This is a genomic window from Kitasatospora sp. NPDC056184 (assembly GCF_042268405.1).
Classification (GTDB): domain Bacteria; phylum Actinomycetota; class Actinomycetes; order Streptomycetales; family Streptomycetaceae; genus Kitasatospora.
This window is the reverse complement of record NZ_JBHJUI010000011.1, coordinates 146131-202145: the sequence shown is the minus strand read 5'-3', so window position 1 is coordinate 202145 and position 56015 is coordinate 146131. Positions and strand designations below refer to the sequence as shown.

The 56015-nt window shown below is 75.0% G+C and carries 53 protein-coding genes (2 of these 53 only partly in view); 25 read left to right on the top strand and 28 right to left on the bottom strand.

Translation table 11 applies throughout. From position 1 onward, the window contains the following. Positions 1-442 carry the final stretch of a protein kinase family protein gene (locus ACFC0B_RS22905; protein WP_376088644.1) on the top strand. The gene continues 647 nt to the left of window position 1, outside the view, so 442 of the gene's 1089 nt are visible here — the last part of the coding sequence; its start codon lies beyond the left edge, outside the window; its stop codon occupies positions 440-442. A gap of 37 nt (positions 443-479) precedes the next feature. On the opposite strand, the gene ACFC0B_RS22900 is transcribed toward ACFC0B_RS22905, so the two are convergent. Then, positions 480-1661: a serine hydrolase domain-containing protein gene (locus ACFC0B_RS22900; protein ID WP_376088641.1), complete on the bottom strand. Its 1182-nt coding sequence runs from the start codon at positions 1659-1661 to the stop codon at positions 480-482. Between the two features lie 113 nt (positions 1662-1774). On the opposite strand from ACFC0B_RS22900, the gene ACFC0B_RS22895 reads away from it, so the two are divergent. The 3 genes from ACFC0B_RS22895 to ACFC0B_RS22885 all read left to right on the top strand — a co-directional run bounded on the left by ACFC0B_RS22895 (position 1775) and on the right by ACFC0B_RS22885 (position 4337). Then, complete coding sequence (locus tag ACFC0B_RS22895) at positions 1775-2974, top strand: histidine kinase (protein WP_376088638.1); 1200 nt, start codon at positions 1775-1777, stop codon at positions 2972-2974. Further along, on the top strand, positions 2962-3606 hold the full coding sequence (locus ACFC0B_RS22890; RefSeq protein ID WP_376088636.1) for a LuxR C-terminal-related transcriptional regulator: 645 nt from the start codon (positions 2962-2964) through the stop codon (positions 3604-3606). Before ACFC0B_RS22895 ends, ACFC0B_RS22890 begins: the two co-directional genes overlap by 13 nt. Positions 3607-3719: 113 nt before the next feature. Next, positions 3720-4337 (top strand): TOPRIM nucleotidyl transferase/hydrolase domain-containing protein, encoded by a 618-nt coding sequence (locus ACFC0B_RS22885; RefSeq protein ID WP_376088634.1) that lies wholly within the window; start codon positions 3720-3722, stop codon positions 4335-4337. Positions 4338-4396: 59 nt separating this feature from the next. On the opposite strand, the gene ACFC0B_RS22880 is transcribed toward ACFC0B_RS22885, so the two are convergent. From ACFC0B_RS22880 to ACFC0B_RS22850, 7 genes are all read right to left on the bottom strand, one after another. Then, complete coding sequence (locus ACFC0B_RS22880) at positions 4397-4915, bottom strand: hypothetical protein (protein ID WP_376088632.1); 519 nt, start codon at positions 4913-4915, stop codon at positions 4397-4399. Positions 4916-5020: 105 nt separating this feature from the next. After that, on the bottom strand, positions 5021-5863 hold the full coding sequence (locus tag ACFC0B_RS22875) for a hypothetical protein (protein ID WP_376088629.1): 843 nt from the start codon (positions 5861-5863) through the stop codon (positions 5021-5023). A 48-nt stretch (positions 5864-5911) separates the two neighbouring features. Then, the gene (locus ACFC0B_RS22870) at positions 5912-6484 is read right to left on the bottom strand and encodes a Uma2 family endonuclease (RefSeq protein WP_376088626.1); all 573 of its coding nucleotides are present in this window, start codon (positions 6482-6484) and stop codon (positions 5912-5914) included. Positions 6485-6544: 60 nt separating this feature from the next. Further along, the gene (locus ACFC0B_RS22865) at positions 6545-7360 is read right to left on the bottom strand and encodes a hypothetical protein (RefSeq protein ID WP_376088623.1); all 816 of its coding nucleotides are present in this window, start codon (positions 7358-7360) and stop codon (positions 6545-6547) included. 165 nt (positions 7361-7525) lie between these two features. Then, the gene (locus tag ACFC0B_RS22860) at positions 7526-8563 is read right to left on the bottom strand and encodes a TolB family protein (RefSeq protein ID WP_376088621.1); all 1038 of its coding nucleotides are present in this window, start codon (positions 8561-8563) and stop codon (positions 7526-7528) included. Next, a complete protein-coding gene (locus ACFC0B_RS22855; protein WP_376088618.1) occupies positions 8560-9948 on the bottom strand; it encodes an MFS transporter in 1389 nt (462 codons plus the stop codon). Before ACFC0B_RS22855 ends, ACFC0B_RS22860 begins: the two co-directional genes overlap by 4 nt. 5 nt (positions 9949-9953) lie before the next feature. Beyond that, positions 9954-10865: an alkaline phosphatase family protein gene (locus ACFC0B_RS22850; protein ID WP_376088615.1), complete on the bottom strand. Its 912-nt coding sequence runs from the start codon at positions 10863-10865 to the stop codon at positions 9954-9956. Positions 10866-11317: 452 nt separating this feature from the next. Between ACFC0B_RS22850 and ACFC0B_RS22845 the strand changes: the two genes are divergently transcribed. Both ACFC0B_RS22845 and cobC read left to right on the top strand, forming a co-directional pair. Further along, a complete protein-coding gene (locus ACFC0B_RS22845) occupies positions 11318-11830 on the top strand; it encodes a cobalamin biosynthesis protein (protein WP_376088612.1) in 513 nt (170 codons plus the stop codon). Beyond that, positions 11827-12930, top strand: coding sequence for an Rv2231c family pyridoxal phosphate-dependent protein CobC (cobC, locus tag ACFC0B_RS22840; protein ID WP_376088609.1), 1104 nt, complete (start codon positions 11827-11829; stop codon positions 12928-12930). Before ACFC0B_RS22845 ends, cobC begins: the two co-directional genes overlap by 4 nt. 72 nt (positions 12931-13002) lie before the next feature. Here cobC and ACFC0B_RS22835 read toward each other — a convergent pair whose 3' ends face one another. The 3 genes from ACFC0B_RS22835 to ACFC0B_RS22825 form a co-directional block, all read right to left on the bottom strand. Further along, positions 13003-13560: a hypothetical protein gene (locus ACFC0B_RS22835; protein WP_376088606.1), complete on the bottom strand. Its 558-nt coding sequence runs from the start codon at positions 13558-13560 to the stop codon at positions 13003-13005. Between the two features lie 72 nt (positions 13561-13632). Further along, on the bottom strand, positions 13633-14442 hold the full coding sequence (locus ACFC0B_RS22830) for an MOSC domain-containing protein (RefSeq protein WP_376088603.1): 810 nt from the start codon (positions 14440-14442) through the stop codon (positions 13633-13635). After that, on the bottom strand, positions 14439-14987 hold the full coding sequence (locus ACFC0B_RS22825; protein ID WP_376088600.1) for a hypothetical protein: 549 nt from the start codon (positions 14985-14987) through the stop codon (positions 14439-14441). Before ACFC0B_RS22825 ends, ACFC0B_RS22830 begins: the two co-directional genes overlap by 4 nt. Before the next feature lie 164 nt (positions 14988-15151). Here ACFC0B_RS22825 and ACFC0B_RS22820 point away from each other — a divergent pair, with 164 nt between their 5' ends. Both ACFC0B_RS22820 and ACFC0B_RS22815 read left to right on the top strand, forming a co-directional pair. Beyond that, positions 15152-15817: a hypothetical protein gene (locus ACFC0B_RS22820; RefSeq protein ID WP_376088597.1), complete on the top strand. Its 666-nt coding sequence runs from the start codon at positions 15152-15154 to the stop codon at positions 15815-15817. Positions 15818-15863: 46 nt separating this feature from the next. Continuing rightward, positions 15864-16301, top strand: coding sequence for a GNAT family N-acetyltransferase (locus ACFC0B_RS22815; RefSeq protein ID WP_376088594.1), 438 nt, complete (start codon positions 15864-15866; stop codon positions 16299-16301). 7 nt (positions 16302-16308) lie between these two features. On the opposite strand, the gene ACFC0B_RS22810 is transcribed toward ACFC0B_RS22815, so the two are convergent. Next, complete coding sequence (locus ACFC0B_RS22810; RefSeq protein WP_376088591.1) at positions 16309-17409, bottom strand: LLM class flavin-dependent oxidoreductase; 1101 nt, start codon at positions 17407-17409, stop codon at positions 16309-16311. 330 nt (positions 17410-17739) lie between these two features. Here ACFC0B_RS22810 and ACFC0B_RS22805 point away from each other — a divergent pair, with 330 nt between their 5' ends. Then, a complete protein-coding gene (locus ACFC0B_RS22805) occupies positions 17740-19164 on the top strand; it encodes an esterase/lipase family protein (RefSeq protein WP_376088588.1) in 1425 nt (474 codons plus the stop codon). After that, positions 19161-24509: a hypothetical protein gene (locus ACFC0B_RS22800; protein WP_376088585.1), complete on the top strand. Its 5349-nt coding sequence runs from the start codon at positions 19161-19163 to the stop codon at positions 24507-24509. The genes ACFC0B_RS22805 and ACFC0B_RS22800 overlap by 4 nt, the downstream gene beginning before the upstream one ends. Positions 24510-24599: 90 nt before the next feature. On the opposite strand, the gene glnII is transcribed toward ACFC0B_RS22800, so the two are convergent. The 4 genes from glnII to ACFC0B_RS22780 all read right to left on the bottom strand — a co-directional run bounded on the left by glnII (position 24600) and on the right by ACFC0B_RS22780 (position 28818). Then, on the bottom strand, positions 24600-25622 hold the full coding sequence (glnII, locus tag ACFC0B_RS22795) for a glutamine synthetase (RefSeq protein ID WP_376088582.1): 1023 nt from the start codon (positions 25620-25622) through the stop codon (positions 24600-24602). A gap of 193 nt (positions 25623-25815) precedes the next feature. Then, entirely contained in the window at positions 25816-26838 is a 1023-nt protein-coding gene (locus ACFC0B_RS22790) for an SCO1860 family LAETG-anchored protein (RefSeq protein WP_376088579.1), read from the bottom strand. A 124-nt stretch (positions 26839-26962) separates the two neighbouring features. Next, the gene (locus tag ACFC0B_RS22785; protein ID WP_376088576.1) at positions 26963-27640 is read right to left on the bottom strand and encodes a uracil-DNA glycosylase; all 678 of its coding nucleotides are present in this window, start codon (positions 27638-27640) and stop codon (positions 26963-26965) included. A gap of 74 nt (positions 27641-27714) precedes the next feature. Continuing rightward, positions 27715-28818, bottom strand: a complete 1104-nt coding sequence (locus ACFC0B_RS22780) for an amidohydrolase family protein (RefSeq protein WP_376088573.1) — start codon at positions 28816-28818, stop codon at positions 27715-27717. A 102-nt stretch (positions 28819-28920) separates the two neighbouring features. Here ACFC0B_RS22780 and ACFC0B_RS22775 point away from each other — a divergent pair, with 102 nt between their 5' ends. Beyond that, complete coding sequence (locus tag ACFC0B_RS22775) at positions 28921-30009, top strand: pyridoxal-phosphate-dependent aminotransferase family protein (protein ID WP_376088570.1); 1089 nt, start codon at positions 28921-28923, stop codon at positions 30007-30009. 275 nt (positions 30010-30284) lie between these two features. Further along, entirely contained in the window at positions 30285-31868 is a 1584-nt protein-coding gene (locus ACFC0B_RS22770; protein WP_376088567.1) for a phosphonate degradation HD-domain oxygenase, read from the top strand. A gap of 55 nt (positions 31869-31923) precedes the next feature. Here the strand turns inward: ACFC0B_RS22770 and ACFC0B_RS22765 are convergent, their stop codons facing one another. Continuing rightward, entirely contained in the window at positions 31924-32742 is an 819-nt protein-coding gene (locus ACFC0B_RS22765; RefSeq protein ID WP_376088985.1) for a GntR family transcriptional regulator, read from the bottom strand. Between the two features lie 342 nt (positions 32743-33084). On the opposite strand from ACFC0B_RS22765, the gene ACFC0B_RS22760 reads away from it, so the two are divergent. Genes ACFC0B_RS22760 through ACFC0B_RS22735 form a run of 6 tightly spaced genes read left to right on the top strand, consistent with a single transcriptional unit; the run spans position 33085 to position 38258 of the window. Next, entirely contained in the window at positions 33085-34254 is a 1170-nt protein-coding gene (locus ACFC0B_RS22760; RefSeq protein ID WP_376088564.1) for an ABC transporter substrate-binding protein, read from the top strand. Between the two features lie 40 nt (positions 34255-34294). Beyond that, positions 34295-35284 carry an ABC transporter permease gene (locus tag ACFC0B_RS22755; RefSeq protein ID WP_376088561.1) on the top strand — a complete coding sequence of 330 codons (990 nt, stop codon included), beginning with the start codon at positions 34295-34297 and terminating at the stop codon, positions 35282-35284. After that, positions 35272-36117 (top strand): ABC transporter permease, encoded by an 846-nt coding sequence (locus ACFC0B_RS22750; RefSeq protein ID WP_376088558.1) that lies wholly within the window; start codon positions 35272-35274, stop codon positions 36115-36117. Before ACFC0B_RS22755 ends, ACFC0B_RS22750 begins: the two co-directional genes overlap by 13 nt. A 20-nt stretch (positions 36118-36137) precedes the next feature. Further along, the gene (locus ACFC0B_RS22745) at positions 36138-37223 is read left to right on the top strand and encodes an ABC transporter ATP-binding protein (RefSeq protein WP_376088555.1); all 1086 of its coding nucleotides are present in this window, start codon (positions 36138-36140) and stop codon (positions 37221-37223) included. 33 nt (positions 37224-37256) lie between these two features. After that, positions 37257-37931 carry an HAD family hydrolase gene (locus ACFC0B_RS22740; RefSeq protein ID WP_376088552.1) on the top strand — a complete coding sequence of 225 codons (675 nt, stop codon included), beginning with the start codon at positions 37257-37259 and terminating at the stop codon, positions 37929-37931. 6 nt (positions 37932-37937) lie between these two features. Further along, complete coding sequence (locus ACFC0B_RS22735) at positions 37938-38258, top strand: DMT family transporter (RefSeq protein ID WP_376088549.1); 321 nt, start codon at positions 37938-37940, stop codon at positions 38256-38258. 247 nt (positions 38259-38505) lie between these two features. On the opposite strand, the gene ACFC0B_RS22730 is transcribed toward ACFC0B_RS22735, so the two are convergent. The 4 genes from ACFC0B_RS22730 to ACFC0B_RS22715 form a co-directional block, all read right to left on the bottom strand. Further along, positions 38506-39504, bottom strand: coding sequence for a HEAT repeat domain-containing protein (locus ACFC0B_RS22730; protein WP_376088546.1), 999 nt, complete (start codon positions 39502-39504; stop codon positions 38506-38508). A gap of 3 nt (positions 39505-39507) precedes the next feature. Further along, a complete protein-coding gene (locus tag ACFC0B_RS22725) occupies positions 39508-40179 on the bottom strand; it encodes a HEAT repeat domain-containing protein (protein WP_376088543.1) in 672 nt (223 codons plus the stop codon). A gap of 48 nt (positions 40180-40227) precedes the next feature. After that, positions 40228-41211, bottom strand: coding sequence for a formylglycine-generating enzyme family protein (locus ACFC0B_RS22720; protein WP_376088540.1), 984 nt, complete (start codon positions 41209-41211; stop codon positions 40228-40230). A 69-nt stretch (positions 41212-41280) separates the two neighbouring features. Further along, complete coding sequence (locus ACFC0B_RS22715; protein WP_376088537.1) at positions 41281-42708, bottom strand: sulfatase; 1428 nt, start codon at positions 42706-42708, stop codon at positions 41281-41283. A 497-nt stretch (positions 42709-43205) separates the two neighbouring features. Here ACFC0B_RS22715 and ACFC0B_RS22710 point away from each other — a divergent pair, with 497 nt between their 5' ends. Continuing rightward, positions 43206-43865, top strand: coding sequence for an HAD family hydrolase (locus ACFC0B_RS22710; RefSeq protein WP_376088534.1), 660 nt, complete (start codon positions 43206-43208; stop codon positions 43863-43865). A gap of 223 nt (positions 43866-44088) precedes the next feature. Here the strand turns inward: ACFC0B_RS22710 and ACFC0B_RS22705 are convergent, their stop codons facing one another. The 5 genes from ACFC0B_RS22705 to ACFC0B_RS22685 all read right to left on the bottom strand — a co-directional run bounded on the left by ACFC0B_RS22705 (position 44089) and on the right by ACFC0B_RS22685 (position 47592). Beyond that, positions 44089-44766, bottom strand: coding sequence for a phosphonatase-like hydrolase (locus tag ACFC0B_RS22705; RefSeq protein ID WP_376088531.1), 678 nt, complete (start codon positions 44764-44766; stop codon positions 44089-44091). 23 nt (positions 44767-44789) lie between these two features. After that, a complete protein-coding gene (locus tag ACFC0B_RS22700; protein ID WP_376088528.1) occupies positions 44790-45911 on the bottom strand; it encodes a TIGR03364 family FAD-dependent oxidoreductase in 1122 nt (373 codons plus the stop codon). A 116-nt stretch (positions 45912-46027) separates the two neighbouring features. Then, positions 46028-46540, bottom strand: coding sequence for a pyridoxamine 5'-phosphate oxidase family protein (locus ACFC0B_RS22695; protein ID WP_376088525.1), 513 nt, complete (start codon positions 46538-46540; stop codon positions 46028-46030). 168 nt (positions 46541-46708) lie between these two features. Then, positions 46709-47380, bottom strand: coding sequence for a phosphatase PAP2 family protein (locus ACFC0B_RS22690; protein WP_376088522.1), 672 nt, complete (start codon positions 47378-47380; stop codon positions 46709-46711). After that, positions 47377-47592 (bottom strand): hypothetical protein, encoded by a 216-nt coding sequence (locus tag ACFC0B_RS22685; RefSeq protein ID WP_376088519.1) that lies wholly within the window; start codon positions 47590-47592, stop codon positions 47377-47379. The genes ACFC0B_RS22690 and ACFC0B_RS22685 overlap by 4 nt, the downstream gene beginning before the upstream one ends. Before the next feature lie 112 nt (positions 47593-47704). Here ACFC0B_RS22685 and ACFC0B_RS22680 point away from each other — a divergent pair, with 112 nt between their 5' ends. The 3 genes from ACFC0B_RS22680 (at position 47705) to ACFC0B_RS22670 (ending at position 50894) form a co-directional block, all read left to right on the top strand. Further along, positions 47705-48085, top strand: coding sequence for a BlaI/MecI/CopY family transcriptional regulator (locus tag ACFC0B_RS22680; protein ID WP_376088516.1), 381 nt, complete (start codon positions 47705-47707; stop codon positions 48083-48085). Beyond that, complete coding sequence (locus ACFC0B_RS22675) at positions 48082-49221, top strand: M48 family metalloprotease (protein WP_376088513.1); 1140 nt, start codon at positions 48082-48084, stop codon at positions 49219-49221. Before ACFC0B_RS22680 ends, ACFC0B_RS22675 begins: the two co-directional genes overlap by 4 nt. A gap of 155 nt (positions 49222-49376) precedes the next feature. Further along, a complete protein-coding gene (locus ACFC0B_RS22670; protein ID WP_376088510.1) occupies positions 49377-50894 on the top strand; it encodes a GAF domain-containing protein in 1518 nt (505 codons plus the stop codon). Between the two features lie 37 nt (positions 50895-50931). Here the strand turns inward: ACFC0B_RS22670 and ACFC0B_RS22665 are convergent, their stop codons facing one another. Beyond that, a complete protein-coding gene (locus tag ACFC0B_RS22665; RefSeq protein WP_376088507.1) occupies positions 50932-51435 on the bottom strand; it encodes an SsgA family sporulation/cell division regulator in 504 nt (167 codons plus the stop codon). A gap of 516 nt (positions 51436-51951) precedes the next feature. Here ACFC0B_RS22665 and ACFC0B_RS22660 point away from each other — a divergent pair. Both ACFC0B_RS22660 and ACFC0B_RS22655 read left to right on the top strand, forming a co-directional pair. After that, on the top strand, positions 51952-53283 hold the full coding sequence (locus ACFC0B_RS22660; protein WP_376088504.1) for a hypothetical protein: 1332 nt from the start codon (positions 51952-51954) through the stop codon (positions 53281-53283). Between the two features lie 152 nt (positions 53284-53435). After that, positions 53436-54686, top strand: a complete 1251-nt coding sequence (locus tag ACFC0B_RS22655; RefSeq protein ID WP_376088982.1) for a TerD family protein — start codon at positions 53436-53438, stop codon at positions 54684-54686. A 55-nt stretch (positions 54687-54741) separates the two neighbouring features. On the opposite strand, the gene ACFC0B_RS22650 is transcribed toward ACFC0B_RS22655, so the two are convergent. Next, a complete protein-coding gene (locus ACFC0B_RS22650) occupies positions 54742-55437 on the bottom strand; it encodes an RraA family protein (protein WP_376088501.1) in 696 nt (231 codons plus the stop codon). A gap of 147 nt (positions 55438-55584) precedes the next feature. Here ACFC0B_RS22650 and ACFC0B_RS22645 point away from each other — a divergent pair, with 147 nt between their 5' ends. Continuing rightward, positions 55585-56015, top strand: partial view of a Uma2 family endonuclease gene (locus ACFC0B_RS22645; RefSeq protein WP_376088498.1) — the 5' portion only. 163 nt of this gene lie beyond the right edge of the window; 431 of the gene's 594 nt are visible here — the first part of the coding sequence; it begins with the start codon at positions 55585-55587; its stop codon lies beyond the right edge, outside the window.

The window sequence follows — 56015 nt, the reverse complement described above, 5'->3', positions numbered from 1 at the left end:
CTTCGACGCCCACTTCCACAACCTCCTCACGGACGGCTCGCGGATCTACTTCGCGGACTTCGGGCTCGCCCTGAGCGAGGACTTCGAACTCTCGGCGGAGGAACGGCGCTTCCTCGCCCACCACCGCGCCTACGACCGCGACTACGCCGCCGCCCACCTGCTCCGGCACCACCTCCTCACCCGCTACCGGGGCGACACGGAGGCGGCCGCCTTCCTGGAGCAGTGGCTCGCGGGCCGGCGGCCCGACGGCGTCCCGCCGGAGGTCGCGGCGATCGTCGACCGGCACGCCCGGACCGCCGTCGTCCTGGACGGCTTCCAGCGCCGGCTCCTCACCGAGAGCAAGCGGACGCCGTACCCGGCCGCCGAACTCGACCGCGTCGCGGCGGAAGCGGCGAGCGCGGCGGGAACGGCCGGAACGGCGGGAACGGCGAGCGCGGAGTAGGAAGTCGGACCCACCGACTTCCCACTCCACCGCCCGGCTACGAGCGCGCGGCCGGACGCCCGCACAGGGCGTCGTCGACGAGCTTGCTCATGGCCTGCTCCACGTGCAGGACGTCGTCCTCCGAGGCGGCGAGGACGCCCGACAGGGAGACCGTGACGCTGCGCCGGCCGTCGGCGGTGGCGCCGGAGGCGGTGATCCAGCCGGCGTCGCCGCCCTCGTGGCCCCAGTACCGCCCGCCGCAGGAGAGCGGGCGGGAGAAGAGGCCCAAGCCGTCCCGGGCACCCGGCATGAGCTTCCGGAACTCCTTGCCGACCCGGACGGTCCGCTTCATCTGCGCCAGCTGCGCCGGCGGCAGCAGCCGGCCGCCGAGCAGGGCGCCGAAGAACCGGTCGAGGTCGGCGGTGGTGGAGACCAGCCCGGCCTCCCCGTTGGTGCCCGGGCCGACCTGCTCGGTGACGTCCACCAGCGGCTCGTCCGGTCCGAACCGCTGGTAGGTCCGGGCGTGCGGCCGGGGCAGCTCGGGGGACGTCCCCGGCCGGAAGGTGTGGACGAGGCCGAGCGGCCGGACGATCCGCTCGCCGACCTCCGTGTGCCAGGGCTGCCCGGTGGCCCGCTCGATGATCATGCCGAGCAGGACGTAGCCGGTGTTGCCGTAGCTCCAGCGCTCACCCGGCTCGAAGTCCGGGCGGTGGGCCATCGCGCGGGCGACGGTCTGCTCGGGTGTGTAGCTGTCGTACCGGTACTTCTGGAAGTCCTCCGCCGAGGTGTGGTCCGGGTAGTCGTCGTGGAGGCCGCCGGTGTGCTGGAGCAGCTGCCGGACGGTGATCGCGCCGCCGTCGTTGCCGTTCCCGGACACCACGCCGGGCAGCCACCGCTCGACGGAGTCGTCCAGCGAGAGCCGGCCCTCGCCGACGAGCTGCAGGACCACGGTGGCCACGAAGGTCTTGGTGACGCTGGCGATCCGGAAGTGGCCGTCCGGGGAGACCGGCTGTCGGTCAGCCAGGTCCGCGACGCCGCTGGTGGCGGTCACGTTCCCGCCGTCGGAAGTGGTCAGGCGGGCCTGCACGCCCGTCACGCCGAGCGCGGTGATCGCGTCGGCGTCGCGCCGGAGGCGGAGGTCCGGCCGCTCGGCGGCCGTCGCGCCGGGCACGGTGGTGGAGAGGGTCGCGGTCACGAGGGCGGCCAGCGCCAGGCTCCGCGTGAGGGATCGGATCGTCATGGGCGTTGACGGTAGGTCCGGCCGAGGTGCCCGGGCGCTACCGCCGGCGGGTGGGAAAAGAGGGTGGCGGGCTGTAGTGCCGGGCCCGTTCGCCATGGCCCAGACTTGCCCGGATGAACCGTCATGAAGCCGGGCCGCCGGCGGGAGTGCGGCGCGCGCTGGGCTATCTCCTGGCAAGCCTGGCGACCGGCGCCGCCACCCTGGTCGCGCTGCCCGTCCTCGCCGTCGCGCCGAGGACGGCGCGCGCCTGGGCGTCCCGGCACCGCCGCCGCGCCGAGCGGCTGCTGCGGGTGCCGGACTCCGGTGCCGTCCGGGTCGGAGCGTGGCGGGTGCTCGGCTGGCTCTGCGCCTCCGCGGTGAGCGGCCCGGTGTTCGGGCTGGTCGCGGTGGTGTGCGCGGGCAACGCGGTGACCACGGCCGTCACGGTGCCCCTGTGGTGGGCGCTGCCCGCCGGCACCCGCGCGGGCGGCTTCGCCGCCGGGGTCCCGCTGACCGGGTGGGGCACGGCGCTGGCCCTGGGGACCGCGCAGTTCGTCGTCCTCGCGGCCCTCACCGCCCGGCTGGTCCCGCTGCTGGCGCGCCTGCACGCCCGGACCTGTGTGGCGTTGCTGTCCCCCTCGGCCGCCGAGCGACTGGCGCGGCGCGTGGAGACGCTGACCGAGACCCGGGCCGGAGCCGTGAACGCCCACGGCCTGGAGCTCCGCCGGATCGAACGCGACCTGCACGACGGCACCCAGGCCCGGCTGGTCGCCATCGCGATGCGGATCGGTCTGGCCCGCGAGGTGCAGGACACGGACCCGGTGCTGCTGACCAGGCTCCTGGCGGAGGCGCACGAGGGCACCGAGGAGGCCATGACGGAGCTGCGCGCGGTGATCCGGACGATCTACCCGCCGATCCTCGCCGACCGCGGCCTCGCCGGGGCGCTGACCGCGCTGGGCGCCCGAGCGGCGATCGCCACCACGCTCGACATTGAGGGCATCGGGGGCATCGACGGCATCGACGGCCTCGGCACCGGCGGGCCCGCCGCGATCCCCGCCGCCGTCGAGACGGTGGCGTACTTCACCGTCGCCGAGGCGCTCACCAACGCCGCCAAGCACAGCCGGGCCACCCGGACCACCGTCCGCGTGGCCCGCGACGGCGACCGGCTGTCGATCGGCGTCACCGACGACGGGGTCGGCGGCGCCGACGAGACGCGGGGCACCGGGCTCGCCGGAATCCGCCACCGCGTCCTGGCGCTCGACGGCACCGTCCACCTCCACAGCCCCGGCGGCGGCCCCACCACGCTCACCGTGAGCCTGCCGTGCGGGTCGTGATCGCCGAGGACAACGTCCTGCTGGCCGGCGGGCTGAAACTCCTGCTCACCGCCGCCGGCTTCCACGTCGCCGCCGTCACCGAGGACGCCCCCGGCTTCGCCGCCGCCGTGGCCGAACACCGCCCGGACGTCACCATCGTGGACGTCCGGCTGCCGCCGACCTTCCGCGACGAGGGCATCCACGCCGCCATCCACGCCCGCCGCCGGCACCCCGGCCTGCCCGTGCTCGTCCTCTCCCAGTACGTCGAGCAGCAGTACGCCGGCGAGCTGGTCTCCGACGGCCGCGGCGGCGTCGGCTACCTGCTCAAGGACCGGGTGGGCCGGGTGAGCGAGTTCATCGACGCGCTGCGGCGGGTCGCCGCCGGCGGCACCGTCATGGACCCCGAGGTGATCGGCCAGCTCCTCACCCGCCCCGCCCACGACCCGATCGCCGCCCTCACCCCGCGCGAACGCGAGGTCCTGGCCCTGATGGCGGAGGGCCAGGACAACGCGACGCTCGCGGCCCGGCTCGTCATCACCGAGAACGCCGTCCACAAGCACATCGGCAACATCTTCGCCAAGCTCGGCCTCTCCCCCGCCGACAGCGGCCACCGCCGCGTCCTCGCCGTGCTCACCTACCTCAGCCGCCGCTGACCGGGCCGCGGTCCCGGCCAGGACGAGGACCACGCCCCCGCGCCCGGTCGAGGCGGAGCGCGCCCGGGGAAAATGGCGGGCCCGGCGGGGCGAGCGGGGGCAGAATCGGGCCCATGGCGGACATGGAAGCGTTCCGGGACGCGGTCACCGGCTGGGCGGCGGGCGGCCCCGGCGGGCCGGCGGGTGAGGCGGCCGGGCGGCTGGGTGTGCGGACGGCGGTGCTGGTGGAGGGGCCGAGCGACCTCGCGGCCGTCGAGACGCTGGCCGCGCGCGAGGGGCGGGACCTGGCCGCCGAGGGGGTGTGCGTCGTCTCGATGGGCGGGGCGATGAACGTCGCCCGCTACGCGGGCCTGCTCGGGCCTCCGGGGCTCGGGCTGCGGCTGACCGGGCTCTGCGACGAGAACGAACAGGGCTTCTACGAGCGCGGGTTGGAGCGGGCGGGCGCGCCGGGTGAGGGCTTCTTCGTGTGCGTGTCGGACCTGGAGGAGGAGCTGATCCGCGCGCTGGGCGTGGCGAGGGTGGAGGAGATCGTCGAGGCCGAGGGCGACCTGCCCGCCTGGCAGATCTTCGTCCGCCAGCCCGCGCACCAGGGCGGGGTGCCGGAGCGGCAGCTGCGACGGTTCCTGGGGACGAAGAAGGGGCGGAAGATCCGCTACGGGCACCTGCTGGTGGGGGCGTTGGAGGCCGGGAGGGAACCGGCGCCGCTGCGCGAGCTGCTCGCGGCGCTGTGAGCGGCCGCGGTGAGCACGGCGGCGAGCGTCCGACGACGCGGGCCCCACGACCGCGCGGGTCAGAACTCGACGGCGTCCAGGTGGTAGGTGGTGTCGACGACGAAGCCGCCGGCGTCGGCCTTGATGGAGAGCACGTACTGGCCGGGGGCGAGCGGGTCGAGGGCGCACCACAGGCCCCAGGCGACGCGCGGGATGCCGGTGGCCAGGAAGCGCTTGGAGGCGAACTCGTGCACCTTCAGCGGGACGCCGTTGAGGGTCGCCCCGGCGGCGGAGGCCTCGACGCGCCACGGCGCGGAGGAGAGGCCGAGGGCGATCCGCTGGGTGTTGAAGACCGGGAAGAAGACCGGCTTCCCGGCGGCGATCGGGCAGCGGCGCACGACCCGGCCGCCATAGGTGCCGGCGAGGAACCAGACGTCGGAGGGCTGCCGCCAGCCGGCGAACTCACCGGTGGTGTCGGCGACCGGGCTGCGCTCCATCGGGGCGGACAGCGCCCACTTCCACCAGCGTGCCGCGAGCGCCGCGCCCCGGCGGGGGTCCACGGTGTCGGCACCGGTCTCGGGGGAGACGGCCTCGCCCACGTCAGCTCCTTCGGGTCCACGCGCGCACCGCACATCGGCCCGCGCAGCGACCCTATCCGGTGACGGCCGGGCCCTCCCGCGCGGGAGGGCCCGGGGTCCGGGGCCTCAGCCCTCCAGTCGGCGGACGACGATCTCGTACTGGTCGACCGCGCCGTCCCAGCGGACGACCACGGTGCCGCCCTCCGACACGTCGTACGCGTCCTCGTCCTCGTCCTCGCCGCCCTCTTCGTCGGCCGGGTCGATCGGGACGAAGGCGAGGTCGTGCGAGTCCTGGTCGCAGAAGGCCACCAGGACGTCCCGCAGCGCCGGGTCGGCCACGCCGGCGACCCGGTCGTGCGCCTCGCCGTCCAGCTCGTCCCCGGCGCCGCCGACACCGGGCGGCATCGAGGCGGACGCGGTGACGCCGGTCAGACCGGTCGCGGCGAGCAGGGCGTCGAGCAGGGTCTCGCCCCCGGCGGCCACCCGGGCCTGCCAGAGCGTCCACAGGTCTCCGGGCAGTTCGGGCGACGCGAGGTCGACGCCGTGCCGCTCGGCGGCCCGGCCGAGGTCCGCCCCCGGCAGGACCCCGCTCCACTCGGACTCCTCCAGGGCCGCGGCGAGATCGGCGGCGAAGGGGGCCAATTCCCCGGACAGCCCGCGCGGTTCGACGTGGAACAGCGACCGGCTCGCGTCGAAGACCAGTTCCGTCTCACCGAGGTCGCCGGGCGGGGTGAGCAGCAGCTGCGCGGTGGTCACCGACTCCTCCCCCGCGAGCACGGCCCGGCCGACCCACACCGGGTCCCGATCCGACTCGCTCTCGGCGAGGAAGTTGCCGCTGTAGAAGGTGCCGTAGCGCGCCTTCCCGTCGTACTCGGCGAGCGGCCGGCCGAGCACCTCCCCGAAGGCCTGCCGAAGAGCGGCGTCCCACTCCTCGGATCGCACGGCCGGGGCATCGTGATGAAGCGTCATGCCGGGAGTACAGCACGCCCAACCGACAACCCCCGCCCCCGGGTTGGCTCAGCGGCTGTAGTTCTTGAGGACCTCGGTGTCCAGGACGACATCCAGGCCGGGCAGTTCCGCCCGTTCCCCGTAGTCGTAGCTCCGGATCTCGCGGTAGCGGCCCTTGACCGGTTCGCTGTGGACGGTCACGGTGTCGCTGTCCCGGTCGATCAGCAGGTAGACGGGGATGCCGCTCTCCGCGTACGCCCGGGGCTTCTTGACGCGGTCGCGCTCGTCGGCCCGCCGGTCGAACGATGTGACCTCGGCGACCAGCAGGACGCCACCGGCGTCGGCCCACTCGCCCTGGCCCGCGAAGTACTCGGCCGGCGCGAGGGTGCCGTCCGGGCGCGCGTCACCGTTCTCGTACGACGGGATGCGCAGTCCCTGTTCGCCGAAGAGCCAGAGGTCGGGGCGGTGCTGCAGGCAGATCCGCTGAAGCCAGGCGATGATCTGACCGTGGTCGCCGTCGGGCGCGGGCTTGACTCCGATTTCACCGTCGATGAACTCGAGCGCGATGTCCTGGAGCGCTGCGGCCTCGGCGATGGACTCGAACGCCTCAAGGCTCATTTGCGGCCGGTCATGGGTGATCACGGCCTCTCCCTCTCTGCAGGCTCCTTCGAGGTACAGCAGTCACCGTACGCCAGTGGGCCGTCAGCCGGTGGCGCGGACGTAGATGTCGGCGGCGCCGGGGAGGCCGACGGGGTCGGGGGCGACGTAGATGCGGCGGGCGGAGGTGGCGGGGACGGTGGGGGTCGGGGCCGGGTCGGCGGTGGGGGTCGGGGTGGGTGAGGGGGTGTCCTCGGGGGCGGAGGTGGCGTCGGAGGCCGGGGCGAGGTGCTCGGCGGGTTCCGAGGCGGTCGGCTCGGGCTCCGCCGCGGGGGCGTCGTCGTCCGGGAGGGCGGAGGGGGCTGCGTCGGGGGTCGCCGAGGGCGACTCGACGGCGGGCTCGGTGGAGGGCGCGGTCGACGGCGCGGCGGAGGTCGCGGCGGAGGTCGCGGCGACGGACGGGCTGGGCGACGGAGCCGCGAACGGGTCGGGTGCGCCGACCTCGTGCGCCTGGGCCGGCTCGTCGCCGCCGAGGGCCTCGGCGAGGTCGGAGGGCAGCGGGGCGAGGCCGCCGGGGGCGGCCAGGTCGTAGGTGCGCAGGAAGTCGCCGACGCCGACCTCGCGCCCGCCGGCCAGCCGGTAGTGCAGGTAGGCGACGGGCCGGCCGTCCGGGGTGCGCGTGTAGACGGCGCCGACCGGGACGTAGTAGCGGCCCGCGCCCGGGTGCTGGGAGGGGTGGAGGCCGGCCAGCAGTTCGGCGCGGTCGCGGTCGGTCTCGATCGCGCCGCGGCCGACGGTGAGGGCGTTGACGCCCCGGACGGCCAGGGCGGCCAGCACCGACACGAAGACCACCAGCCCGATCGCGACGGTGCGGCGCAGCACGGGTCTGCCGTGCAGCGCCGGCCACGAGTCGCTGGGCACGCGTTCCGGCGACAGCCCGCGATCGGGCCCTCGTTGCCTCACTGTTCCTGCTCCCCCGGTCGGTCGTCCTGTGGCGGCCCGGCGCGGCGCGACCACTCTTAGTGCTCGACGTGGACCCTACGCTTGGAGTTCCGCGTGGAACCACCCGGCCCGGGACGGTTCGCGTCAGCCCAGGTACGCCGGGGCGACCGCCGCTTCGAGCAGCCGCCGGGAGGAGCCGGTGCCGTCGGCGGGGACGGTCCACAGGTCGGCGCCGAAGTCGCCGGGCATGGCGTACAGCAGGGTGTGGTCGTCGGACCAGACGGCCTGGTCGTCGATGCTGCGCTGTTCGGCGGTGGCGGTCTCGGTCATGGTGGCGAGGTCCAGGACGTACAGGCGCCAGGGGGCGTCCTCGGAGGCGCCGGGCATCCGCTTCTTGTAGGCGACCCGGGTGCCGTCCGGGGAGAGCGAGGGGCACTCGACGTTCTGGTGGAGGGTGGTGAGGGTGCGGGCGCCGAGGTCGCCGCGGACCAGGTAGGTCTGCCCGCCGGTGGCGGCGGTGGCGTAGAAGGCGTTGTCGTCGACGAAGGTCACGCCCCAGATGTTGACGTCGGGCGAGCGGTACGGCTTGCCGTCCTTGACCACGGTGAACTCCTCCAGGTTCTCCCGGAGGTTCCAGTCCCGGACGTCGACGATCGAGGTGCGGGTGGAGAAGTCGGTGCCCGCGTAGGAGTCGCCGCTGACGAAGACGGTCCAGGCGGCGAGGTGGCCGGAGGGCGAGACCCGGGAGCGGGTGGGGATGCCGGCGGCCGGGAAGGAGCGCAGTTCGCGCAGGCGGTCGTCGAGGACGACGGCCCGGTAGGTGTCCTGGAGGGCGCCGCGGTCGGCCCGGAGGCAGATGCCGGTGCCGGCGGCGGCGTAGAAGCGCAGGCACTGGACGCCGGAGGAGGTGCGCGGGCCGTCGGGGCGGTCGGCGGGGACGGTGGCGATCTCGTCGCGGTGCGGGCCCCAGGCCATGTTGCGGAAGAGCAGCTGCCGGGCGGCGGGCGCCTTGAGGGCGACCTCGCCGGGGGTGACGACGGGGCCGCCGGCCTGGACGCGGTCGCGGTCGGCGGAGCGGTCGGCGGCCCACAGGACGGCGCCGGTGCCGACCCCGCCGAGCAGGAGGACGGCGACCAGCAGGATCAGCACCCGGGTGCGGTTGCGGAGGGGGGCGGTGGTCACTGGGGCACCTCGGGGTCGGAGGGGGTGGCGGCGGACTCGGCGGCGGACTCGGCGACGGGCTCGACGGCGGGCTCGCGCAGCACGAACGCCGCCCCGGTGACGCAGCCGGCCAGCGCCAGCGCCGACCAGGTCAGCGCGGCGGTGCCGCCGACGGCGCTCCACAGCGCGCCGAACGCCAGCGAGCAGGCGAACCGGGCGAGCGCCTGTCCGGTGCCGACCAGGGCGAGCCCGGCGCCGCGCTGTCCGGCGGGGACGGTGTCGGCCGCGGCGGCGGCGAGCACGCCGTCGGTGGAGGCGTAGAAGGCGCCGTGCAGCAGCAGCACGCAGACCACCACCGGCAGGCCGTCGAGCGGGGAGAGCAGCAGCCCGTAGGCGAGCAGCAGGACGCCGTGGCCGGCCAGGAACAGCCGGCGGCGGCCGATCCGGTCGGCGAGCGCGCCGAGCGGGACGGCCAGCAGCAGGAAGGCGCCGGCGGTGCCGAGCGGGAGCAGCGGGAAGTACTCGGTGGCGAGGCCGAGCCGGCGCTGCACGAGCAGGTAGAGGAAGGAGTCGCTGACGGTGGTGAGGCCGAGCAGGACGGCGCACACGGTGAGCCGGCGCAGCCCGGGGATGCGCAGCAGCGCGAACCCGTCCCTCAGCCGGGGGTGCAGCGTCGACGGCTCGTCGGCGTCCAGGCGGTTCGGCACGAAGAGCAGCAGGACCAGCACGCCGAGCACCGCGACGCACGCGCTGACCGCGAACACCGCGTGGTAGCCCTGCTGTTGGCCGCCGTCGGCGAGCAGCGGGCCGCCGGCCGTCCGCAGCACCAGGAAGGCGGCGAGCGGTCCGAGCAGCGCGCCGGCCGTGTCCATCGCCCGGTGCACGCCGAACGCCCTTCCGCGGTGGGCGGGTTCGGTGGCGAGCGAGATCATCGCGTCGCGCGGGGCGGTGCGCAGTCCCTTGCCGGTGCGGTCGGCGGCGAGGACGGCGCCGATCAGCGGCACGGTGTGGACGAGCAGCAGCAGCGGTTTGCAGGCGGCCGACAGGCCGTAGCCGACGGCGGCGACGGCCTTGTGCCGGGGCGCGCCGTCGCGCCCGCGCCGGTCGGCGAGGTGGCCGCCGGCCAGCCGGACGACGGCGCTGAAGCCGTTCTGGATGCCGTCGAGCAGGCCGAAGCCGAGCGGGGACAGGCCGAGGCCGGTGAGCAGGTAGAGCGGCAGGACGGCGCTGACCATCTCCGAGGAGACGTCGGTGACCAGGCTGACCACGCCCAGGACCACCACGGTGCCGGGGACGGCCGCCCGCGCTGCCCGGCCGGTGGCGCCGTCGGCGGCCTCCCGCCGCCCCGGCCGGGTGGCGGCCGGGGCGACGGGGGCCTTGGAGCTGCGGGAGTCCGCGACGTACACGGGCGTCAGTTCCAGATGCCGGTGATGGTGGCGGCGGAGGCGGCGTTGCCCGCGTGGGTGGTCAGGCCCGCGAGGTCCTCCAGGGTGCGCAGCACGTTGTAGTGGTTGTAGGTCGTGGCGGTGGTGGCGCCCGGGGTGACGTGGGCGCCGTAGAAGACGGTGGGGATGCGGTTGCCGGAGAGGCGGTTGTCCTCGTCGAAGGTCACGACCAGGATGCTGTTGTTGTTCTTGGCCCAGGCGGCGTAGGCGCCGAGCTTGTTCTGGATCCAGGTGTCGCCGGTGCCGACCGAGCAGTCGTGCATGTCGTTGCAGAGGTCCGGGACGACGAAGGAGACCTTCGGCAGGTTCGCGAAGCTGGTCGGGAACTGCGTCATGGTGAACGCGGTGTTGGTCGGCACGTTGCCGAAGCCGAACCACGGGTTGTGCTTCTGCGCGTACTTGCCGCTGGAACAGACGGTCGAACCCTGGCTCGGCAGGCCCTCGTTGTAGCTGGCCCAGCTCTTGCCGGCGGCGATCAGCTCGGAGGCGAGGTTCGGCTGGTTGATCGAGCCGACCGGCACGCAGCTGTCGTCGGTGCGGCCCTGGTTGGAGCCGGAGAACAGCTGGTAGTAGTTGGGCTCGCTGGGGTGGGTGAGCCCGAACGACTGGGTGAGGGTGGCGCCGCCGGCCTTCAGGGTGTTGTTGATGTACGGCGCGCTGGAGCTGCCGATCACCTGGGTGTAGGCGTGGTTCTCCATGACGACGACGACCACGTGGTCCGGGGTCGGCAGGCCGGCGGCCTGCGCGGTGGTGCCGGTGGCGGCCCAGAGGCCGAGCGAGCCGGCGACCAGGGCGAAGCCGGCGGCGGAGGCGGTCAGGGTGCGGCGGCGGGGGCGGCGCGGAGCGGCGCCCTCGGCGACGGGGTTCGTGGCGCTCATGTCAACAGTCTCCGGGGTTTCGGGCATGGTGTCCTCCGTGTCGGGAGCGGTCGGGTCGGGGAGGCGGCCCGGCCGCGGGGGAACTGCCGGATGGGGAGAGGACCGCCGATCGGGGGACCGGCGGTTTCGGAGCGCCGCAAACAATAGGAGCGGCGCGGTGGCGCGGGCCCCGGCGGCCACATGACGAAAAGGCGAACAGCGATCGCTGGCCGAGGATCGCCCTCCGGCGCATGTCACAACCTTCTCGATTGACCCGTCCGTCACGGGCGTGATGGGATTTCGGCGGCCCTCGGCGCCCGGCACCGCCCTGACCTGGGCATTCCGGCCGGCGGACGGTGGCGGGTTTCGGCCGCTCCGGGCGGCCCGGCCGGGGCCGGCCGGCGCGCGGACCTCGGACAGGTGTCGGGCGGGTGACGTGGAGAAATGGGACGTGGGCAGGGCGTGAGCACCGCGTGAGGGGTCCGGACGGGAACGGTTCGCGGCAGATCGGTTCCGGCGCGTTGGGCGGTTCGGGTGACGGCGGGGGCGCCCCGGCTCCGCCCGGCCGCGGGCGGCTCGTCGTCGGGGTGGGCGTGCGCGGCTCGGCGACGGAGGCGGAGCTGCTGGACCTGATCCGGCGGGCGCTCGCCTCGGCCGGGCTGCCGCCCGGAGCCGTCGCCACCCTCGCCACCCTCGCCGGCAAGGGCGGCCACCCCGCCGTCCGGGCGGCCGCGGCGGCGCTCGGCGTCCCGGTGGCCGAGTACCCGGCCGGGACGCTGGCCGCCGTCCCCGTGCCGAATCCGTCCGGCGTCGTCGGCGACGCGGTCGGCACGGCCGGCGTGGCCGAGGCGGCGGCGCTGGCGGGAGCCGGCGGCGGGGACGCCGAGCTCGTCGTCCCCAAGCGGAAGTCGGCGGCCGCGACGGTGGCCGTCGCCCGCGCCCAGGCCGTCCAGCACCCCCGGAACACCCCAGGAGAGCAGCCGTGACCCCCCAGTCCCCCACCGAGCGGGCCGCCGCCGAACCGACCGCCGCCGAACAAACCGCCGCCGAGCCCGATCTGCGCCACCACGGGGACGCCGAGGTGCGCGCCGACGGCGCCGGCCTGGTCGACCTCGCCGTCAACGTCCGCACCGGCACGCCCCCGGCGTGGCTGCGCGAACGCCTCGCCGCCAGCCTCACCGGCCTCGCCGCCTACCCCGACGGCGCCGCCGCCCGGGCCGCGGTCGCCGGGCGGCACGGCCGACCGGTGGACGAGGTGCTGCTCACCTCGGGCGCCGCCGAGGCCTTCGTCCTGCTCGCCCGCACCCTGACACCACGCCACATAGCCGTCGTGCACCCGCAGTTCACCGAACCCGAGGCCGCTCTGCGCGACGCCGGGCACCCGGTGCGGCGGGTCCTGCTCGCCCCCGGGGAGGGCTTCCGGCTGACCGGGGGAGCCGTCCCGGAGGAGGCCGACCTGGTCGTGCTCGGCAACCCCACCAACCCCACCTCCGTCCTCCACCCGGCCGCCGCCGTCGCCGCCCTGGCCCGGCCCGGCCGCACCCTGGTGATCGACGAGGCGTTCATGGACACCGTGCCCGGCGAGCGCGAGTCCCTGGCCTCGGCCAGGGACCTGCCCGGCCGGGTGGTCGTCCTGCGCAGCCTCACCAAGACCTGGGGGCTGGCCGGCCTGCGGATCGGCTACGCGCTCGGCCCCGCGCCGCTGATCGCCGCCCTGGCCGCCGCCCAGCCCCTCTGGCCGGTCTCCACTCCGGCGCTGGTCGCCGCCGAGGCCTGCTCCACCCCGGCCGCGCTCGCCGAGGCGGACCTGGCCGCGTACGAACTCGCCGTCCGGCGCGAGCACCTGGTGAAGGGCCTGGCCGCGTTCCCGGCCGTCCGGGTGCACGGCGAGCCCGCCGCCTCCTTCGTCCTGCTCGAACTCCCCGGCGCCGACGCCGTCCGCGCCCGGCTGCGCACCCTCGGCTTCGCCGTCCGCCGGGGCGACACCTTCCCGGGCCTCGGCCCGGACTGGCTGCGCGCGGCCGTCCGGGACGAGGCCACCACGGACCGCTTCCTGGCCGCCCTGGCGGAGGCGCTCGACGGCTGACGCGCCCCGACGGCCGACGCGCCCCGACGGCCGACGCGCCCGGCGGCTGATGCGCCCCGGAGGCTCCCCCGGCTACTCGCAGATCGCCGGTTCCGCGGCCGGTTCGAGCAGCACCGGATCGGCGAGGTAGCCGGGGGCGTCGAAGCGGAGCCGGTCGGCGGCGGTGAGGGTCGCCCACCCCGGCAGGACGGGTGGCGCCCAGCCGACGCCCCACGCGCCGGGCAGGCCGGACGGCAGGACGGGCGGCCGCCCGGTCCGCCACGAGCGCCCGGCGAAGCGCAGACGGCCGGTCTCGCACCGGGTGTTCCAGTCGAGCGCGTAGGGGACGCCCAGGGCGGCGGCCGGGCCGGGGTCCGCCGGGACGGTGCCGGGCGTCACCTCACGGTGCGGCGGCAGGGCGCCGGTGTCCGCCGTCGCCACCGCCGTCGCCGTCACCAGCGCCGTCGCCGTCGCCGTGCCCCTGACCGTGACGGGGGCCGGCCGCCCGCCGTCGGTCCCGGAGGTCACCAGCACCACGGCCAGCGCCGCCCCGGCGGCCGCCACCACCGACCAGCGGGCCGCCCAGGCCCACCGGCCGTCCGGCCGCTCAGGATCCCGCTCCCCGCCCTCGTACTCCCGCTCCCCGCTCATCCCGGTCGCCTCCTCGGAGTCCCGTCCTGGTGGCCATGGGACTCCCCGGGCCGGCATCCGGTTCCCCGCCCGTCAGGAGCGCAGCACCACCGGATCGCCGAGCGCCACCCGGCCCGGCGCCAGCACCCGGGCGTACACGCCGACGCAGGGCAGCGCGGGCATGCCCGGCAGCGGGACGAGCCGGTTGCGCTCCGCGAGCGTGCGCAGCGCCGCCGCCGAACGCGGCAGCCGCGGACCGTGCGCGAGGGTGGGGACGGCGCAGCGCGGCGTCGCGGTGACGACGTGCAGGCGCAGCTCCGCCCCGATCGCCAACTCGCCCTCCACCCAGCCGTTCTCGACGAATCCGGGGTCGGCGTCGAGGGTCCGCACCAGCACGTTCGGGCGGTACCGCTCGGCCGCGGCGCCGCCCGCCGCGGCGAGGGCGGCCGTGGTGAGCAGGTGGAGCGGGGCGAAGTCGAAGAAGGTGCCGGGCGGAGCGCCGCGCCCCAGCTCGTTGACGGTGAACCCGACCTCGGCGCGCGGGCCGTGTGCCAGGACCTCCTCCGGGACGGACCGCTCGATGCCCGCGCCCGGCGGCGGCTCGCCGACCAGCCGGACCTTGCGCCCGAGCAGCTCCGACAGCCCGCCCTCGTCGACGGCGGCCCCGTCCGGGCCGGTGATCACCACCCCGCCGCCGGGCGCCGTCGCGGCGGAGAACCCGAGCGCGCCCGCCCACCGGCGCGGGTGCTTGGCGCTCACCACCCGCCCGGTGTCGGCGTCCAGCAGCGCGTACGCGCGGTCGCCGCGGATGCCGCGCTCCGTCACGGACGCCGCGCGGAGCTCCTCGCCGAGCATCGACTTCACGGGGTAGCGCCGCAGCCGCTCGACCGTGCCGACCCTCACGCCCCGATCCCCAACTCCGCGCGCGCCCAGGCCCGCAGGGTGGCGAAGTCCTCGGTCCGCAGACCGATCCGGGGGTTGATCCGGAAGGTGGCCGCCGGTCCGGGATGGTTCGCCGCTATCCACTCGGTGTCCTGCGGCCCCAGCTCGTCGTCCACCCAGACGAACGGCCGCCCGGCTGCCCAGTCGACCAGCACCCGGGTCTTCCAGTGCAGGCCGTCGGGCTCGTCCTGGTGCATCCGCGGCCAGCGGACGTACGGGAGTCCGGGCAGGCCGAGGAGCGGGGCGATCCAGGTGTTGGCGTCCTCCTGCCAGGTCGTCGCCCAGACCAACTCGAAGGGCAGGCTCAGCAGTTCCGGGCCGTGGTCGGGGTTGAGCCAGAGCCGGAGCGGCTCGACCTCCTCGCCGGCGCGGCCGGGGAAGCGGGTCAGCCAGAAGTCCGGCCGGAGGTGGTGCGTCCGGTAGCCGGGCGGCTGTTCCTGCGGCACGGCGGCGTACGGGTTCAGCGGGCCGTCGACGTCGAGGAGGAGCAACGGGAGTGCGGTCATGGGGGGAATCGTCCCGCGCGGCGGGGGCGTTGGCCATCCCGTTCCGGCGCGGCGGTCTGCGACAGGATCGGGATATTTCCCGCACCGGGCCGTGAACGATCACGCCGTACGGTCGGGTTGCGCCGGTGAACGACACCGGCGGTCACCACCCAGGGGGAACCCGCATGCGCTCGCGCCGTCTCGCTCTCACCGCCGTCGCCGTCGTGGCACTCGCCGTCACCGCCGCCGCGTGCGGGCCGGAGAACAGCGACACCGCGGCCCCCGCGTCGAGCCCGGCCGCGACCACCGCGACCACCGCGCCCTCCGCCGCGGCGCCCTCGGCCACCACCGCGAAGCCGTCCGGCACCACCACCACCGCCGCAAGGCCGTCCACCGCGCCCTCCGCCACGCCCTCCGCCGGTTCCACCGGCTCCGCCCCCGCCGCCGCGCCGGCGGGCACCTGCGGCGCCAAGGACCTCGTGCTGACCGCCAAGGCGGAGTCCCAGGCCGGCGGCTACATCCTGATCGCCGCCAAGGCCAAGCCCGGCGTCACCTGCACGCTGCCGCCCCGGCCCCCCGTCATCGCCTTCGGCTCGCGCGGCATCGAGGCCTCCAAGGCCGAGCCGGGGGTCAGCCAGCCGATCAAGCTCAGCGGCTCGGACACCGCCTACGCGGGCGTCATGACGAAGACCACCAAGGACAACCAGGCCGTCGAGTTCGGCGACATCATCGTGGGCATCGGCAGCCCGGACCCCGACCCGGTCAGCCTGCCGATCGGCCCGACCAACGTCGACAAGCCGATCGTCACCAACTGGCACAACTCGCCGGAGAGCGCCGTCCCCGTCCACTGAGCCAAAACCGCTGGTCGGGCGGTCGGATCCCTGCTTGGATCCGACCATGACCAGTGACACCGGACTGCCGGACGGCTACGAGATCTCCACCGACCCCGCGCGCCTCGACGCCGCGCTGATCCACCAGTGGCTGTCCCAGGACGCCTACTGGGCGCTCGGCCGCAGCCGCGAGAAGCAGGACCGGGCGATCGCCGGCTCGCTCAACTTCGGCCTCTACGAGCGGGCTTCGGGCGCCCAGGTCGGCTACGCGCGGGTGGTCACCGACCACGCCACCTTCGCCTGGCTGTGCGACGTCTACATCGCCCCGGCCGCCCGCGGCCGGGGCCTCGGCACCGCACTCGCCGCCGGCGTCCGCGACCGGCTCGCCGAACACGGCCTGCGCCGCCTCCTGCTCGCCACCGCCGACGCCCACGGCGTCTACGCGAAGGTGGGCTTCCAGGCCGTGGCGAAGCCGGAGAAGTGGATGATCCTGGGCGAGCAGTAGCCCCGGTCTACTCCGGCCGGCGCCACAGGCCGCGGGCGGCCAGCACCGGCAGCACGCCCTCGCCGAACCAGTACGCCTCCTCCAGGTGCGGCATCCCGCTGAGCACGAACTCGTCGATCCCCAGCTCGTGGTACTCGGTGACGAGGTCGGCCACCTCCCGGTGGCTGCCCACCAGCGCCGTCCCGGCCCCGCCGCGCAGCAGGCCGACGCCCGCCCAGAGCCCGGGGTACACCTCCAGCCGCTCCGCCGAACCGCCGTGCAGCGCGAGCATCCGGCGCTGGCCCACCGACTCGCTGCGGGCCAGCGCCCGTTGGGTCTCCCGGACCCGCTGCGGGTCCATCGACGCCAGCAGCCGCTCCGTCTCCGCCCACGCCTGCGCCGAGGTGTCCCGGGTGATCACGTGCAGCCGGATCCCGAACCGCACCACCCGCCCCTCCCGCGCGGCGAGTTCACGGATCCAGGTGATCTTCTCCCGCACCTGCGCGGGCGGTTCGCCCCAGGTGAGGTACACGTCCGCGTACCGGGCGGCGACCTCGCCCGCCGCCGGGGACGACCCGCCGAAGTACACCGGCGGCGCCGGCTCCGGCAGCCGGGTCAACTCCGCCCGCTCGACCCGCAGATGGGGACCGTCGTGGTCCACCGTCTCCCCCGCCCAGAGCCGCCGCACGACCGACAGGAACTCCCCGGTGCGGGCGTAGCGCGCGTCCTTGTCCAGGAAGTCCCCGTACGCGCGCTGCTCCGCCGACTCGCCGCCGGTCACCACGTTGAGCAGCAGCCGCCCGCCGGCGTGCCGCTGATAGGTCGCCGCCATCTGCGCGGCCAGCGTCGGCGCGATCTGCCCGGGCCGGAACGCCACCAGGTACTTGAGCCGCTCGGTCACCTGGGTGAGCATCGCCGTCGTCAGCCAGGCGTCCTCGCACCACGCCCCGGTCGGGGTCAGCGCCCCCTCGAACCCCAACTGCTCGGCGCTGCGCGCGATCTGCCCCAGGTATCCGAGGGACGGCGGCCGGTCGCCCCCGGCCGTGCCGGGCGTCGACCCGTGCCCGCCGCCGACGACGTGCCGGCTGTCGCCGTTGGTGGGCAGGAACCAGTGGAACGTCAGGGCCATGAACAACACACTCCGTACCGGGAAGAGCCGCCTGGGGGAAGGGGGGTGAGCCGCTCACCCGTGACAGGCGGCCGTCCACACCCGCGCGAGATCCACGTGCAGGCGTCGCACGAGGTATCCGGGGGCAGCGGCGGAGGCAGTCATACGCGCGATTATCCGCCCATGACCAGCACCGATCAAGAGTGCCGTCCGCCGCCCGCCCGTGTCTCAACTTGGCCACCACACGGCCGAAACAATGGGCGCCGAGCCCGGCGCGCAGGATCATGGGCGACGCAAGCGCCGGGCCAGCCAGGGGGGTTGGGCCTCCGGCGCCGGTGGAGCGGAGACGAAGTGGCGCGCAGGCATCTGGTGTACGTGCTGCCCGGGATCGGCGGCAGCGTGCTGGAGCGGCCGGGCACGGCCGGGCAGCCCGGCGGGGTCGTCTGGGACGCGGGCTTCGGCGACATCGCCGACCTGCTCGTCAGGCCCGGCCGGCTCGCCCCCGACGAGCCGCTCCGCCCGACCGGCCTGATCCGCTCCCGCCGGCTGCTGCCCGGCTGGACGGTCGTCCCCGGCTACGAGCGGCTGCTCGACGGCCTGCGCGCGCTGCCCGGCGTCCGGCTCGACGAGGGCCACCCGGACCGGCGCGACCCGGCCGCCAACGTCGTCGTCCTCCCCTACGACTTCCGCCTCGGCGTCGCCCACGCCGCCGAGCGGCTCGCCGCCGACGTCCACGAGCGGCTCCAGGACTACGCCGAGGCCGAACGGGCGGGCCGGGTCACCGTCGTGGCCCACTCGATGGGCGGACTGGTCGCCCGCTACTGGCTCGGCCCGCTGGAGGGCTGGCCGCTCTGCCGCGCCCTGATCACCCTGGGCACGCCGCACCGGGGCGCGCCCAAGGCGCTGAACGTGCTGGCCGACGGCGTCCGGGTGGCCGGGGTCCGGCTGGACCGCGTCAGCGAGCTGCTGCGGAGCTGGCCGGGCGTCGCCGACCTGCTCCCCCGGTACCCCGCCGTCTGGGACGCCACCGCCGGCGCCGCCCGGTACCCGCACGAACTCGCCCTGCCGGGGCTCGGCGCGGCGGCCGAGGCCGGCCGGGACCTCCACCAGGAGATCGAGGCCGGCTGGCGGAGCATCCCGCGCGGCCCCGACGCGCCGGTGGTCGTCCCGCGCCTCGGCTGGAGCCACGACACCCCGTCCTCCGCCCACTGGGACGGCCACCGGCTCACCCTGCGCAAGACCCCGCCGAGCTGGCTGCGCCTCGACGGCTGGGAGCACGACCACGGCGACGGCACCGTGCCCGCCTTCTCCGCCGTCCCGCTGGAGCTGAGCGCCGACGACGCCTCCGGCTGGCGCGAACGCGACCGGCACGGCCCGCTCGCCTCGGCGGCCTGGGTCCCCGGCCTCGTCGAGGCGTACGAACGGCGGGCCCCGCTCACCGCCGTCCGCGGCGAGGAGCGGAAGGCCTCGCTGGGACTCGACCTGGACGAACTGCACCCCGCCGGAGCGGCGGTGCCGCTGCGGGTGCGGCTGCGCGGCGACACCGCCCCGGAGGGCGGGGAGGCGCTGTCCGTGTGGGCGGCGGTGCGGCAGGCCGAGGAGCCGGGCCGCCGCACCGCCGAGGTGCGGCTGGAGTGGGACCCGGCCGAGGGCTGCCACCGCGCCGACCTGCCCGGGCAGCGGCCCGGCCTGTACGACGTCAAGGTGACGGTGCGCGCCGTCCCGGGCGTGGGCGACCTCACCGCGGGCGACGCCTTCGCGGCGGTGGACGCATGAGCGGCTGGCCGCGCTGGAACCAGGAGGGCGAGCCCGCGGCGCTCGCCACGTACGTCCGGCCCGACGAGGTCGCCGCCCTGGTCCGCCTCCCCGGCCCGGCCGGCGGCAGCCGCCTCGACCAGGCCCGCGCCGTGTACGAGGCGCTGGCGGGCGCCGGGATCACCTACGCGTACGAGGCGCCGAGCGACGACCCCGCGCGGCAGGTGGTCCGCCAGCCGGCCGAGGTGCTGTGGAGCCCCCGGCACGCCACCTGCCTCGACCTCGCGCTCACCCTGGCCGGCGCCTGCCTGCACGCCGGACTGCACCCGTTCGTCCTGCTGCTCGACCCGCCCACGCCCGGCGCCCCCGCGCACGCGCTGCTCGGCGTACGCATCGGCGACCCCGACGCGGACCCTGACGAACCGGGCCCGCCGGACGCCGACCTGTGGGAGACGCGGCCGGAGGACTGGGACGACCTCGTCCAGGAGGAACCGGACGGCCCGGCCCGCCCCCTGCTGCTGCTCGACCCGGTCGGCGTCGCCCACGCCCTGCCCACCTCGCCGATCATCGGGACGTCGGCTGCCTTCGCCGAGGCCGCCCGGGCCGGCGCGCGGTACGCGGCCGAGTGGACGTGGCGCGTCGCCGTGGACGTGGGGCGGGTGTGGCGCGCACGGGACTCCCATGCCCCGTCCGACCAGCCGGTCGACGACCCGCTGCGGCCGCCTTACCTGCCGCTCGACCCGGAACTCCACCGGCCGCTGCAACTGCTGCGGCCGGAGCACAACGTGGTGCCGTTCCAGTCCCGCGACGAACTGACCGTGCTCACCGGCTGGTGCCGGTCGGTCGCCGAGGGCCGCCACACCGGCGTCGCCGTCGTGCACGGCGTCGGCGGCGCGGGCAAGACCCGGCTCGCCCTGGAGGTCGCCCACCGGCTCGCCCAGCGGGACGGCTGGTACGCGGGCTACCTGCGCAAGGACACGCCCGGGCTGGACTGGCTGGGCGTCGTCACCTCGCCCACCCTGGTCGTCCTCGACTACGCCGACGCCCGGCCCGCCGAGGCGCGGCAGCTGCTCAGCGTCCTGCGGCGGCGCACCGAACGCGGCGGCGCACCCGCCGTCGTGCTGATGACCGCCCGCTCCACGGACGGCCAGTGGCTGGACGAACTGCGCCAGGACTGGACCAACGACGGCCACCTCTGCCGGGAACGCCCGCCGATGCTGCTGCCGCCCGAACACCCCGACGGCGAGGCCCTCGTCCGGCGCGCCGTCGAGGCGTTCCGGCTGGACGGCGAGCCCGTTGGACCGACGATTGTGGACCTCGCACCGCAGGACTGGACCACCCTGGACCGCCTGCTGCTCGCCTTCCTCACCGCCCGCACCCCCGACCGGGACCGGCTCCCCACCACGCGCGCCGAGCTGTACGAGGAGGTGCTCGGCCACGAGCACTCGTACTGGGCCCAGGTCTACCAGCGGGTCACCGGGAGTGCGGGTGACGCCCCGCTCGACGTCCTCGACCGCGCCGTCACCAGTCTCACCCTCCGCGCACCGGTCGGCCGGAGACGGATCGTGGACGCACTGCGCGTCGTCGAGGAGCTGACAGACGACGGACGGTGGCGCGAACAGGTCCGCACCACCCTCACCGGCTGCCTCCAACCGGCCCCCGGCGAACCCCTCACCCTCCGCCCCGACCCGATCGCCGACCACCTGGCCCTGCGCACGCTGCGCGAGGACGACGAGCTGCTGACGGCGACGCTGGACGGGCTCGGCGAGGTGGAGCTCGTCGACGCGCTACGGCAGTTCAACCGCGCGGCGGCGACCGACCAGGAGACCGCGGCGGGCCTACTACTCAACTGGACGGCGGCGGGCGACGACCGGTGGAAGCCCGTCCTGTCGGTGGCGTCCGAGCAGGGCGGCGCGGCCCTGGAGACCCTCGACCGGCTGGTCGGCGGGACGACGGCGCCGACCTGGCTGGACGAACTCGCGGACGCGATCCCCTACTCCGCCGTCGGCCTCCCGCAACTCGCGCTGCGCGCGGAGCTGCGCCTGCTGGCCAAGGTGCGTGCGGCCGGCAGGACCGGGTTGGTCGAGCTGGCCACTCGGCTGGTCCTGGTGAGCCGGCGGCAGTCCGACACCGGGGACCGGGCGGGAGCCCTGGCGTCCGTCACCGAAGCCGTCGCGATCCACCGTCTTTTCGCCGAAGCCGACCCCACCGTCTTCCTCCCCCGGCTCGCCGTGGCCGTCAACAACCTCTCCGCCGAGCAGTTCGAGGGCGGGGACCGGGCGGGAGCCCTGGCGTCCATCACCGAGACCGTCCAGATCCACCGCCTCCTCGCCGAAGCCGACCCCATCGCCTTCCTCCCCGACCTCGCCGTGGGCCTCGGCAACCTCGCCATCCAGCAGCTCAGGACCGGAAACCGCACGGAGGCCCTGGTCTCCATCACCGAAGCCGTCACCCACTACCGCCAGCTCACTGTGACCGACGGTGCCGCTTTCGTCCCTGATCTCGCCACCGCCCTCAAGAACCTCGCCGACCTGCAATCCGACACCGGGGACCGGGCGGGGGCGCTCGCGTCGGTCACGGAAGCCGTCGCCATCCGCCGCCGACTCGTCGAAGGCGAGGCCGACGCCACCGCGCTGCTCCCCGACCTGGCCGCCGCGCTCAACAGCCTTGCCATCCGCCGAGCCGACACCGGAGACCGCATCGGGGCCCTGGCCTCCATCACCGAAGTCGTTGCGATCCGCCGCCGGCTTGCCACCATCAATCCGGCCGTTTTCCTCCCCGACCTCGCCGGCGCCCTCACCAACCTCTCCATTCTGCAAACCGGCACCGACAGCCGAACAGACGCCCTTACCTCCGCCACCGAAGCCACCACCTACTTCCGCGAACTCGCCGAAGCCGACCCCGCCGCCTTCCTCCCCAGCCTCGCCACCGCCCTCAAGAGCCTCGCCGACCGCCAGGACGGCACCGGGGACCGGCAGGGTGCCCTCGCCACCGCCACCGAAGCCACCACCTTCCTGCGCGAACTCGCCGGAGCCGACCCCGCCGCCTTCCTCCCCCGGCTCGCCACCGCCCTCACCAACCTCTCCGACCGACAAGCCAACAACGGGGACCGAGCGGGCGCCCTCGCCTCCATCACCGAGGCCGCCGTGTACTTGCGCGAACTCGCCGAAGCCGACCCCGCCGCCTTCCTCCCCCGGCTCGCCACCGCCCTCACCAACCTCTCCGTCCGACAAGCCGGCAACGGGGACCGGGCGGGCGCCCTCGCCACCGCCACCGAAGCCACCGCCCTCCTGCGCGAACTCGCCGAAGCCGAACCCGCCGCCTTCCTCCCAGACCTCGCCACGACCCTCGGCAACCTCTCCAACCGGCAAGCCGACAACGGAGACCGAGCCGGCGCCCTCGCCACCGCCACCGAAGCCACCACCTACTTCCGCGAACTCGCCGAAGCCGACCCCGCCGCCTTCCTCCCCCGGCTCGCCTCCACCCTCACCGGCCTCTCCAACCGGCAAGCCGACAACGGAGACCCCGCAGGCGCGCTGGCATCCATCGACGAAGCCGCCGGAATCAGCCGCCGGCTCGCCGGAACCAACCCCGGAGCATTCCTCCCCCAGCTCGCCAGGGCCCTCACCAATCTCTCTGCCAGACGAGCTGGCAACGGGGACCGGGCGGGCGCCCTCGCCACCGCCACCGAAGCCACCGCCTTCCTGCGCGAACTCGCCGAAGCCGAACCCGCCGCCTTCCTCCCAGACCTCGCCACCGCCCTCGCCAACCTCTCCGACCGACAAGCCGACAACGGAGACCGGGCGGGCGCCCTCGCCACCGCCACCGAAGCACTCGCCGTCCAACGCCCGCTCGCCGCAACCGCCCCCGCCGTGTTCCTCCCCCAGCTCGCCTCCACCCTCACCCGCCTCTCCCTCCGACGAGCCGAGACCAAGGACCACACCGGCGCTCTGGCCTCCATCACCGAAGCCCTCGTCGTCCTCCGTCAACTCGCGGAAGCCAACCCGACAGCCTTCCTCGCCGACCTGGCAGGGGCCCTCAACAACCTGTCCAGGTACCGGTTCCTGAGTGGAGATCGGGTCGGCGCGCTGACCTCCGTCGCCGAAGCCACCGTCCTCTACCGCCGTCTCGCGGAAGCCAGTCCCGCTCAGTTCCTCCCCGCCCTCGCGACAACCCTCAACAACCTCTCCGACCAGCAGTTCGAGGCCGGGGACCGGGCGGCGGCGCTGAGCTCCGCCACCGAGGCACTCGGCATCCGCCTCCGCCTCGCCGAGTCCAACCCCGCCATCCACCTCTCCGCCCTGTCCGCAACCCTCGCCCACCTCTCCGACCAACTGTCGGACGAGGCGGCCCGTCCGGCCTGGGAGCAGGCGATCGCCGCCCTGCACCACCACCCCTTGGCGCAGGCGGATCTGTGCATCGGCCTCGCCCTCCGCCACGCGAAGCGCGGCGAGAACGAGCAGGCGACCGAACTCCTGGTCTCCGCCGCACGCAACGCGGTCATCGGCGGCCGGGAACAGCTCTCCGACCTCAGGAACCAGATCAACGGGATCGTGACGGGGTTCGCCCTGCACGACGAACGGCTGCCCGGCTGGGCCACCGAGCCCGTGTCGGACGGCTTCCTCCGTGTCCTGGACGCCTGGCCGCAACGATCGGGCTGGCCCGGAACGGAGGACTTCCTCCGCAAGCACGCGGATCACCTGCGCACGCCCCGGTCTCGGCGCCAACTGGATCTGGCCCAGGCCCTGTTCCCCGGGGATCCGGACCTCCAAGTCCTCCGCCGCATGCTGCACGACATCGACGCCCGCGGCCTGCACGCCGTCCTCGCCGAAGGCCGGGCCGGGCATCACGCCCGCACCCTGGTGGCGGAATGGATGTCGACCCGCACCTGGCCGGAGTCCCTCGCGTTCCACGCCTCGCACCGCGAAGAGCTGGAGACACCGGACACCATGTCGCTGCTCGCCGGAGCGGCCCCCGACCCCTCGGCCCTCCAGCACTACGGGATCCTGCGGCTCGCGACCTACGGGAGCTTGGAGGACGTCTACCTGATGGTCACCGATCCGGGCGTGGCCGGCCAAGAGGCCATAGCCGCCCTGGAGGCCGGGGAGCTGTCCCTGCTCGCCGACCTCACGATGGCCTGTCCTCCCCTGCTGGCCGGCCCGGACGGGAGGCTGTTGGGCATGGTGCACGCCATGGCCGCCGGCCACCCGGACCAGGCCCGCGAGATCTGCGCCCTGACCTCCGAGGAGGACACCCCTCTGCGGCGTGAGGCCTACGCGATCCATCTGCGCGAACTCGCCCGACGGCGGCCGGACCTCGCGGAGCCGGCCAACGAGTTGGCCGACGTCCTCCACCCCTCCGCCTGACGCCGCAACGCCCGCAGGGCCTCCCCGGTGAGGTGGGGAGGCCCTGCGGGCGTGCGTGGTACCGGTGCCGGTCCTACCGGCGGGCCGGGATCAGACCAGGCCGGCCTTCTCCAGGGCGGCGCAGCAGGTGTTGATCAGCAGCCGGGTGACGACGTAGGGGTCGACGTTGGCGTTCGGGCGGCGGTCCTCGATGTAGCCCTTCTGGTCCACCTCGACCTGCCACGGGATGCGGACCGAGGCGCCGCGGTCGGAGACGCCGTAGGAGTAGACGTTCCACGGGGCGGTCTCGTGCTTGCCGGTCAGGCGGGACTCGATGTCGGCGCCGTACTGGGTGACGTGCTCCAGGACCTTCTCCTGGGAGGTGCCGAGCGACTCGCACGCGGTGATGATCGCGTCGTAGTTCTCGCGCATCGCCTTGGTGGAGAAGTTGGTGTGCGCGCCGGCGCCGTTCCAGTCGCCGCGGACGGGCTTCGGGTCGAGGGTGGCGTCGATGCCGAACTCCTCGGCGGTGCGGTAGAGCAGGTAGCGGGCGATCCACATGTCGTCGGAGACGGTCAGGGCGTCGACCGGGCCGATCTGGAACTCCCACTGGCCGGGCATGACCTCGGCGTTGATGCCGCAGATGGCCAGGCCGGCGTCGATGCAGCGGTCGAGGTGCAGCTCGACGATCTCGCGGCCGAAGACCTCCTCGGCGCCGACACCGCAGTAGTAGCCGCCCTGCGGGGCCGGGTAGCCGCCCTCCGGGAAGCCGAGCGGGCGGGAGCCCTTGAAGAAGGTGTACTCCTGCTCGATGCCGAAGATCGACTCCTGCGCCTCGTACTGCTCGGCGACGGTGCGCAGCAGGGCGCGGGTGTTGGACTCGTGCGGGGTGCCGTCGGTCTCGTTGACCTCGCACAGGACGAGGATGTGGTCGCCGCCGCGGATCGGGTCCGGGACGACGCGCACCGGGGCCAGCACGCGGTCGGAGGCGTGGCCCTCGGCCTGGCTGGTCGAGGAACCGTCGAAGCCCCAGGTGGGGATCTTGTCCGCGTTCGGCAGGACACGAGTCTTGGAGCGGAGCTTGGCGGTCGGCTTGGTGCCGTCGATCCAGATGTACTCGGCCTTGATTGCCACGGCGGTGTACCTCGCAAACTGAGTGGTGGGTGCCCGCGTAGCGTTGCAAGTCGCCGTTTCCCGGTTGTTCCTCTCATGTAACGCCCATGTGAACCAACCGTCCGCATTGGCACGGTTACGGTGCGGGAGTGCCGCAGGTGGCACCCCCGCATCCGTGGGGCCGCGGGCGGGCGGCCCGAGCGGGCGGCCCGGGTCAGTGCCGGCGGGCGTGGGCCGGGGCGGCCCGGCGGCGGCGGGTGGCCCAGAGGGCGCAGGCGCCGGCGGCGACCAGGGCGGCGGCGCCGGCGGCGAGCGGGGCGGTGGCGTCGTTGCCGCCGGTGGTGGCGAGGGCGTCCGGAGCGGCCGTGGAGGCGGCGGCGGACGGGGCCGCGGGGGGTGCGGTCAGGCGGGCGGTGGCGGACGGGGTGGTGTCCGCGGCGGGCTGGGCGGTCGGGGTCCGGGTGACGGCGGCCGCGGGGGTGGCCGACGGCGTCACGGTGGTCTCCGGCGCGGCCGTCGGAGCGGCCGGGACGGGCTTCTCGCAGCTCACCGAGGCGACCGTGATGGTGCCGGTGACCTTGGCGACGTTGAGGTTCAGCGGGTCCAGCGCCACCTGGACCTCCAGGGCGGAGGCGGCGGCCGTCGTCGAGGTGGTGGTCTTCTTGGAGAACTCGACCGACACGCTGCCGACCAGCGGCACGTCCACCGTGGTCGGCCCGTACAGGCCGACCGTGACCGGCTTGCCGAGGACGGTGAGCTTGGCGGGCGCGACCACGTCGGCGGTGGGCTGCCCGTCGACGGGGCAGGTGGCGGTGGCGCTGAGCGCCTCCAGGCCGAGCAGGGTGGTCGCGGGCAGGCCGGGGGCGTGCACGTCGGCGTCGGCGAGGGTGACGGAGGCGGTGGCGCCCTTGGCGTCCACCTTGGTGACCGACTTGCCGACCTCCGCCTTGACCAGGGTGACCGGGCCGGACTGGTCGACGCCGTCGACCTTCGCGGTGAGGACGGTGCCCTCGCGCTGCGCCGGGGACTCGACCTTGTTGAGCGAGACGTCCACCGGGACGTCCACGGCGTTGTTCAACAGCCGGACGTCCAAGTCGAGTTCGGCGGTGACGGCGCGGGCCTTGCCGGGAGAGGCGGTGGCCGCCGGCGTCGGCTCGGCGGCCCCGGCGGGCGGCACGGTGAGAACGGTGCAGGCCAGGGCGACAGTGGCTGCGGAAACGATTCGTCGAGAAGACATGGTGATACCCCCACGGCTGAATGGATGAGCCGCCAGTCTTCTCAAACGATCCGTCACATGAGTCATACAGAGCGTCATTTCACCCGTTGGGGTGAAGTTGACGCTCCGCGCTGACGCACGTCTGCTACGGCAGCCGCCAGTCCACCGGCTGCGCCCCCTGTCGCGCCAGCAGCTCATTGGCCCGGCTGAACGGGCGCGAGCCGAAGAATCCCCCGCTCGCCGAGTACGGGCTCGGGTGCGCCGACTCGATCGCCGGGATCTCACCCAGCAGCGGCCGCAGGTTGCGCGCGTCACGGCCCCAGAGGATCGCCACCAGCGGGCCGCCGCGCGCCGCCAGGGCGCGGATCGCCTGCTCGGTGACCTCCTCCCAGCCCTTGCCGCGGTGCGCGGCGGGCTTGCGCGGGGCGGTGGTCAGCGCGCGGTTCAGCAGCAGCACGCCCTGCTGCGTCCACGGGGTGAGGTCGCCGTTGGACGGCTGCGGGAGGCCGAGGTCGCTGCCGTACTCCTGGAAGATGTTGACCAGGCTGGCCGGGATCGGCCGGACCTCGGCCCCCACCGAGAAGCTCAGGCCGACGGCGTGGCCGGGGGTCGGGTACGGATCCTGGCCGACGATCAGCACCCGCACCTCGGCGAACGGCTGCTGGAAGGCGCGCAGCACGTTCGGGCCGGAGGGCAGATAGGTGCGGCCGGCGGCCAGTTCGGCGCGGAGGAAGTCGCCCATCGCGGCGACCCGCCCGGCCACCGGCTCCAGTGCGGTGGCCCACCCGGGCTCGACGATCTCGTTCAGTGGACGCGGTGCCATGGGCGTAACCCTATCGGCCTACACCGACAGCCCGTTCACCGAGATGATCACACCGCGGGAGCGCGGACCGCGGCTCACGCCACCGGGCGCCCGCGCAGCACCACCAGCCGCGGATCGGCCAGCACCCGGACGTCGGCGCGCGGGTCGTGCGCGTACACCACGAAGTCCGCCGGTGCGCCCTCCTCCAGGCCGGGGCGCCCCAACCAGGCGCGCGCGCCCCAACTGGCCGCCGACAGCGCCTCGGCGGGGGTGAGCCCGGCCTTCACCAGCTCGGCGACCTCCTCCGCGACCAGGCCGTGGGCCAGCGAGCCGCCCGCGTCCGTCCCGACGTAGACGGGGATGCCCGCGTCGTGCGCGGCGCCGACCGTGTCGTAGCGGCGCTCGTGCAGCCGGCGCATGTGGGCCGACCAGGCCGGGAACTTGGCCTCGCCGCCGGCCGCCAGCTGCGGGAAGGTGGCGATGTTGACGAGCGTCGGCACGATCGCGACCCCGCGCTCGGCGAAGACCGGGATCAGCTCCTCGGTCAGGCCGGTGGCGTGCTCGACGCAGTCGATCCCGGCGGCCAGCAGGTCCGGCAGCGACTCGGCGGCGAAGCAGTGCGCGGTGACCCGCGCGCCCTCCTCGTGCGCCGCCGCGATCGCCTCCGCCAGCGCGTCGCCGGGCCAGCAGGCGGCGAGGTCGCCGCGCTCGCGGTCGATCCAGTCGCCGACCAGCTTGACCCAGCCGTCGCCGCGTCGGGCCTCGGCGCGCACGTAGGCGGCGAGGTCGCCGGGCTCGATCTCGTGCGCGTAGTTGCGGATGTAGCGACGGGTGCGGGCGATGTGCCGGCCGGCCCGGACGATCCGGGGCAGGTCCTCGCGGTCGTCGATCCAGCGGGTGTCGGCGGCGGACCCGGCGTCGCGGATCAGCAGGGTGCCGGCGTCACGGTCGGTGAGCGCCTGCTTCTCGCTGGTGGCGGCGTCGACGGCGCCGTGCGCGTCCAGACCGACGTGGCAGTGCGCGTCCACCAGGCCGGGCAGCACCCAGCCGTCCACCGTCCGGACGTCGGCGGACGAGGCGCCGACGGCGGCCGGACGGGAGAAGGTCACCCGGCCGTCCACCACCCAGAGTTCGTCCCGGACGTCCTCGGGACCGACCAGCACCCGACCCCGGACGTGCAGCACCGCGCCATCGCTCATGGCCGCACTCTACCGACGGCGCCGTTCCCTGTAAGCAGTGCGGATGGGGCAGACTCGTTCCCGGCCAGCACCGTTCCTCCCCCCTCGAAAGGCCCAGAGACCGTGAGCCCCTTCCTCGACCTGCCCCCGCTCACCGCCGCCGACTTCGCGGCGATCGAGGACAAGGTCGCCGCGCTGCTGCACACCACCGCCGACGTCATCGTCACCCAGGGCGAGGCGCTGCTGCCGCTGGAGGCCGCCATCCGCGGCGCCGCGCACCCGGGCTCGACCGCGCTCAACATCGTCACCGGCCCGTACGGCCAGACCTTCGGCAACTGGCTGCGCGACTGCGGCGCGAAGGTCGTCGACCTCGTCGTGCCGTTCGACAGCGCGGTGAGCGCCGAGCAGGTCGCCGCGGCCCTGGCGGCCGAGCCGGCCGTCGACTTCGTCTCGCTGGTGCACGCCGAGGCCGCCACCGGCAACACCAACCCGGTCGCCGAGATCGCCGCCGTGGTGCGCGAGCACGGCGCGCTGCTGATGGTGGACGCGGTCGCCTCGGTGGCCGCCGAGCCGCTGCTGACCGACGCCTGGGGCGTCGACCTGTGCGTGATCGGCGGGCAGAAGGCGATGGGCGGGCCGGCCGGCGTCTCGGCCGTCTCGGTCTCCGCGCGGGCCTGGGAGCGGATCACCGCCAACCCGGCCGCCCCGCGCCGCTCCTACCTCTCGCTGCTGGACTGGAAGGAGCGCTGGACGGACGCCGGGCGCACCGCCCTGCCGCACGCGCCCGCGCAGCTGGAGATGCTGGCGCTCGGCGCCTGCCTGGACCGGATCGCGGCGGACGGCCTGCCCGCCGTCATCACCCGCCACCGGGCCGCCGCGGCCGCCCTCCGCGCGGGCGTCCGGGCGCTCGGCACGCTCGCCCCGTTCGTCCCGGACGACGCGCACGCCGCGCCGGTCGCCACCACCCTGAGCACCCCGGCCGGGCTGGACGCCACCGCCCTCGCCGCCGAGCTGCGCCGGCTCGACCCGTCGCTCCCGGTGCAGGCCGGCGGCGGCGCCCTGGCCGCCGAGATGCTGCGGGTCAACCACTACGGCCCGGCCGCCACCCTCGGCACCGTCCGCGCCACCCTCACCGCCCTCGCCGCCGCGACCGGCGCCGATGCCGCCCCCGCCCTCACCGCGGCCGGGCAGGCCTGGGACGCCACCGCCTGAGACGCCGGCGTCCGACAGCCCGGGAAGCCCCGCCGAACCGCCCCGTCCGCCGCCGCGGACGGGGCGGTCCGCGTTCCGGCGGCCTCCGCTCCGCCACCCGCCCCGGCACTGTTCCCGCACCGTTCACCCCTCCGGCACCCGCTGCTCACCACGGCCCGGCAGGCTCCTGCGCACGGAGAAGTTGGCTATACAACTTTTCGCCGAGCGCCCCAGCGCCCCAGTGCCCAGCACCCCGGCGCCCCCGCGCCCGCACCCCCGCCGCCGAGGAGAAGACCATGACCACCGAGCTGTCGCCGTACTGGCTGCGCGACAACTGCCCCTGCGCCGAGTGCCGCGACCCGCGCAACGGGCAGAAGCTGTTCCAGATCACCGACCTTCCGGAGGACCTCGCGATCGCCGCCCGGGCCGAGCTGGAGGGGCACCTGGAGGTGCTCTGGTCGGACGGGCACCGCTCCCGCTACCCGTCCGGGTGGCTGGCGCAGGAGGCGGACGGGGACGGGCGGACGGAGGCGGACAAGCGGCTCTGGGAGGCCGCCGACTTCGCGGGCGGCATTCCGCGGACGCCGTGGCCGGCCCACCTGGCCGACCCGGCCGAGCGGGCCGCCGTGCTGGCCGCCGTGCGCCGCGACGGCTTCGCCGTGCTGCGCGGCGTGCCGGTGCGCGAGCGGCAGGTGCTGGCGGTCGCGGAGACCTTCGGGTTCGTGCGGGTCACCAACTACGGCGAGCTGTTCGACGTCCGGGTCGAGCCGGACCCGAACAACCTGGCGTTCACCAGCGCCGCGATCACCCCGCACACCGACAACCCGTACCGCGACCCGGTCCCCACCCTCCAGTTGCTGCACTGCCTGGAGAACGCGGCGACCGGCGGGGACTCCGGCCTGGTCGACGGCTTCCGGGCCGCGGCGCTGCTGCGCGCGGAGGCGCCGGAGCACTTCGCGGTGCTGACCCGCACGCCGGTGCCGTTCGTCTTCCGCGACCGCGGCACCGAACTGCGCGCCGACCGGCCGCTGATCGAGCTGGACCCGCTGGGCCGGATCCGCGAGGTGCGGTTCAACAACCGCTCGATCGCCACCCTGCGCGGCTCGGCGGCGGAGCTGGACGCGTTCTACGCCGCCTACCGCGCGTTCGCGGCGATCACCCTGCGCCCGGGGCTCCAGCTGGACTTCAGGCTGGAGCCGGGCGACTGCCTGATCTTCGACAACGTCCGGCTGATGCACGCCCGGACGGCCTTCGCCCAGGACGGCCGCCGCCACCTCCAGGGCTGCTACGCCGACCTGGACTCGCTCGCCTCCACCCTGGCCGTGCTGCACCGCCGTTCGGCCGCGCTGGACGAGCTGGCCGCGCTGTTCGCGGGCGAGGGCGCCGGGGAGTACCTGGGCGAGGCGGTCACCATGGCCGAGCACATGCTGCAGGCCGGCGCGCTGGCCGAGGCGGCCGGGGCGGCCCCGCAGCTGGTCGCGGCGGCGCTGCTGCACGATGTCGGCCACTTCCGGGGCGCCCTGCACGGACGGGATCTGATGCAGGGTCAGGACAACCGGCACAGCGACACCGGGGCCGACTGGCTGGCCCGCTGGTTCGGCCCGGAGGTCACCGAGCCGGTCCGGCTGCACGTGGCGGCCAAGCGCTACCTGTGCGCGGTCGAACCGGACTACCGGGCGCGGCTGTCCGAGGCCTCCGCGTACACCCTCCGGGTGCAGGGCGGCCCGATGTCCGAGCGGGAGGCCGCCGACTTCGCCGCCCAACCGGGCGCCGAGGACGCGGTGGCGGTGCGCCGCTGGGACGAGCAGGCCAAGGAGGCGGACGCGAGGACCCCGGACTTCGCCCACTTCCGGCCGCTGCTGGCCTCGTTGATGCGCTGACGGCAGGTCGGCGCGCGGGCGGCCCGGAGCACGGGCCGCCCGCCGCGCCCGGCCGTCAGTCCACGTCCCGGGCGTGCCGCGAAAGCGCCGAGGTGGCCAGCGAGTTGTGCACGCTGAACGCCACCGTGCCGGGCAGGTAGCGGTCCTGGGACCACTCCACCGGCGTCCCGGTCGGGTCGGTCGTCCGGCGCCGCTCGCGCAGCAGCGGGCCGCCGCGCCGGCAGCCGAGCAGCCGGGCGTCGTCCCCGTTGGCGGCGACGATGTCGATCGTGTGGTCGGCGTCGGTGAACAGGATGCCGTGCTCGCGCAGGACTTCGGTGTGCGAGACGACGTCCGGCGGCAGCTCGGCGACGATCTCGCCGACCCGGGGCGGGTAGACGGTCCGCTCGACCATCACCGGCGTCCCGGAGAGCGTGCGCAGCCGGACCATGACGTAGACCTCGTCGGCCGGTTCGAGGCGCAGCTGCTCGCGCTCGGCGGCGTCGGCCGGGCGGCGCACCATCGAGTCGAGGATGCCGCCGGGCTCCTCGCCCATCGAGTACGCCCAGCGGGTGAAGCTGAGCAGTTCGGAGAAGCTCTGCACCCGGGCCGTGCCGAGCACCACCCGGCGGGTGCCCCGGCGCGAGGTGACCAGGCCGTCCGAGCGCAGCACGGCGAGCGCCTGGCGGACGGTGCCGCGCGAGACGCCGTACTGCTCGGCGAGCGCCCCCTCGGCGGGCAGCCGTCCGGCCTCCCCGAACGCGCCGGTGGTGATCGCCTCCCGCAGGTCGGCGGCGACCTTGCGGTAGAGCGAACCCGTGCCGCGCTCGGTTCCCGGCGCTCCGGCCGACGCATCGGCCGAACGGGCCTCCGGGCGCCCCGACTCCAGTGCCACGTCAGTCAATGTCCCTCCTGGGCGGTGTCCCGCGCAGCCCTTCCGGCGCCGGACAGCCCGACCATATCCCGCTGCGCTCCCGAAGCATCGCACTCGGCGAACACTCCGCCGGCGACCTGATTCGACCGTTCCCGCAGCCGACCCCGGGGCTGGGCCATCCGTTCACCTTCCCGTCACCGGGCTCCGGCGTACTTACCCCCGTCAGCGAAGTTGGCTAGTCAACTCGGACGACGCGATCGACCGCTCACCTCGGCCGGCCCGCCGCCCTTCGCGAGACGCAGGCCCGCGGAACCCCCCGCGAACGCCCCCTCGCCGTACGCCCCCTTAACAGGAGACTTCCCCGTGACCGTGCACCGCGCCCGTGCCGCCGCTTTCGCGGCCGTTCTGACCGCCGCCGCGCTCTCCCTCACCGCCTGCGGCTCCGCCGGGTCGAGCGCCAAGTCCGGCGACGCCGCCAAGGCGGGCGCCAAGGACGCCAAGGAGGCCACCTCCGCCGCCGACTTCGGCGGCATGGACGGCCTGGTCGCCGCCGCCAAGAAGGAGGGCAAGCTGCACGTCATCACGCTGCCCCGGGACTGGGCGAACTACGGCAAGATCATCGACTCGTTCAAGGCCAAGTACGGCATCGAGGTCGAGGAGGAGAACCCGGACGGCTCCAGCCAGGACGAGATCAACGCGATCAACTCCCGCAAGGGCCAGGACCGCGCCCCCGACGTGGTCGACCTGGGCAGCGCCTTCGCCCTCCAGGCGGTCAAGGACGGCATCCTCGCCCCCTACAAGGTGGCCACCTTCGACAAGGTGCCGGACACCATGAAGGACGCGAACGGCGCCGCCGTCAACGACTACGGCGGCTACGTCTCGATCGGCTGCGACGCCAAGAAGATCGCCAACTGCCCGAAGACCTTCGCCGACCTGCTCAAGCCCGAGTACAAGGGCCAGGTCGCCCTCAACGGCAACCCGACCAAGTCCGGCTCCGCCTTCGGCGGCGTCTACGCGGCCGCGCTCGCCAACGGCGGTTCGCTGGACAACGTCCAGCCCGGCATCGACTTCTTCGGCAAGCTGAAGCAGTCGGGCAACTTCAACCCGGTCGAGTCCACCCCGGCCACCATCGAGAAGGGCGAGACCCCGATCTCGATCGACTGGTCCTACCTGAACGCCGGCTACACCGACGAGTTCAAGGGCAAGGGCATCGACTGGAAGGTCTCCATCCCGGTCGACGGCTCCTACGCCCAGTTCTACAACCAGGCCATCAACAAGTGGGCCCCGCACCCGGCGGCCGCCCGCCTGTGGCAGGAGTACCTGTTCAGCGCCGAGGGCCAGAACCTCTTCCTCGGCGGCTACGCCACCCCGTCCACCTTCGAGGCCCTGAAGAAGGACGGCACCCTGGACGCCACCGCCGCCGCCAAGCTGCCGGCCGTCGAGAAGCCGTTCACCACCTTCCCGACCGTGGACCAGATCAACGCGGCCAAGAAGGTCGTCACCGAGAACTGGACCAAGGCCATCGCAGGCTGACCGACCGTCAGCACTCATCGAACGGGCTGAAGAAGCACTCATGACCACGGCTCCCACCCCGGTGCCGACCACCCCCGCCGCCACCGCACCCGGTGGCGGCGCGGGGGCGTCCGCCACCGCCACGACCACCACCCCCACGACCACCACCGCCACGACCCCCACCCCCCGGCGACGGCCGCTCGCCCGCCTCGGCGGCGCCTCCTGGCTCGCCGCCGTCCCGCTGCTGCTGTTCTTCCTGATCGGCTTCGGACTGCCCACCGTCGCCATCGTGATCGGCGCGTTCACCACCTCCAGCGACGCGGAGGCCGGCGCCGGGCAGTTCACCTTCGACAACCTGGTGGACTCCGTCCAGGGCGGCTACCTGACCGCCATGCTGAGCAGCCTCAAGCTCTCCGCGCTGACCGCGCTGCTCGCCACCCTGATCGGCCTGCCGCTCGCCCAGGCGGTCGTCACCTCCCGGCACGGCTGGCTGCGCCAGGCGGTCCTCACCGCCTCCGGCGTGCTCGCCAACTTCGGCGGCCTGCCGCTCGCCTTCGCGTTCGTCGCCACCCTCGGCAACGCCGGTGAGATCACCAAGCTGCTGCACCTCACCGACCACGGCTGGTCGCTGTACTCGTTCACCGGCCTGACCGTCGTCTACCTGTACTTCCTCGTCCCGCTGATGGTGCTCACCATCACCCCGGCCCTGGACGGCCTGCGCACCCAGTGGCGCGAGGCGGCGCAGAACAACCGCGCCACCACCGTGCAGTACTGGCGCCACGTGGCCCTGCCGATCCTGCTGCCCTCGCTGCTCGGCGGCTTCGTCCTGCTCTTCGGCAGCGCCTTCGCCGCCTACGCGACCGCCGCCGCCATGGTCGGCGCGACCGTCCCGCTGGTCAGCCGCTCGATCGCGGACGCGCTCTCCGGCAACGTGCTGGTCGGCCAGGGCAACCTCGCCCTCGCCCTCAGCCTCAACATGATCGTCGTGGCCGTCCTGGTGATGGCCGTGTACCTCCCCCTCCAGCGCCGGAGCGCCCGATGGCTCAGCTGACCACCCCCGCCCCCGCCAAGCGACGCACCGTGCGCTGGTGGCGCGGCGCCGTGCTGCTGCTCGCCGGCGTGTACTTCGTCGTCCCGCTCGCGGCCTCCTTCTGGTTCTCCATCGACGACCCGCAGGGCATCTCCTTCGCCGCCTACACCGGGCTGCTCTCCGCCCCCGGCTTCCTGGACAGCCTCTGGCTGACCCTCGGCCTCGCCGTCGTCACCGTCCTGGTGCTGCTGGTCCTGCTCGTCCCGGCGCTGATCGCCGTCCGGCTCGGCTCGCCGAAGCTGCGCCCGGTCATCGACGTGCTCTGCACCCTGCCGCTGGTCGTCCCGCCGGTCGCGCTGACCGCCGGCCTGATCGGCGTGCTCCGCTGGGGCCCGGACTACCTGATGGACACGCCGTTCTTCCAGACCTTCGTGTTCATCCAGGACCCGGACTTCCCGCTGGTGCTGGTCATCGCCTACGTGCTGATGGCGCTGCCGCTCGCCTACCGCGCCCTGGACGCCGGCCTGCGCTCGGTGGACGTGCGCACCCTGGTCGAGGCCGCCCGCAACTGCGGCGCGAGCTGGCCGCGCGCGGTGTTCACCGTCGTCCTGCCCAACCTGCGCGGGGCCCTGCTGAACGCCTCCTTCCTCACCCTGGCCCTGGTGCTCGGCGAGTTCACCGCCGCCTCGATCCTCGGCTTCCAGCCCTTCCCGGTCTGGATCTACTCGGTCGGCAACAGCCAGGCCCACATGTCGGTCGCGGTCTCCATCCTGAGCCTGCTGCTCACCTGGCTGCTGCTGCTCCTGCTGGCCACCGTCGGCCGCGAGCGCCGCCACAAGCCCGCCACCTCCTGAACCCCCCGGAGTCACCCATCATGACCACGGCCACCGCCCCCGTCACCGGCGTCCCCCTCGCCCCCGGCAGCGCGACCGTCGAATTCCGCTCGCTGCGCCGCGCGTTCGGCGCCACCACCGCCCTGGACGGCCTCGACCTCACCGTCCACCCCGGCGAGCTGCTCGCCCTGCTCGGCCCCTCCGGCTGCGGCAAGACCACCGCGCTGCGGATCCTGGCCGGCTTCGAGCAGCACGACTCGGGCCAGGTCCTGGTCGACGGCCGGGACATCACCGCGATCCCCGCCCACAAGCGCGACGCGGGCATGGTGTTCCAGTCGTACAGCCTCTTCCCGCACCTGACCGCCGCCGACAACGTCGCCTTCGGCCTGCGGATGCGCGGCACCGGCAAGGCCGAGCGCCTCAAGCGGGCCCAGGAGCTGCTGGAGCTCGTCGGCCTGCCCCAGCACGCCGGCCGCTACCCGCACCAGATGTCCGGCGGCCAGCAGCAGCGCATCGCGCTCGCCCGCGCGCTCGCCCTGCAGCCGCGGGTGCTGCTGCTCGACGAGCCGCTGTCCGCGCTGGACGCCAAGGTCCGGCTGTCGCTGCGCGAGGAGATCCGCCGCCTCCAGCAGGAGCTGGGGATCACCACCCTGTTCGTCACCCACGACCAGGAGGAGGCGCTGTCGATGGCCGACCGGGTCGCCGTCCTGCGCTCCGGCCGCCTGGAGCAGTGCGCCACCCCCTCCGAGCTGTACGCCCGCCCGGCCACCGCCTTCGTCGCCGAGTTCGTCGGCACCATGAGCCGCATCCCCTGCGAGCGCTCCGGCGAGGGCGTCGAGGTCCTCGGCCGCCGCCACGCCGTGGACGGCACCCGGCCGGCCGACGGCGAACTGCACGTGCTGGTCCGCCCGGAGAACGTCCAGCTGGCCCCCGACGAGCAGGGCGCCGCCCTGGTGGTCTCCGCGTCCTTCCTGGGCGCCGTCACCCGCCTCACCGTCCGCCTGGACGACGGCACCGAGGTCAAGGCCGACCTGCCCACCGAGGCCGCCGCCGCGCTGCCCATCGGCTCGCGCGCCGCGCTGACCCTCCCGGAGCGGCCGGTGCTGGTCGACCGTCGTACGGTCTGATCCGTCCTGTTGAACCGCCTCGAAGGTACCGCCATGCCTCACACTCCCTCACCCGCCGCCGTCCTCTTCGACATGGACGGCACCCTCGTCGACACCGAGCAGCTCTGGTGGCAGGCCGCCGCCGAACTCGCCGACGAACTGCACCACTCCCTCACCGAGGCCGACGCCCCCGAGGTCCTCGGCCAGGCCATCGAGCACACCGCCGCCCACCTCCACCGGGTCAGCGGCACCTCGTTGAGCGCGTCCGAACTCGCCACCCGCCTCGGCGACTCCTTCGCCGGCAAGGTGGCGGCGCAGACCGTCCCCCGCCCCGGCGCCCTCGCCCTGCTCGCCTCGCTCCGGGACGCCGAGGTGCCCACCGCCCTCGTCTCCGCCTCCCCCCGGCGGGTCGTCGACATGGTGCTGGGCTCCATCGGCCGCGACTGGTTCGCCGTGACGCTCGCCGCCGAGGACACCCCGCGCACCAAGCCCGCCCCGGACCCCTACCTGGCGGCCGCCTCCCTGCTCGGCCTCGACCCGGCGGTGTGCGTCGCCGTCGAGGACACCCCGACCGGCGTCGCCTCCGCCACCGCCGCCGGCTGCGCCGTCCTCGCCGTCCCCTCCAGCGACGTCCCGATCCCGGACAGCGCCCGGGTCACCCTGCTGGACAGCCTGGAGCACGCCGACCTGGCCCTGCTCGGGAAGCTCACCGCCGCGCCCGGGGTTTGAGCCCCCATGCCCTACGTACTCCTCACCCTCGCGATCCTCAGCGAGGTCTGCGCCACCAGCTGCCTCAAACTGACCGAGGGCTTCAGCAGGTTCTGGCCGAGCGTGGGCGTGGCCATCGGCTACGTCCTCTCCTTCGCCCTGCTGGGCCGCGCCCTGAAGCACATCCCGGTGTCCGTGGCCTACGCCGTCTGGTCCGGCGCCGGAACGGCGGCCGTGGCCGGCATCGGCGCGGTCGCCTTCGGCGAGTCCCTGGGCCGCCTCCAGTGGTTCGGCATAGCCCTGATCATCGTCGGCGTCGTCGTCCTCAACCTCAAGGGCGGCCACTGACCCACCCCGCGGGCCCCGTGCGCACGGCGCACGGGGCCCGTCCCGCTTCCCGGCGATCTCATGTTCTGATGTTCCGTCAACTTTTCGCCTGCCACCCGGTGTTGGGGGAGTGCCCCGGCCTCCCCCTGCCACGGGGGAGGCGTAGCGTGCGAACCGGGGACGAGACGGCTTTCCGCGCGAAGGACAGGTTCCACCCCGACGGGTGGCGGCTCGGATTCGTGATCGCCGCCGCGGAGCCCCGCGGCCGTCAGCCGCGCCGGTGGAGGGCGTAGGCGGCGGTGAGGGCGACGGGGCGGTCGGGGTCGTCGGAGAGGGCGGTGAGGGCGCGGGTGGCGACGGGGCCCGGGATGTCCACCAGGGCCTGGGTCAGCCGGCGGCGGGCGGGCGCTTCCAGGGTGTCCGGGGCGAGGCGGTCGACGAGGGCGGCGGCGATCCGGTCGGCGGACGCCGGGTCGGTCGCCAGGGCGCCCAGGGCGTCGGCCGCGTCGGCGTCCTTCGTCCCCTCGACGATCATGTCGACGAGCACCGGGGCCGCCTCGGCCACGCCGCGGGGGCCGAGGGCCCGCGCCGCGTGGCCGCGGACGGCGGCGTCGGGGTGGGTGAGGGCGTCCCGCAGCACCGCGGTCGCCGCGGCGCCGGGCAGCTCGGCGAGGGACCGCACGGCCCGTAGCCGCACCTCCGCCGAGGGCGCGCCGAGGCCCTCCGCCAGCAGCCCCGACGCCTCCTCCCCCGCCTGTGCCAGCGCCCAGCGGAGCGCTCCGGCGACATTGGGGTCCGACTCGCCGAGCACGGCCTCGGCCAGCGCCTCCACCGGCACCGCGGCGTCCTCGGTCGCGGACAGGGCCGCGCGGTGGCGCGTCCTGGCGCTCGCCGACCCCAGCGCCTGGAGCAGCGCGACGCTGCGGAGGACCTCCTCCCAGCCCGCGGGTTCCGCGGCCCCGATCCGGCGCAGCCGTGTGAGCAGCTCCGTCTCCGCCGCGATGCGCTCCCGGGTCCCGCGGATGAGGTCGTCGACGAGTTCGGCGGGCGCGAAGCCGGGGTCGTCGAGCGCCCGCCCGACGTCGCGCAGCGACAGGCCCAGCGACCGCAGGCTCTCGATGTGGAAGATCCGCCGGACGTCCTCCTCCGCGTACTCCCGGTAGCCGCCCTCGGTCCGCCCGGTCGGCCGCACCAGGCCGAGCGACTCGTAGTGCCGGAGCATCCGGGCACTGACCCCGGACCGTCGCGCGACCTCACCGATCAGCACGGCCTACCCGCCCTCCCCGCCGGCCCCGCCCAGGGCCACGGCGCGCTTCGCCTCCTCGATCGCGAACTCGAAGCCGGCGTCCGGGTCGCGCCGCAGCCGTTCGGTGGCGAGCGCGTGCGCCCGCACCCGGGGGTCCGCAGCCGCGGCGGCCGCCTCCAGGGCCGGCCGCGTCGCCTCCCCGAGCGCGATCAGCGCCCGGCTGAGGCTCAGCTGCGTCTCGCGTTCGCCGCGACCGAGCTGTTTCGCCAACTCTACGGCCAGCCCGGGCCGCTCACACTTGGGCGCGAGCACGACCGCCGCCCGCCAGGCGGTCCGGGCCACCTCGTCGTCGGTGTCGGCCAGCAGCGCCGGGGTGATCGCCGGCCAGGCCCGCCGGTCCCCGATCTTGGACAGCGTGTGCAGGGCCTGGCTCCGCGCCCGGGGGCGCTCCGAGCGGACTTCGCCGACGAGCGCCGGGACCGTCGCCGACGGCGCGTGGCGGGTGAGCGCCCAGGTCAGCATCTCCCGCACGTAGAACTCGGGCTCGATCGCACAGCGCTCGACCAGCTTGCCGACGTACCTCGGGTCCGGCGCGGTGCCGACCGCGAGCGCGGCCTGTAGCCGGACCGACGAGCTGGTGTGCTCCAGCCCGCGGAACGCCCGGGCCGTGGCCGTTTCCTCTTCCGACACGGTCATCGCGACCACCTCCTGGACCGCAGTGAAGTCCTTGTCACCGTGTCAAGGTCAAGCCGCGGCGTCGGCCGCCACCCGGAAGCCGATGTTGCCGGCCGAGCTGTCCGGGGTGTTGGAGCTGCGCGCCGCCACCCGGTAGCGGTTGCAGTACGAGGCGTGGCACATGTGGGAGCCGCCGCGCATCACCCGCGAGTCGCCGTCCGGCGGGCCGAGCGGGTCCCGGCGCGGGCCGGTGCGGTGGAAGTCCGCGCTGAACCGGTCCGCGCACCACTCCCAGACGTTGCCGACCGTGTTGTACAGCCCGAAGCCGTTCGGCCGGAAGGCGGTCACCGGGGCCGTCCCCCGGTGGCCGTCCGCCGCCGTGTTCAGGGTGGGGAAGACGCCCCGCCAGATGTTGCACGCGTACCGCCCGCCGGGGGTGAGTTCGTCGCCCCACGGGTAGCGCGCCTGCTCCAGGCCGCCCCGGGCGGCGTACTCCCACTCGGCCTCGGTGGGCAGCCGGGTGCCCGACCAGGCGCAGTACGCCTGCGCGTCGTGCCAGGAGACGTGGACCACGGGGTGGTTCTGGCGGGTGGTGACCGAGGAGCCCGGCCCCTCGGGCGCCCGCCAGCTCGCCCCGGCGACCGCCCGCCACCACGGCACGGCGGCCACCTGCGGGGAGGCGGCGGCCAGCCGGTCCGGCAGGAAGCCCTCGAAGACGTAGGAGAAGCCGAAGGCCTCGGCCTCGGTGCGGTGGCCGGTGGCCTTGACGAAGGTCGCGAAAGCGGCGTTGGTCACCGTGGTCGGCGCGATCCGGAACGGGCTCAACTCGACGGCGCGGACCGGTCCTTCGCCGTCGGCCGGGTAGCCCTCCCGGTCGTCCGCGCCCATCAGGAACCGCCCGCCGGGCAGGCCGGTGAGCTGCCGCGCCACCCGCGAGCCCGCCCCGGTGACGGCCCGGGCGACGGCTCCGGGAGCGGCGAGCGTGAGAGCGACGGGCGCGACGGGCCCGTCGCCGTCGCGGCCGGGGGTGCAGCAGGGCTTGGTGGTGGACACGGTGGTTCCTCGTTCGGTCGGGGTCCGGGGGCGGCGGCCGGCCGCCACCCCCGGACCGTCGGGGAAGGGTCAGGCGGCCCGGTCGGCGGCCAGCTGCGCCGCCAGACCCGGGATGCCGAGCGCCTGCTCCTCCTGCGGGGTGGCCTGGTGGAGCAGGTTGGTCAGCTGGTACGGGTCGGCCGACAGGTCGTAGTACTCGCGGAACTTCACCTCGCCGGTCCCGGACACCGTGCCGTTGGAGTCGGTGTGCAGCGCGTAGTACTCGGTGTACTGCTTGTCCTTGGCCACGTACGAGGACCAGGTGGGCGGACCGCCCGCCGCCGTGCCCTGCTTCCACCACTCCACCAGCAGGTGGTCCCTGCTGTACGGGGTGAGCAGCGAGTGGCCGTCCTGCGGGGTGTCCGGCGTGATGCCGGCGGCGTCCAGGATGGTCGGGGCGACGTCGATGTTGGCGACGACCCGGTTGTCGACCGTGCCCGCGCCGAGCCCGCCGGCCGGCCAGGAGAGGTAGAACGGCACCTCGTGCGCCGGGGAGTAGGGCACGGACTTCTTCAGCCAGCCGTGGTCGGCCCAGGTGTAGCCGTTGTCCCCGAGGTAGATGACCAGGGTGTTGTCCAGCTGGCCGAGCGCCACCAGCTTGTCGTGGATCGCCTGCACGGCGTCGTCGACGGAGAGCAGGGTGCGCAGCTGGCGGGTGCGCACGGCCTGGGCGTCGGCCAGGGTGGCGGTGGCGTTCTGGATGTAGCCGGGCTTGTCGCTGCGGTCGTCCTCGGGCACCGAGGGGCGTCCGTTCCACGGCGGGACGACGGTGTCCGCGTACTTGGGGGCGGGCACGTTGGGCTCGTGCGAGGCGTACGGGGTGACGTAGGCGAACCAGGGCCGGGAGTCGGTGGCGGCCTTGTCGAGGAAGGCCAGGGTGCGGTTCTTGATGATGTTGGTGGTGTAGCCGGTGAGGGTCTGGACGGTGCCGTCGATGTTCCAGTTGGCGTTGGTGTACGCGGGCTGGAGCAGCGCCCACTCCTCGAAGTGCGGCGGGTTGTCCGCCAGCGTCCAGGAGTTGAGGTACTTGCCGAACAGCCCGGTGCGGTAGCCGGCCTGCTTGAGGTAGCGCTGGACGGTGGTGTGCTGGTCGAGGCTGTACGAGGCGCCGTTGTTGCGCACGCCGTGGTTGTGGGCGTAGCGGCCGGAGAACACCGAGGACCGCGAGGGCGCGCAGAGCGGCGTGGTGACGTGGCCGTTGGTGAAGCGGACCCCGTTGCCGGTGATCCAGTTCACGATCTGCGGGGTGGCCCATTCGGTGTGCTTGGGCTGGTCGTCGGTGACGATCAGCAGGATGTTGGGCCGGGCGGCACCGGCCGCGGCGGCCGGGCTCCCGGCCGCCAGCTGGAGCGCCGCCGGGGCCGCGGCGGTGGCGGCCACGGCCGCGGCGCCGGCCAGGAAGCCGCGCCGCCCGACCCGGGGCGAACCATTCGTTTCCGAATCGCCGATCTCGCTCATGAATTCCCTCCATGCTTTTCGGTGATTCCGTGGGCGGCCTCGCGGGGAAATCCCGCGGGCGGCACCGGAATCATTCACGGGGAAAGCGGCTTCCCGGTCCGCACGACGTCCGCGCCCGCACCCCGGACAGCATTCACGGGCACGGCGACTCACCGGGGATCCGCGGTGAAGGAACCGGGGCACCTCGTCGACCTGCACGAACCGTGCGGGTGCGAGTCACCCCGAGAAGGTCCGACGCGCTGCGGCCGGTCCCCGTCCACCCGTCCGGGGACCGCCGCCGGTTCACGCCGGATCGGGCGTACAGAGGGCGCTCGCGAGCCGTCCGAAATCGACGTGCCGGCGAGCAGCCAGGAACTCTCCAGCTGCCATGCGAGCGACTGTAGGAGTTCCCGGCGAACACTGGCAATACCCGGGCGCTTTTGTTTCCGCGCCATGTCGGATTTCCGGCCGCAGGTTTCCCCTCGTCAACAACCGGGCCCCGCGCCTATCCTTCGGACGTGATCATCCCGACCGAGCCGGTACGGCTCGTCATCTTCGACTGCGACGGCGTCCTGGTGGACAGCGAGCGGATCGCGGCCCGCGTGCAGATCGCGCTCGGCGCCGAGCTCGGCTGGCCGCTGACCGAGGAGGAGGTGGTCGAGCGCTTCATCGGCCGCTCGATGGCCTCGATCGACGAGCAGATCGCCGCCCGGCTCGGCCGGCCGACCGCCGACCGGTGGTGGGCGGAGTTCGTGCGGCGCCACGAGGTGGAGGTGGACGCCGGACTGGAGCCCGTCGACGGCCTGCCCGAGGCGCTCGCCGCGATCACCCTGCCGACCTGCGTCGCGTCCAGCGGCTCGCACGAGAAGATGGCGCACACCCTGGGCCGCACCGGCCTGTTCGACCGCTTCGCCGGGCGCATCTTCAGCGCCACCGAGGTCGCCCGCGGCAAGCCCGAGCCCGACCTCTTCCTGCACGCGGCCCGGCGGATGGGCGTGCCGCCGTCCGCGTGCGCCGTCGTCGAGGACAGCGCGCCCGGCGTGCAGGCCGCGCGCGCCGCCGGAATGCGCGCCTTCGGCTACGCGGGCGGCCTGACCCCCGCCGCCCGCCTGGCCGGCCCGGGCACCGTGGTCTTCGACGACATGCGCGAACTCCCGGCCCTGCTGGCCGCCGGGTGACCGGACGGGCCCGGACGCCCGGCGAGTGCTCGCGCTCCCGGGGGCAGGACGCGTTCCGGGAGGCCCCGGGGTGCCGCCGGCTCCCGCCCGCCCTCCCCTCCAGGACGGGCGGGAACACCGGCCCCGACGGGACACTCCGGGCGGCGCGGGCCCGACGGCGGACCGCACGCCGACCGGGCGGGCGCGCCTCGCGTCGCGCCCGCCCGGTGCGACCGGCCCCGGCTCAGCCCGCCAGCAGCGCGGGCAGCTCGGCGACGGACGCCAGCACGTGGGTCGCGCCGTCGGCCCGCAGGCGCTCCTCGCCGTGGGCGCCGGTGAGGACGCCGGCGACGACGGAGGCCCCGGCGCGCGAGCCGGTCAGCATGTCGTAGCCGGTGTCGCCGGCCACCGCGATCCGGCGGACCGCGTCGGTCCCGGTGCGCAGCAGCGCGGTGAGCGCGAGGTCCGGGTACGGGCGGCCGCGGCCGGCCTCGGCGGGGCAGAGGGTGAGGTCGGCGATCGACTCCCAGCCGAGGGCGGTGAGGATGCGGTCCTGGGTGGCCCGCGAGAAGCCGGTGGTGAGGACCACCTTGCGGCCCTGGCCGCGGAGTTCGGCGATGGCCTCGGCCGCGCCGGGCAGCGCTTCGCAGTGGCCGGCGTCGACGAGGTCGTGGTAGGCGGCCTCGAAGGCGGTGTTGGCGCGCTGGGCCTTCTCCTCCTCGCCGAACAGGTGGCGGAAGACGGAGATCTTGGACTCGCCCATGGTGGCGCGGACGTGCTCCAGCATGCGGGCGTGCTCGGGACTGTCGGCCTCGACGCCGAGCGAGCCGGCGGCGGCCCGGAAGGCGCGCTCGACCAGGCCGTCGTCGGCCACGGTGGTGCCGGCCATGTCGAGGACGACCAGGCGGATGTCGTACGGCATGATGTTCAGTTCCTCCGACGGGCTTACAGGTTGGCGAGGTTCGCCGTGGTCTCGGCGATGGCGGGCGAGCAGGTCATGCCGCGGCCGCCCGGGCCGGTGACCAGCCAGACGCCGTCGCGCACGCGCTCGCGGTGGACGACCCGGGTGGTGTCGACGCACTGCGCGTACACCCCGGCCCAGCGGCGGCGGATCCGCGGCAGCGGGCGGCCGAGCAGGTCCTCCGCCACGCCCACCAGGTGGTCGTAGGGGTCCTCGACCACGTCGAAGCCGAAGGGCTGGTCGTACTCGTGGGTGTCGCCGATGGTGAGGCCGCCGTCCAGGCGCTGGACCATCAGCAGCTGCATCTTGTGCTCGGCGGCGACCGGCGGCTGCGGCTGGACCTCGCGCAGGCGGTCCAGGGCGGTGCCGGCGAAGGCCGGGTAGTAGCGGAAGGAGTCGCCGTCGGCGACCGAGGTGGTCAGCGGCTCGCCCAGCGGGTCGGTCTGCATCATCTGCAGCCGCACCTTGCGGACCGGCAGCTCGGGCGCCAGCTCGCGGACCAGGCCGCCCAGCCAGGCGCCGGTGCACAGGACGACCAGGTCGCCGGTGTGGACGTCGCCATGGTCGTCGCGGACGGCGTTCTCGCCGACGACGTCGCGGACCTCGCGGCCGGGCAGGAAGGTGTAGCGGCCGGTCGCGGCCAGCGCGGCGCGCAGCGCGGGCTGGGCGACGCGCGACTCGACGGCGGCGTCCCGCTCGCAGTGCAGGGCGCCGAGCAGCTTGCCGCGCAGGGCCGGGTTGAGGGCCCGGGTCTGCTCCGGGTCGAGCAGCCGGTAGCCGCGGAGCTCGGCGTCGGGCAGGGTGAGCGCCTGTTCGGCGACCGCGAGCTCGGCCTCGGTGCGGATCGCGGTGAGCGATCCGTTGGCGCGGAAGCCGAGGCCGGGCACCTGCCCGCCGATCCGCTCCCACAGCTCGCGGGCCCGCACCGCGGTGTCCAGCTCCTCGCCCCCGGCCCGGCCGCTGACCCAGACCAGGCCGAAGTTGCGCACCGAGGCGCCGCGCGCCTCCGCCTCGCGCTCCAGGTGGACGACCTCGTGACCGCGCTCGACGGCCTGCCAGGCGTGCATGGTGCCGAGCACGCCTGCTCCTACGACGATGACTCTCATGCGGCCAGACTGGTGCCGCCAGGTGTCCGAGGGGCGTCCGACCGGCGGCCCGCAGATGAACCGGCCGATAAGTTGTACAGACAACCTGACGGCCGGTCCGCCGCCCGGGCCGCGGCTCAGCGCCGCACGGCCGCCCGCAGGTAGTGCCGCCGGCCGAACTTCGGCTCGTCCACCGCCGTCAGCTCCTCCACCTGGAACCGGTACAGCGCCGCCGCCCCGCCCCCGGTCAGGAACTGCCGCCGGACCTCGTCGTCCTGCGCGAAGGCGGGGTAGCGCCCCTGGTACGCGGCCAGCGCCGCCTCCGCCTGGCGCCCCCACGCCTCGCCGGCGCTGCCGGTCAGCTGGAGTCCGCGCAGCTGCTCGCCGAAGACCGGCGGCGGCAGGAACACCGTGGCCGCCGCCCGGGCCTCCTCGGCCAGGTGGTGGCTGTGCCGGGTGGCGCGCTCGCTGACGAAGTAGAGGACGAGGTCGTCGTCGTAGGCGAAGAAGGCGAGGTTGGCGTGCGGGCCGTGCTCGTGGCCGGCGGTCGCGAGGGTGAGCACCATCGCCTCGGCCAGCAGCCCCTCGACGCCCTTGCCGAGCTCCTCGGCCGGCCAGTCCCCCTGGGTGATGTCGAGTCGGTACGGCATGGGCAGCACTTCCCTCCACTGGCACGCCCGGCGCGCGCGGCGCCCTGGCACGACTGAGCCGGGCGGGTGCTCCCCTCGGGGGCAGCCGCGCCCGGCTCACATGCTCTCCCCGCCACCCCGGCCACACAAGGGTCGGGACAGCGTCCGGCCTGCTCGCCGTCGGGCCGGTCAATCCTGCCGGGCGCTCACCGGCCGGCCGGCCCGCGCCGACACCGCCCGCGGACCCGCGCCGAGCAGCGGCCGCAGCGGACCGGTCCGTGCCCGCTCCACCACCGGCCCCGCCGCGCCGGCCGCCAGCGCGAGCGGGACGGCCACCAGGAGGCCGACCAGCGCGCCGACCAGGACGTCGTGCGGGTAGTGCACCCCGACCCAGACCCGGGAGGCGCCCATCAGCACGGCGGCCACCGCGGCGACGGCGCCGATCCGCCGGTCGGCGACCCAGAGCGCGGCGGCGGCCGCGAAGGCGATCACGGTGTGGTTGCTCGGGAAGGACCAGTCACCGGCGCCCGGGCAGGCCTCCAGGGTGTCGCGCACGTGCAGCTGGGCGCACGGCCGGACCTCCTCCACCAGCCCCTTGAGGCCGGAGTTCACCGCGTAGGCGACGAGCACGATCAGCGGCGAGGCCAGCACCCTGGCCATCACCGCCGGCCCGCCGCCGCGCGCCCGCCACCAGGCGGCCAGCATCAGCAGCGCGAACAGGCCGAGGCCGAGCAGCGTCCACGCCTCGACGAGCTGGTTGAACCAGTGCGGCGCGGCGTCCGCCCAGCCGACCACCCGGCGGTACAGGCCGCCGTCGATGCCGCTGCCGTCGGTCACGGCCAGCTCGCTGGGCGCCGTCACCGGACGCCACCGCCGTGACGGCGGACCCGCTGGGCGCGGAACACTTCGAGAACAATCGGGAGCATGGAGACAACTACTACCAGAACAAGGGTGAATGACAGATAACGGTCGATACCGGTCACGAATGGACCGAATACCGACCCGACAAGCGCACCGAGCACGCCGAACACATCCGTGACGGCGGGCGCCGAGGCGGCGAGCGGCTGGACCACGGCCGACGGACCTCCCGTACGTTGGTGGGCGGCACCGCAGGGCGCACCCGACTGTCTACAATCGCGTAGACGGTCTACATGACTGTAGACGATAGCTGGAGGAACCCCCGCCATGTCCGACGTACCGTCCGCCCGCCGGCCCGCCGGGGAGCTGGAATCCGAGGTGCTCGCCGCCCTCTGGGCCGCGGACCGGCCGCTCACGCCGCAGGACATCCAGGGCGCCCTCGGCGACGGCCTGGCCCGGACCACCGTCGCGACGATCCTCGCCCGGCTGCACGACAAGGGGACGGTGCACCGCACCCGCTCCGGGCGCGGCTACGCCTACACCCCGGCCGTCGCCGACCCCGCCGGGCTGGCCGCCCGCCGGATGCACGCCGAGCTGGGCCGGGAGGCCGACCGCTCGACCGTGCTCGCCCGCTTCGTCTCCGACCTCTCGGCGGAGGACGAGCGCCTGCTGCGCGACCTGCTGGGCGACGAGGACGCCGCCCAGTGATCGTCGCGGTCTGGGCCCCGCTGCTGCTGCCCTTCCTCGCCGTGCTGCCCGCCCGCCGGCTCGCCGAGGCGCTGCCGCCGCGCGCCGCCGTCTGGACGCTGGCCGCCACGGCGACCGTGCTGGCCGCCGGCACGCTCTGCTCGCTGGGCCTGCTCACCGCGGCCGGGCTGCTCCGGCTCCCGCCGGTGGCCGCCCTCGGCCACCTCTCGCCGCGCTGGCTCGCCGCCGGGACGCCGGGCATCCCGGTGGCGGCGGCCTGGCCGGCCGCGCTGGCGCTCGCGGTGCTCGCGGCCCTCGCCCTGCGCACCGCGCGCCGCCACCGGCGCGATCTGGGCGCCGCCCGTACCGCCGTCGAAGCCGCCACCGGAACGGCCCCCGCCGGAACGGCCCCCGCCACGGCCGACGCCGCCACCCGCGCGCCCCGTCCGACTGTCGGCCCGCACGACCAGCATCCGGACACGCGCCCCCCGCGCGCACCCGTGCGCCGGGCGCGCACCCCGTGGGCCCAGCGCGCCAGGCAGCTGCTCACCACCCCGCCCGCCACCGAACTCGCCGTCCTGCCGGACGAGCACGCCGACGCCTTCGCCCTGCCCGGCCGCCTCCGCCGCCCCGGCCGGCCCGTCGAACCGGGCCGGATCGTGGTCACGGCCGGCATGCTCCGCGCCCTGGACGCCCCCGAGCGCGCGGCGCTGCTCGCCCACGAGCGCGCCCACCTGACCGCCCGCCACCACCTCTTCCTCGCCCTCGCCGCCCACGCGGCCGTCGCCCACCCGGCGCTGCGGGCCCTGCGCGCACCGCTCGGCTACCACCTCGAACGCTGGGCCGACGAGTCCGCGGCCGCCCGGGTCGGCGACCGCGCGGTGACCGCCCGCGCGGTGGGCCGGGCCGCCCTCGCCGCCGGCCGCTCCCCCTGGCCGGGCCGCCCCCGGCACGCCCCCGCGGCCCACGGCGGACCGGTCCCCCGCCGGGTCGCCGCCCTGCTCCACCCGCGCCCCGCCGGGACGGCCGCCGCCCGCCGGACCGCCGCCCTGGCCCTCGCCGCCTGCCTCGCCCTCACCGCCGCGACCAGCCTCGACGCCACCGCCGACCTCCACCACAGCGTCGAGGCCGCCCAGCGGCAACTCCCCACCCGCTAGCGCGCCAACCGCCCGCAATCGTTGGCATGATCACTCTCGTACCGTCTGGTATTCCGAGTTGGCAGACCCCATCCCCAGGAACCGGTGGCGCCCGTACTCTTTCGTCAGCGCGTCGGCCCCGGCGCGCCCTCGAACGGCGGCGAGGAGCGACACGAGTGCGGCAGCCAGGACGGCAGACCCGACGGCCCGAACGTCGAACTCCGCAGAGCGCGGCCGAACTGGCCAAGGTCCACGAACGCGCCCTCGCCGAGGCCGCCGCCCGCAGCGCCAACCGGGACCCCTCCGCCCCCGACGACCCCCCGCCCTTCCTCCAGCCCCGCCCCGAGATCGGCGACTCCTGGGAACGCCTGCGCCGCCTCGGCCTCGACCCGGACGCCGGCGCCACCGCCGTCCACCTCGGCCCCGCCGAGATCGAGCACCGCCGCCGGGCCAGCGGCCTCGACCCGCTGCTCCCCATCCTCCGCGGCACCCTGGTCGAGCAGGTCGAACAGCCTCCGCTGATCCTCGCGATCACCGACGCCGACGGCCACATCCTCTGGCAGGAGGGCGAACGCGGCCTGCGCCGCAGCGCCGACCGGATCGGCTTCCTCACCGGCGCCCGCTGGGTGGAGGAGCGCGTCGGCACCAACGGCATAGCCGCCGCGCTGCGCGCCCAGCGCCCGATGCAGGTCCACTCCGCCGAGCACTACCTGCGCAGCCACCACTCCTGGACCTGCGTCGCCGCCCCGGTGCACGACCCCGGCACCGGCCGGCTGATCGGCGCGATCAATCTCAGCGGCCCGGCCCACTCCGTGCGCCCGTACCTGCTCCAGCTGACCGCCACCGCCGCCAAGCTCGCCGAGACCGAACTGCGCGCCCGCCGCCTCGAATCCCTGCACCACCTGCGCACCCTGGCCGCCCCGATGCTGGCCCGGGTGAACGGGCCCGCCCTGGTCGTGGACGCGGCCGGCTGGACGGCGGCCGCGGCCGGACTGCCCCCGCCGGCCCGGCTGCGGCTGCCCGCCGAGGGCTGGGGCTCGACCGCCGTGCACTGGCTGCCCAGCCTGGGCGAGTGCGTGATCGAGCCGCTCGCCGACGGCTGGCTGGTCCGGCCGGTCCGGCCGCAGGACGCCGTCCAGGCCGTCCCCGGCGGGCCCGACGGCCCGGGCGCCGACACCGCCGGCACCGGCGGCCCGCTCGCCGAACAGGCCGAGGGCGCCAGGCTCCGGCTCGACCTGCGCCGCGCGGGCAGCCCCGAGCTGTCGGTGCGCGGCGCGGCCGGCAGTTGGTCGCACGCGCTCAGCCCGCGCCACGCCGAGCTGCTGCTCCTGCTCGCCACCGAGCGCGACGGCCTCAGCGCCGCGCAGCTGGCCGACGCCCTGTTCGGGGACCCGGCCCGGACGGTGACGGTGCGGGCCGAACTGTCCCGGCTGCGCCGCTACCTGGGCGCTCTGCTGGCCCACCGGCCCTATCGCTTCGCCGAATCGCTGCTGGTCACCGTGATCGGCCCGGAGGACCCGTACGACCTGCTGCCCGCCTCCTCGGCGCCGGCCGTGCGCAGGCTCCGCGCGGGGCTGGTCGGCGGAACGGTCCGGCTGCCCGGCACCCCGCCCTTACCGGGCCCGCGCGCCCCGGCCGACGGGTCGGCGCCGCCGCGCCCCCGGCCCGGCTGCCTGCCCCCGCCGCCCCCGTAGCGCCCGGGCCCACCGCCGCGGGCCCACTTCAGCGGGCTCAGCGCCCGCCGGCCAGCAGTTCGGACAGTTGGTCGTCGGTCGGCCCGCAGGACCGCTCGGCGGCCTCGGAGACCAGCGCGTACGTCCGGTCCAGCCAGTCCTGGACCTTGGGCTTGGAGGCCTCCAGCAGGGCGCTGCCGTGCGGCGACTCGAGCGCCAGGTGCAACGTCGAGCCGTGGCACGGGCAGTACGCCGGCCACAGCTTGACGTCGCCCTGGCCGCTCAACGAGCGGAGGCCGTCGCGCAGCAGTTCACGCGAGAACACCCAGTCGGCCTCGTCCGGCCGCCCCAGGTGGAACGTCAGCAGCACCTCGTACGGGCGCGCGGCGTCGAACCGGAACCGCGTACGGACCTCTCCGACCACCTCCTCGCCCAGCGAGATCCGCAGGGTCAGCACCTCCTCCACCGCCGCCGGAGCGGCGGTGGAGCCTGCCTCATCGCCGCCCGTGGGGGTAGCGGCGAGGGGGGCACTGGAGGGTGCTGGCAGCGGGTCGGGCGGCATGACGGTCTCTCCGGGACGGCGTGGGATGTCCACCAGCGTGCTTCACCGCGCGAGGGTCGGGCAAGGGTTGCAAAGAGGTTGCAATAACCCCCGCACCGGCCGAGGGGACCTTACCCGCCTTGTCAGACGGACCGTCAACTTCCGCTGGTCAAAGGGTTGTCCACGGATTGGATCAATTCCGTCCGAGCACTGGCCATCGCCCGGGTGCCCGCTGCTACGCTCGTCCCCCTGCCGGCGCACGCCCGCGCGCGCGACCGGTCGGACTCCGCACGCGCGCCCCCGCGACCACCGGACCGGACCGTGCCCGAAGGACCCCCGGACGACGTTTCCGACCGGACCGGACCAGCCGGTACCGCATCGGACCGGACCGGACCGGATTCGACGGGACCGGACCGGGCACGCCGACCGCACCGGGCCGCCGGCGGCCGTCCGCCCGGTCCGACGGCACCGGCACCGCCGTCGGCACGTGGGAGAATACGACGACCGCAACGGCGACTTCAGGGGAGGGAGGGTCAGGTGAACCTGTCCGACGACACCGGTCACGACGCGCCGTACGCGCACGACCGGTACCGCACGCGGAACGGCCGGCACGGCCGCCCCGGCCCGTTCGGCGGCCGCCTGCGGCTGCCCACCCTGCGGTTCTCCGGCGCCGCGATGGCGATGTCCACCGTCGTGGGCATCAGCATCGCCACCACCTTCCTGCTCAACGAGCAGCAGGGCGTGGGCCGCCGGGCCGGAGTCGCCCGGGTCGGCTCCAGCGGGCCGCCCACCCCGTCCACCTCCCCCGGCACCGCCGCCGCGACCGGCAGCGGCACGACCTCCGGCACCGGGACCGCGGCCGGCCAGGACGCCGCCGGCCCGGACACGACGACGGGCCGTCACCCGTCCGGCACCCGCGCCCCCGACGCCGTCCCCGGTCAGCGCACCTCCAGCCCGCCCGCGCCGCGCACCGGCGGCTCCCCGTCCACCGCTCCGCTCGCCGAGGGCCCGGCGCCCCGACACGGTGTCACCGGCGGCCCCGCCAAGGACCGGCCCGGCACCACGGGCGCCACCGGCGACCCGGGGACCCTGGCCGGCGGCCGGCCGGAGCACCCGCAGCCCGCCGACGAGCAGGCCGCCACCGCCGGCACCGGCGCGCAGACCGCCCGCCGGCCCGGCGAGGCCCCGTCGGCGCCCGGCGCCCCCGCCTCGCCGTCCCCCTCCGCGCCCGCGCCCTCGCCGACCGCGCCGCGTCCGTTCGTCCCCGCCCCCGACGCCCCGGGCGTCCCCGCCCCGTCCCCGCGCGAGTGGACCGGCGAGACCCTCGGCACCGCCGACGACGGCACGGAGGAGACCGGCTCGGCCGAGCCGGACACCACCGCGGACGAGGCCGACGACCAGGCGCTCGGCGGCGCGGCCCTGGTCCAGTCGCTCGGCCGCGACGGCACCCGGCACATCCTCGCGCTGACCGTCACCGAACCGCTCACCGCGCTGCAGGCCGAGTTCCGCCTCGCCCCCGGCACCGCCGTCCCCGGTGCCGGCACCGCCTGGACGGACCTGGCCGGCACCGTGGTCACCACCCACCAGGAGCGCGGCGCGGCGGTCTACCGCTTCAGCACCCCGCCCGGCACGGACGTCCGCCCCGGCCGCTACACCTTCACCGTGCGCGGCACCCGTCCCACCGGGCACGCCACCCGCCCGGCGGCCACCGCCCCGCCGCGGGCCGCGGGCCGGCCCGGGACGCCCGAGTCCTGGAACGCCGGCGCCTTCGGCATCGCCCGGCCGCGTGCCGTCGCCGCCCTCGGCGGCTTCACCACGCCGGCGCCGCGCGCCGCCGCCCCCGTCGCGCCGATCGCCCCGACCGGCTGACCCCCGGTCCGACAACCTGACAGGTCAGCGCCCCGTTCGGGCTCATCCGGCCGGGCTCGTTCGTTACTGTGGTCGCCAACCGGCACAGCCGCCCCACCGCCGGGGCCGGCGCCGCACCACCGCATTCCCAGGAGGAGTTCGTGTCCACGGTCCTGACCCAAGGCGGCAACGCCCCGCTGACCGCCGCGCGGGTGACCGTCGAGGTCACCGCACCCAAGGCGCTGGACGTTTCGGGCCTGCTGCTGACGGACGCCGGAAAGGTCCGCTCGGACGACGACTTCGTCTTCTACAACGCCCCGAACGGCCCCGGCGTGACCCACCGCCCGGCCGCCGCCGGGACGCCGGACGCCATCATCGTCGACACCGCCGCCGTCCCGGCCGGGATCACCAAGATCGTGGTGACCGCGAGCCCGGACGAGGCCGGCGCCACCTTCGCGGGCATCGAGCCGACCGCGACCGTCCGGGACGCCGCCAGCGGCCAGGTGCTGGTCACCTTCACCCCGCCGCCGCTCAGCCGGGAGACCGCGCTGATCGTGGTCGAGGTCTACCGGCGCAACGGCGCCTGGAAGGTCCGCGCGGTCGGCCAGGGCTACGCCGACGGCCTGGCCGGCATCGCCACCGACTTCGGCGTCAGCGTCGACGACCAGTCGGCCGCCGCCCCGGCCCCCGCCGCCGCCGCGCCCGCCGCCGCGCCGCCCGCCGCGCCGGCACCCCCGACCCCGGTCGACCCCCGGCTCGCCATGGCCTCCGCCCCGCCGATGCCGCAGAGCGCGCCCCCGATGCCCCCCGCTCCCCCGGCCCCGCCGGCCGCCGCCCCGTCCTTCACCAAGGTCACCCTGGACAAGGGCCGGGTCAGCCTCACCAAGGGCGGCTCGGTCTCCCTGGAGAAGAACGGCAAGCCGTTCCTGTCCGCCGTCCGGATGGGCCTCGGCTGGGAGCCCGCCGGCCGCGGCCGCAACATCGACCTCGACGCCTCCTGCCTCGCCTTCGACGCCCAGCGCGAGAAGCTGGACACCGCCTGGTTCATGAAGCTGGGCATCTTCAACGGCGCGATCGCCCACTCCGGCGACAACCTGACCGGCGAGGGCGGCGGCGACGACGAGTCGATCACCGTCCACCTCGACGGCCTGCCGGCCGAGGTCTGCGGCCTGGTCTTCGTGGTGAACTCCTTCTCCGGCCAGAAGTTCACCGAGGTCAAGAACGCCTACTGCCGCCTGGTGGACGCCGCCACCAACCAGGAGCTGGTCCGCTTCGACCTCACCCACTCCGAGCCGCACACCGGCGTGGTCATGTGCAAGCTGGTCCGCCAGTACTCCGGCGAGTGGGTGATGACCGCGATCGGCGAGTACGTCGACGCCAAGACCGCCCGCGCCATGGTCAAGCCGGCCGCCTCGATGCTCTGACCCCCGCCCCCTTTCGGCGCCCCCGGCACTGCGCCGGGGGCGCCGCCGCCCCTCCTCACTCCTCGATCGCCCCGCCGACCTGCCGCAGGTGCTGCCGGAAGCTGTACGCCGGGTCCGCGGCGCGGCGCTCCAGGTAGGCGTCGAACGCGGTCTGCCGGCGCAGCGTGTCGCCCGAGCGGATCCGCTCCGCCTGCGCGCGCTCGGTGCGGGCGAGGCCGGCCGCCGTCTCCAGCACCTCGTCCAGCCGGGCGGCGGGCACGAACAGCACGCCGTCGGCGTCCGCGAACACCACGTCCCCGACGCCCACCAGGTGCGGCCCGAACCTGGCGCTGGCCAGCGCCTCCGGCTCCCGCCCGTCCAGCCGCAGCGGCCCGAGCGGCAGGCTGCCGTAGCTGAACACCGGCAGCCCGATCTCCACCAGCTCCGGGGTGTCCCGGTGCAGCCCCCACACCACCACCCCGGCGGCCCCGGCGGCCCGCGCCTCCAGCACCGCGAGGTCCCCGATGCACGCCTCGTCGAGCCGCCCGCCGTTGTCGATCACCACGACGTCCCCGGGCTCGGCCGCCCCGTACGCCTCCAGGAACACGTCCACGCTCCCGTAGTGCCGCACCGGCAGCACCCGCCCGGCGACCCGGCTCCCCGGCACCACCCCCCGCACCCCCGCCGGCGCCGCCCGCACCTCCACCCCCACCCGCACGCACGCGTCCGCCACCAACGGCGTCGACAACTCCGCGAACCGCTTCACCACCATGCCAACTCCCCTCACCAAAAGCCCAGTTCACCAGCGAGAGGATCCTACGGCCCCGCCGCCCCACACGATCGGGTGAAAAATCACCGTGCACGGCATAACTCCGCTCGACCCGGCACTAGCGTGACGTCCACCTGAAGGAGGGGCATCATGAGTGCTGTGGCGCATGAGAAACCGATCGCGGACTCTCCGTCGCAGGAGGACATCCTGCTGGAGAGCTTCCTGAGCCTGCACTCCCCCGAAGGCTTCCGGGCCGAGCTCATCGAGGGAGAGATCATCGTGGCACCACCACCGGACGGCGATCACGAGGACCACATCAACCATCTGATCAAGCAGGTCGTTCGACGCTCCGCAACCGACATGAGTGTCTCCGGCGGCAAAGGACTGCGTCTCGTCAGCGGTGGCCTCTGCCCCAGGAACCATGTCATCCCCGATGCCACCTTCGCACCCGAGGTGCTCCGACTCTTTCGCGGCGCCCCGTCCTGGATGGAACCCGACGGCGTGGCCCTGGTGGCCGAGGTGACCTCCTCCAAACCCGACCAGGACCGCATCGCCAAGCGCCACTGCTACGCACGCGCCGC

What these genes read in the sequence shown, in the direction of transcription:
- ACFC0B_RS22755 (WP_376088561.1), top strand. Translation starts at nt 34,295, where the DNA reads ATGACCACGGCTCCCACCCCGGTGCCGACCACCCCCGCCGCCACCGCA.
- ACFC0B_RS22900 (WP_376088641.1), bottom strand. Translation starts at nt 1,661, where the DNA reads ATGACGATCCGATCCCTCACGCGGAGCCTGGCGCTGGCCGCCCTCGTG.
- ACFC0B_RS22725 (WP_376088543.1), bottom strand. Translation starts at nt 40,179, where the DNA reads ATGACCGTGTCGGAAGAGGAAACGGCCACGGCCCGGGCGTTCCGCGGG.
- ACFC0B_RS22835 (WP_376088606.1), bottom strand. Translation starts at nt 13,560, where the DNA reads ATGAGCGGGGAGCGGGAGTACGAGGGCGGGGAGCGGGATCCTGAGCGG.
- ACFC0B_RS22735 (WP_376088549.1), top strand. Translation starts at nt 37,938, where the DNA reads ATGCCCTACGTACTCCTCACCCTCGCGATCCTCAGCGAGGTCTGCGCC.
- ACFC0B_RS22740 (WP_376088552.1), top strand. Translation starts at nt 37,257, where the DNA reads ATGCCTCACACTCCCTCACCCGCCGCCGTCCTCTTCGACATGGACGGC.
- ACFC0B_RS22770 (WP_376088567.1), top strand. Translation starts at nt 30,285, where the DNA reads ATGACCACCGAGCTGTCGCCGTACTGGCTGCGCGACAACTGCCCCTGC.
- ACFC0B_RS22705 (WP_376088531.1), bottom strand. Translation starts at nt 44,766, where the DNA reads ATGCCGTACGACATCCGCCTGGTCGTCCTCGACATGGCCGGCACCACC.
- ACFC0B_RS22680 (WP_376088516.1), top strand. Translation starts at nt 47,705, where the DNA reads ATGTCCGACGTACCGTCCGCCCGCCGGCCCGCCGGGGAGCTGGAATCC.
- ACFC0B_RS22700 (WP_376088528.1), bottom strand. Translation starts at nt 45,911, where the DNA reads ATGAGAGTCATCGTCGTAGGAGCAGGCGTGCTCGGCACCATGCACGCC.
- ACFC0B_RS22885 (WP_376088634.1), top strand. Translation starts at nt 3,720, where the DNA reads ATGGCGGACATGGAAGCGTTCCGGGACGCGGTCACCGGCTGGGCGGCG.
- ACFC0B_RS22875 (WP_376088629.1), bottom strand. Translation starts at nt 5,863, where the DNA reads ATGACGCTTCATCACGATGCCCCGGCCGTGCGATCCGAGGAGTGGGAC.
- ACFC0B_RS22785 (WP_376088576.1), bottom strand. Translation starts at nt 27,640, where the DNA reads ATGGCACCGCGTCCACTGAACGAGATCGTCGAGCCCGGGTGGGCCACC.
- ACFC0B_RS22695 (WP_376088525.1), bottom strand. Translation starts at nt 46,540, where the DNA reads ATGCCGTACCGACTCGACATCACCCAGGGGGACTGGCCGGCCGAGGAG.
- ACFC0B_RS22715 (WP_376088537.1), bottom strand. Translation starts at nt 42,708, where the DNA reads ATGAGCGAGATCGGCGATTCGGAAACGAATGGTTCGCCCCGGGTCGGG.
- ACFC0B_RS22815 (WP_376088594.1), top strand. Translation starts at nt 15,864, where the DNA reads ATGACCAGTGACACCGGACTGCCGGACGGCTACGAGATCTCCACCGAC.
- ACFC0B_RS22780 (WP_376088573.1), bottom strand. Translation starts at nt 28,818, where the DNA reads ATGAGCGATGGCGCGGTGCTGCACGTCCGGGGTCGGGTGCTGGTCGGT.
- ACFC0B_RS22750 (WP_376088558.1), top strand. Translation starts at nt 35,272, where the DNA reads ATGGCTCAGCTGACCACCCCCGCCCCCGCCAAGCGACGCACCGTGCGC.
- ACFC0B_RS22800 (WP_376088585.1), top strand. Translation starts at nt 19,161, where the DNA reads ATGAGCGGCTGGCCGCGCTGGAACCAGGAGGGCGAGCCCGCGGCGCTC.
- ACFC0B_RS22895 (WP_376088638.1), top strand. Translation starts at nt 1,775, where the DNA reads ATGAACCGTCATGAAGCCGGGCCGCCGGCGGGAGTGCGGCGCGCGCTG.
- ACFC0B_RS22810 (WP_376088591.1), bottom strand. Translation starts at nt 17,409, where the DNA reads ATGGCCCTGACGTTCCACTGGTTCCTGCCCACCAACGGCGACAGCCGG.
- ACFC0B_RS22850 (WP_376088615.1), bottom strand. Translation starts at nt 10,865, where the DNA reads ATGAGCGCCACGAACCCCGTCGCCGAGGGCGCCGCTCCGCGCCGCCCC.
- ACFC0B_RS22650 (WP_376088501.1), bottom strand. Translation starts at nt 55,437, where the DNA reads ATGGTGGTGAAGCGGTTCGCGGAGTTGTCGACGCCGTTGGTGGCGGAC.
- ACFC0B_RS22790 (WP_376088579.1), bottom strand. Translation starts at nt 26,838, where the DNA reads ATGTCTTCTCGACGAATCGTTTCCGCAGCCACTGTCGCCCTGGCCTGC.
- ACFC0B_RS22825 (WP_376088600.1), bottom strand. Translation starts at nt 14,987, where the DNA reads ATGACCGCACTCCCGTTGCTCCTCCTCGACGTCGACGGCCCGCTGAAC.
- ACFC0B_RS22745 (WP_376088555.1), top strand. Translation starts at nt 36,138, where the DNA reads ATGACCACGGCCACCGCCCCCGTCACCGGCGTCCCCCTCGCCCCCGGC.
- ACFC0B_RS22820 (WP_376088597.1), top strand. Translation starts at nt 15,152, where the DNA reads ATGCGCTCGCGCCGTCTCGCTCTCACCGCCGTCGCCGTCGTGGCACTC.
- ACFC0B_RS22665 (WP_376088507.1), bottom strand. Translation starts at nt 51,435, where the DNA reads ATGCCGCCCGACCCGCTGCCAGCACCCTCCAGTGCCCCCCTCGCCGCT.